Raw genomic sequence first — 55,609 nt, 5'->3', positions numbered from 1 at the left:
CCGCGATGTGCTGGGAGACGGCCGACGGGGTCAGCAGCAGGGCACGGGCCGCCTTGTTGAAGCTGCCGTGCTCGGCCACCGCCCGCAGGACGCGCAACCGCTGCACATCGATCATCAGTTTTCCTTACGACCCGTTCAGCGGGTGGTCGGTTCCGCTGGGGACGATACAACGCGAGAGTCGGACCCATGAAGCGGATACTTGTCATCGGCGGCAGCCGGTACTTCGGGAAGTCCCTGGTCACGCGGATGCGCGACGCGGGGGACGACGTCATGGTCCTCAACCGGGGCTCCAGCCCCCCGCCCCCCGGCGTCGGCCGGCTCCTCGCCGACCGTGACGACGAGGCGGGGCTGCGGGCGGCCCTGGGCCGACGGGACTTCGACGTGGTCGTCGACCAGGTCTGCTACACGCCGCTCCAGGCGGCCGTGGCCAGGCGGGTGTTCGCCGGAAGGACCGGGCGCTACGTGATGACCTCGACGATGGAGGTGTACGACCCGGCCACGCTCCCCGCCGGCTCCGCGCCGCGCACCACGCCCGCCCTGCCCGTCGTCCCCGTCGTCGAGGGGGCCCTGGACCTCACGCGGCCGTCCTTCAGGCCGCCGTTCCCGTACGGGCAGGAGCCCGCCCCCGCACCGGGCGACACCCAGGCCCAGGCCCAGGCCCGGGCCTACGCGGAGGGGAAGCGGCGGGCCGAGGCCGTCTTCCTGCACGAGCCGCACGAGGCGCACGAGCTGCAGGAGCCGCCCGAGCCGCACGAGCCGCCGTTCCCGTTCGTCAGTGTCCGGACCGCGCACGTCCTCGGGGGCGGCCGGGCGGAGTTCACCGGGCGCCTCGCGCACTACGTGCGGCGGATCGCCGCCGGGATCCCGGTCGACGTCCACGCTGCCCCGTACGGCACCTCGTTCATCCACCACCTGGAGATGGCCGACTTCCTCGACTGGACGGCGCGGCAGACCTTCACCGGGCCCGTCAACGCCGCCTCGCACGGCGCCCCGGACGTCCTCGCCCTCTGTGCCGTGGTCGCGGAACGGCTCGGACGGCGGCCCCACCACCGGGTCGTCGAGGCGGGCGCCGATGCGTCGCCCTTCTCCTTCGACCGGCCCTACGCCATGGACAACGGCCGGGCCACGGCCCTGGGCTTCGCCTTCGGCCGGGTCGCCGACTGGCTCCCCGGCGCGGTCACCGAGACGGCGCGCGCCACCGAGTGAGTGAGCCGGCCGCCGCCCTGCCGCACGCCGGTGCCGGCCCGCAGGCCCGTGCCGTCATGCGCGCCTGCGTCGTCATGCGCGTCTGCGTCGTCACGGGCGCCTGCGTCGTCAAGGGCGCCTGCGGCGTCAGGACGACGGCAGGCCGAGGATCTCCAGGATGCCCTCCGCGTACGCCGCCGTCCCGGACCCCGGCACGGCGGCCAGCTCCCGGCGGAAACCGTCCACACCGGTGCGGATGAAGGCGGCGCACTGGCCGTGCAGCCCGGCCTCGTGGGTCCCGCCGTCGTCCACCGTGCACAGCAGGGCCAGCAGGGTCCACAGCAGCGCCTCGCGGGTCGCGTGCCGGGGCGGCCGCGCCGACCACACCGCCATCAGCACGGCGCACACCGCCGGCGCCGGCGGCTTCAGGTGCTGCGCGAAGAAGACATGGCCCTCCAGCGCGTGGAAGGCCGCGGGATGCCCCTCGGCGGCGTCGCGTACGGCGTCCACGAGATGGCCCGCGGAACGGCCGCAGCCGCACTCGATGCGCTCCCAGTCGTGCCGCGCGATCTCCGCCACCACGGAGTCCGGAACCATCGGGCTGCGCAGAACCTGCGCCTGCTTCTCACTCCCCCTCATGCGCCACAGTATGGGCCAGGGCGGATCGAGCAGCGAGAGGGGGCGGAACCGGATCACACGGTCGGCCGTCTGAAGCCCCGTGTGGATGAAACGAAGGATCATGTTTCTACTGTTCGCCCTGCTCGCGACCCAGGTGGGCTCCCTCATCAGCCCCGCCTACGCCTGCGGCTGCGGGGCGATGATCCCCGACGGCCAGTCCCGCATCGGCGTCGACCGCGAGACCTCCGTCGTGCGCTGGGACGGCCGCACGGAACAGATCGTCATGCGTTTCACCGTCGGCGGGAACGCACAGCGGGCGGCCTGGATCATGCCGGTGCCGGGCCGCGCCACGGTGGAGCTGGGCGACGGCGACATGTTCGACGAGCTGCGCGAGCTGACCCGCCCCGAGCGGAAGACCCGCAGCCACTTCTGGCCGCGCAGCGGGGACTGGCCCTTCTCGTCCGGCGCGGGCGACAGCGCGGGCGCCCCGGCACCCGGCGCCGCGCCCCCCGTCGGCGTGGTCGGCCGCGAGCAGCTCGGCGACTTCGACGTCGCCCGGCTCACCGCCACCGACCCGGACGCGCTGAAGAACTGGCTGGAGAGCAACGGCTTCCAGCTCCCCGACCGCCTCGCCACCGAGGTCAAGCCGTACGTCGACCAGCACTGGGAGTACGTGGCGGTCCGCCTCGCCCCGCGCGGCGGACAGGGCAAGGTGCTCCGCGGCGACCTCGACCCGCTGAAGATCCGTTTCGACAGTGACCGGCTGGTCTACCCGATGCGGCTGTCCCGCATGGCCAGGACACCGCAGTCGCTCGGCCTGTACGTCCTCGCGGACCACCGCATGGAACCCGCCACCCGGATCGGCGGCTCCGCACCGAAGGTGACCTTCGCGGGCACCGTCGAGCCGAAGGCCGGCCCGCTCGCCGACCTCGCCGACGGCAAGCCGGTGTTCCTCACGGCGATCGAGCAGGAGTTCCCCGAGCCGGGCCGCATCGACGCCGACCACGAACTGCGCGCGACGCCGAAGGACACCCCGTACCGTCGTGCCGTCTACCGCGACGAGCTGCTCACGGTGGGCGACGGCATCCCGGTCTGGCTCCTGACGGTCGGTGCGGCCGTCGCCGCGATCGCGTCGGCCGCCTACGCACTGACCCTCCGCCGTCTCCGCCGGGCCGCCGGGCCCACCGCCTGAGGAGCGCACCGGACCGGCCGCGTGTCGGTCCGGGAGGCTGCGCCGTACGGATGGACTCGGGCCGTACGACGGCGGCTACGGGCTCCTGCCGCACGGAGCGCTCTACGTTCGCACTGCTTCCTGCATCCTCCACGAAAGGCAGTACTCGTGCGATCGATCCGTTGCGCCCTGACCGCTCTCGCCGCCGGCGGCATCCTCCTGGCGGGCGCGTCCGCCGCCTCCGCCGACGACACCTTCGCCGTCTACGCACCGATCAGCAACACCTACTCGATCGTCTTCGGCGACCAGACCCAGGTCGCGGGCGACGACGTCTTCAACGCCGGCCGCGACAACACGGTCGGCTCCTACAACGGCACCGCGCCGACCGGCGACATCGGCATGGCGGCCCTGCCGGGCACCCAGATCATGAGCAACGAGGCCCTGATGCAGGGTGCGACCGGCCGGTGGACGGGCGACATCCTCGGCAAGTGAGGCCCGTGACGGGCGGCGTGCCGCCGCTCAGTCGCACATGACCGCGGTCCGCGCCCGTCCCGGGGCGTCGGTGTCCGGGACGGGCCGCTCCTTCCTCGGGTCCGCGCCGAGGTCGTAGACGTTGACGGCGAGCTCCAGTTGGCGCTCGCCGTCGGCGCTGGTGAGGGACAGAATGCGGCCGCTCACCCGGACCGTCGTGGACTACCTCACCCACGAAGGGATCGAGGTACTCGACTACGAGGCCCTGGAGATCCCGGACAACCTCGACGTCGCCGCCCACGACCCGGCCCGGCTGCCGGGCCTCGCACGCGCGCCGGACCGCGCGGATGCGGACGCGGTCGTCCTCTCGGCGTGCGTGCAGATGCCGTCCCTGGGCGCCATCGAGGAAGCCGAACAGCTCCTGGGCAGGCCGGTCGTGTCCGCGGCGGTCTGCACCGCCCACCAGATGCTCCGGGCCCTGGACCTGGACGCCGTCGCCCCGGCCGCGGGCCACCTGCTCTCCGGCCCCTACGCGGACCCCGTGGCCCGGAGCGTCCCGGGGCGCGACAGGCAGGGACTAACGCATCGGCGGAGGCACCGTGTAGTTCGGGATCGACGGGTCCTTCGGGTCGAAGGGGGTGGGCTTCCAGGTCGGCAGCGGCGGCCGGTCGGGCGCCGGTGGCGGGGTCGGGCCCCGGTTCGGGTTCTGCGGGACGGCCGGGGTGCCCGCCGCGGTCCGCTCGGGCGCCGGCCCGCCGGTGACCGAAGGCCTCGGCTCCGCGGCCGGCGTCGGGGGCGGGGCGGACGGCTGCGCGGTCGCCGGCTCCGAGGGGGAGGGGACGGGCGGGGCCGTCGCCGGTGCCGACGGGGCGGGTTCGGCCCCGGCCGGTCCGCCCGAGCACCCGCCCAGCGTCAGCGCGCCGGCCAGCGCCACGACCACCGCGCCCGGGACTCCGCCCCTGTGACCCACACCCACCACCCACCGTCCCCGCACGGTCCGTCCGTCCTCCGGGTCGGCCGATCGTAGCCCAGAGGGGCGCACCGGATCCTGCCGCGCGCCCCCCGCCGTACCGCAACGTGGGGAAAGGACCCGATTCGCACTCCGGGGAGTGACACCAGCGGCGGCTCCAGCGCTGAAGGGCACGGGTCGCCTCCCGACGACCGTGATCCTGTCCGACCGCCGACACCCGTCGCCCGATCCCCAGAGGCCACGCCGCATGCACCCCTCACCCGGAGCCCCGGACGAAGACACGATGGAGCTCTTCCTCGGTGACGTCGGAGCGGCCCAGGGCCCGCAGGTCCCGCCCGCCGCCGAGGCCCCCGTGTTCGTGGACGGTTCGGGGCGCAGGCAGCGCCGCGTGCGCCGATGGGGCTGCCTGCTGGTGATACCGGCCGCCGCCTACGTCATCCTGCTCCTGAGCACGCTGATGGGCGGCCCCACCTTCCGATCGCCCTTCCTCCCCTCCGCCCAGGCCCCGCAGACCCCGGCGCCGGGGGAGCCGGCCAAGGGCGCGACGGCGGGCCCGTCCCCGCGCGGCACGGCGGGCGCGGGCCCCCGGGTCACTCCGGCCGCCGCGCGGCCCAGCGCTCCCGCACCGGCCGCCACATCCGGGACCGTCACCAAATCACCCGTCACGGGACCGGGTCCGACGAGGACCACCACCGGACCGGCGGATCCGGGCCAGCCGTCCCCCGGCGGCGGCCGCGGCCGCTTCACCACGCCGCCCGGCCAGGGCGGCGGAAAGCCCACCGGCCGCCCCTGACCCCGGCGGCCCGGCCGACGCCGTCCGCACCTCACGCACGCACCGCACCACCCGACGCAGCAGGCAGGAAACACCACCCCCGTGTCGAAGAACCGCCGTCGCCGCTCGCACGGCAGGCACACCTCCGTACGCAACGTCCCCCTGCGTACCCACTGGCTCCTGCTCACCACCCTGGTGCTCACGCTCTCGGCGGCGCTGCTCCTCGAGGGCTACACCCAGCACCTGTTCGACGAGCGCCCCGACGGGGCTCCCCGCGGGCAGACCGAAGGAGCGTCCGTACCGGCCGCGATCAGCTCCGGCGGCCCTGTGATCGAAGGGGCGGCCGGCCGCACCGCCACTCCGGCGCCCCGCACGATCGCCCTGACCTTCGACGACGGCCCCGACCCCGTCTGGACCCCGAAGATCCTCGACGTGCTGCGCCGCAACGACGTGCACGCGACCTTCTTCACGGTCGGCACCCGCGTCGCCGAGAACCCGGACCTGGCCCGCCGCATCGTCGCCGAGGGACACCAGATCGGCCTGCACAGCTTCACCCACACCGACCTCGGCACCGCGTCCGCCTGGCGTCGTTCCCTGGAGCTGCGCGAGACCCAGCTCGTCATCGCCGGCGCCACCGGGGTCACCACGCCCCTGCTGCGCCCGCCCTACTCCTCCACCAACAAGGCGCTGGGCGACGCCGACTGGAACGCCGCCGTCCAGGCCGGGCAGGAGGGATACCTGACCGTCCTGACGACCCTGGACAGCCAGGACTGGCGACGCCCCGGCGTCGAGGCGATCGTCGCCGCCGCCACCCCCTCGGACTCCGCCGGGCACATCGTGCTGCTGCACGACGCGGGCGGGGACCGCACGCAGACGATCACCGCGCTCGAACAGCTCGTGCCACGACTGAAGGCGTCCGGCTGGAAGTTCGCCACCGTGGGTGACGCGGTCTCCCTCCCGGCCCCCGCACAGAACGCCGGCACCGCGGACCGATGGCAGGGCCTGGCGCTGATCACCGCGATGGGCGCCAGCAGCCGGATCCTCGACCTGTTGTCATGGCTGCTGTGGGCGGCGGGCGCGATCGCCCTGTTCCGTGCGATCGCCGTGTTCGTCGCCGCCCGGCGGCACGTGCGGATGCGGCGCAGGCCCTGGGGCGCTCCGGTCACCGAGCCGGTGAGCGTGATCGTCCCCGCGTACAACGAGAGCGCCGGGATCGAGGCGGCGGTCCGCTCCCTGCTCGCGTCCGACCACCCGGTGGAGGTCATCGTGGTCGACGACGGTTCCACGGACGGCACGGCCGACATCGTCGAGCGGCTCCGGCTGCCGGGGGTACGGGTCATCCGGCAGCAGAACGCCGGCAAGCCCGCCGCCCTCAACACGGGGATCGCGGCGGCCTCCTGCAACCTCCTCGTCATGGTCGACGGTGACACCGTCTTCGAACCCGACGCGGTCCGCATGATCGTCCAGCCCTTCGCCCACCGCCGTGTGGGTGCGGTCTCCGGCAACGCCAAGGTGGTCAACCGGGGTGGCCTGCTCGGCCGCTGGCAGCACATCGAATACGTCGTCGGGTTCAACCTCGACCGCCGCCTGTTCGACCTCGCCGAGTGCATGCCCACCGTGCCCGGCGCGGTCGGCGCGTTCCGCCGCGAGGCCCTGCTGCGGGTCGGCGGCGTCAGCGACACCACCCTGGCCGAGGACACCGATCTCACCATGGCCCTGTGCCGGGACGGCTGGCGCGTGGTCTACGAGGAGCGGGCCAAGGCCTGGACCGAAGCCCCCGCCTCGCTCGGCGCGCTGTGGAAGCAGCGCTACCGGTGGTGCTACGGCACCCTCCAGGCCATGTGGAAGCACCGCGGCGCCCTCGCCCAGCGAGGACAGGCCGGCAAGCTCGGCCGGCGGGGCCTGGTCTACCTCCTGATGTTCCAGGTCCTGCTGCCGCTGCTCGCACCCGTCGTGGACGTCTTCGCCGTCTACGGCCTGGTCTTCCTCGACCCCTTGCGCATCGTCGGCCTGTGGACGGCCTTCCTGCTGCTCCAGGTCCTGATGGGGCTGTACGCCTTCCGCCTGGACGGGGAGCGGCCCGGGCCGCTGTGGAGTCTGCCGCTCCAGCAGTTCGTCTACCGCCAGCTGATGTACCTGGTCGTGATCCAGTCCGTCTTCACCGCCGTCGCCGGCTCCCGGCTGCGCTGGCAGCGGATGGAGCGTTACGGCAGTCTCCAGGTGCCGGTCGCTCCCTCCGAACCCCTCGCCGGGGCTCCTACCGCGCCGAGCGCCGAGCCGCTCCACGTCTCCGCAGCCCCGTCGGCCGCCGGCCCCCGGGCCGATGCGGCCGCCCCGTACGGGGGCTACGCCACGGACCCCTCCTGGGGGCCGCACCCCGCGGCGCCGGGCCCGCAGAACCACATCTGGCCCTCGCAGCAGGGGCAGCCGGGCCTGTAGTCACGGCGCGTCCTGGCCCGCCCGGGCCAGGGCGAAGACGCCGGCGCAGACGAGGGACACGCCCAGGAGCTGGGGGAGCAACCACCAGCCCGAGCGCAGGTGTTCCTCGTACAGGACCACCCCCAGCGCGATGCTGATGGTCGCGTCGCCGAGGGTCAGGGCGGGCTGCGAGGCCACCAGCGGCCCCCCCTGCATGGCGTGCTCGAGCAGCAGCAGGGCGCAGATGCCGCTCGCGCCGAAGGCGTACGTCTCCCACGCCGTGAAGAACGCGGCGATGCCGTGTTCGTCGAGGGCGTGCACGGAGGTCTTCATCAGGGCGGCCGTGAGCGCGTAGCAGACGGCGGTGGCGGCGCCGAGGCAGCCGGCCCGCGAGCGCCCGGGCGGCCGTCGCAGGCCGGCGAGGGCGAGCAGCGCGACGACCACCGCGCAGGCGGGCAGCGTCAGCACCCACCGTTCGGCCGGTACGTCGGTCCGGTTGCCCGCCGGCGAGGCGGCCACCAGCGCGACCCCGAGCCCCGCCACCACCCCCGCCACGGCGAGCCACAGCGCCCCCGGCAGTCGCTGCCGGATCAGCAGGGAGGCGATCAGCAGGGCGAGCGGCAGTTCCAGCACGAAGAGCGGCTGTACGAGGGCCAGCGCGCCCGTGGCCAGCGCCGCGGCCTGCCCCGCCCCGGCGGCGATCACGGCCAGGATGCCCGCGACCCACACGGGCCGGCGCAGCAGGTCCAGGATCAGACCGGGGCGGAAGCCCCCGCTCTGCGGCACGGTGAGTGCGGCCCGCCGCTGGAGCACGGTGGCCAGCGCGTTGCTGAAGGCCGCGAACAGCGCGAAGAGGACCGGCAGGACGACGCCCATGCCCCGATCCTCACCGCGCTCGCCGCCCGGCCGTGCCGCGACACGGGCCGCGGGCGCCGCGGCGCCCGCATTCCCCCGTCCGGACCTGCCGGGGAGCCGTCGTCCGGACCTGCCGGGGAGCCGTGTCAGGCGCGGCCGGCCGCCGCCCGCTGCAGGGCCAGGGCGGCGAGGGCCTCCGGGGCGCCGGACTGGCCGCGGATGCCGGGGAAGGCGTTGACGTCCACAATCAGGGGCGTCCCGCCCCCGGTGTCGATGATGTCCACGCCGTAGACGTCCAGCGCGAACACCGCTCCGACCCGCCGCACCAGATCGGCCCAGCCGTCGGGGAGTTCGCCGGGGGCGAGTGGGCACGTCGGCCCGCGTCCGCCGGGTGAGAGCTCGGAGCGGCGCAGGGCCGAGAAGACCCGGTCGCCGATGGCCCACAGTTTGTGGTCCCACCCGTTGTTGGGCCCGTACGGCTGCACCACGACCGGCTCCTGCGGCCACTCCCGTGCCAACTCCCGCAGGCCCGCGGTGTCGTCGGCACGGGCGACGAGGTCGCCGCGCCGGCTGAGCCGGCTCTTGACCACCACGGGGGCTGACGGCCGTGCCGTGCTCGCCCACGCCCCCAGGGCGCCGACGGTACGGGTCGCCGCGAACGGCAGACCGGCCCGCAGGGCGAGCCCGGCCATCTCCGTGCGGTCCTGGCACAGTGCGGTGGCCGCCGCGGTGTTGACCACCGGTGCCCCCCTCCGCTCCAGGTGCCGCGCGAGTTCCAGCGCGTGCGGCGTGCGCGACTTCAGCAGGTACACGTCGGCCAGGGGCGCCGGTGCGTGGCCGACGGCTGCCGGGTCGAGGGCTTCGACCTCGTGCTCCGGGGCGAGGAGTGCGGTCGTGTCCGCCAGCAGCGGGTGCCCGGGCTCCGGAGTGATCAGGCCGATCCTCATACGGTGTCACCCGCCGCGGCGGAGACCTGCGCCGGTGCTGACTGGGCCGGGATCGACAGGGGGAGCGTGTACGGGAGCGTCACGGGCGCCGTCGTCGTCACGGGTGCCGTTGCCGTTGCCGTTGTCGCAGTCGCAGTCGCAGTCGCAGTCGCAGTCGCAGTCGCAGTCGCAGTCGCGGGCGCGGCCGTCGCGGGGGCGCCGCCGGCCCGCGCCAGCCCCAGTACGGCGCGGGCCACCCGTGCCGCAGCGTCCGGCACCTGCCGGAAGCTCGGGAAGTCGTTGACGTCGACGACCACCGGTCCGTCGGGACCCAATAGCACGTCCACCCCGTACAGGTCGAGCCCGTAGACCGCCCCCACCTGGGCGGCGATGGCGGCGACCTCGGACGACAGCGGTACGCGGCGCTCGCGGACCGAGGGGTCGGGGTGCAGCGGGGAGCACCGCTCGGTCGCGAACAGCTCCCCGCCGACCGCGTACACCTTGATGTCCGTGCCCGAGTTGGGTACGTACGGCTGAGCGATGAGCATGCCCTCTCCCACGAGCACGGGCAGCAGCGTCTCCAGCCGCTCGGGCGAGGACACCAGGTGCACCGCCCGTCCGGAGCTGCCGTCGGCGGGCTTGACGACGAGCGGGTACTCGGCCGCCGGTATCTCCCTGAGCGACTCGGGGCGGGCGACGGCGTACGTGGGCGGCAGCGGGAGGCCGCGGCCGCACCCGATGGCGGCGGCCAGCGCCTTGTCCCGTACGCCGCGGATCGAGCGGGCGTCGTTGACGGTGGTCAGCCCGGCTGCGGCGGCGGCTTCGAGGAGGGTCAGCCCCGGGCCGCCCGACACCGTCTTGAGCACCCAGGCGTCGTGCGCACCCGTGTCCACCACCTCGGTCATCCGCAGCAGCGAGCCGCCGGGCCGCACGACGTCCACGCGGTGCCCCCACGCGGTCAGCTGTCGGATCACCTCGTTCGGCATACCGTCGTGGCGGTAGTGCTCCTCCACCAGGAAGCAGAGCCTCATCGACCTTCCCCAAAATCCCGGACGTCCGCCGAATCCGCCCGGCGAGTTGTGACGTCACAGGATGTCATGGACCGCAATGTGATGATCGGTCCGCCTGTGGGCTTCCATGCGACCCTCCGACCTCCTTGTTGGGCGTCCGTTCCGGTTCGGCGGGGGGCGTACGGGACATGTGCGACCGGTGGACGAGTCGGTCGCGCGCGGCAGCGGTCAACAGAGGCACTGGCGGACGTGCTGCGGCTGCTCGGCCAGGAGGACGAGTGCGCGCGCCGCCCGGTTCCGGGGCGCGCCGTACTGCCGCGGCAGGTCGTCGAGGCCGTACCGGCCCGCCCGGACCGCTCCCGCCCGAGGACATGCGCCGGATCCTGGACCGGGCGGGCGGGCCGGAAATCCGGGTGAATGATCGGACAAGCGGCTGCTAGGTTGCTGACGTGCCGAAGCTGAATCAGATCATCGCAGTCGAAAAGGGCGTCAAGTCCAAGTCCCTCCAGGAGCTCACCCAGGCTCACCACGACGTGCAGAAGCCCGCCCTGCTGGCCGGTATCTCGCGGACGTACCAGCCCAAGGACGAGGAGGGCGAGCAACTGCCTCCCGAGTCCACCCGGGTGCAGGTCAAGGCGGAGGACGTGCTGCGCGCGACGGCCGGGACGCTCACGCGGCTCTTCGACGTGACCGCGACCAAGGACTGGGCGAACCGCAGTGCGGCCGCGGACGTGGTCGTCGACGGCAACGTCCTGTTGGCGCAGGTGCCCGTGCCGTACCTGCTCTTCCTGGAGAAGCAGCTCACGGACCTGCACACGTTCGTGCGCAAGCTGCCGGTGCTGGACGCCTCCGAGTCCTGGAACCTGGACCCGTCCACGGACTCCTGGAAGACGGACCCGGTGCGCACGATCCGCACCAAGAAGGTGCCGCGCAACCACGTCAAGGCCGAGGCCACCGAGAAGCACCCGGCCCAGGTCGAGGTGTACTACGAGGACGTGCCGGTCGGGTACTGGACCACCGTGAAGTTCTCCGGCGCGCTTCCCGCCCGGCGGGTCAACGAGCTGCTCGACCGCGTAGAGAAGCTCCAGCAGGCCGTGAAGTACGCCCGTGAGGAGGCCAACAGCGCCGAGGTCACCGACCAGCGGGTCGGAGACGCGGTGTTCGGCTACCTGTTCAGGTAGCCTCACAAACCCCTCCCGTATGTCTGCGGGAGGTGCGCGAGAGCGCAAGCTGAAACTGATGTTGAAGCTGAAACAGGGGTGTCAGTTGGGGGTTCGAATCCCTCCCCCGGCATTGCGTGCCGGGGTGGCCCAAGTCGGTAGAGGCGGCCCCTTGAATCTCAGATTCTCGCTCCAGTCTCAGTATTCGCCGCCGAACACCGGATCGACCGAGCGTGGACGACCATCGATGGACGGGGGTTCAAGTCCCTCCTGCGCCTCTTGCATGGCGCGGTAGTTCAAAGGTAGAACACGTCGATCTCAGAATGATCCGCGACTCTTAAACGTGCCGGTGTGCGCAATTGGGTGGCAAACAGGAGCCCGGGAGCTGGATATGCTCCCGGGCTCCGTCACGTCCGCCGCGAGGTCACACGGTCAGACGGTCACGGGGACGGACACGAAGGTCCTGCCGGACTCGTTCTCGACCAGGACCGCCTTGACGTCCGACCGGTCCACGGCCGCCGAACCGTCCAGCCCGGCTCCCTTGGCCTCGCCGTTCTCCTGGCTGCCCACGACCCAGCTGCCCGCGGTGGTGCGCTTGCCGTCCTTGGAGACCACGATCAGCCGGCAGCGCTCACCTTGCGGCACTCCCGTGACCGCCGCCCGCAACCGCACCCACTTGGTGGCCGGGGTCATCTGTACGGTCATCCGCGCACCGCTGCCCGCATCGGTCGCGGAGTGCAGCGTCGTCCCCTTCGGCGGGGGAGAGGGGTCCGCCGAAGCGGTCGGCGACGGCGGTACGGGCAGTGCGACGGGGTCCGGATCGCCCGCACCCAGCTGCGTACCGGCCCAGAACACGGCGGCCAGTGAGGCAGCCACCGCCAGGCCCGTGATCCCCGCACGACGGCGTGCGGCACCGGCACGCTCGCCCCGCATCTGCCGCAGAGTGCGCTGGAGCAGCAGGTCACCACCCTGTGGCGGTCCGTCGAGGAACGCCTCCTCGGGCACCTCGCCCAGTGCCGCCTCCATCTCGCGCAACGCGGCCACCTCCTCCCGGCACTGCACGCACCCGCTCATGTGTCCCTCGACCCGGCGGACCTCCTCGCCGTCCAGGACGCCGAGCACGTACGGGCCGAGCAGTTCCTCCTCGTGCCGCTGCCGGTTCATGCCACCACCTCACGCAGTCCGGCCGGCTGCTGGGGCGGCCTGCCCGTTCGTTTTCGGTCTCTTGTGCCGCCCTCCCGGAAGCCGTCGTCCCTGAAGACGTCGCGCAGGGCCTTGAGCGCGTAGTGCGAGCGCGACTTGACCGTACCCGCCGGGATACCGAGGGTGTCGGCGGCCTCCGCCACGCTGAGCTGCCGGTAGTACAACTCCTTCAGCACGTCCCGGTGTTCCGGGGACAGCCGGTCGAGGGCCCCCAGCACCGTCATGCTGTCCACCACGGAGTCGGCGTGGTCCGCCTCCACCGGGGGAGCGGCCGCCGAACCGGACACCTCGGGTGGCCGGGCGGCCCTGGCCCGGTACCGGTCGGTGATGATGTTACGGGCCACGGTGAGCAGCCAGCCGCGCACCGAGCCCTTTCCGTTCACGAGGACCTCGGAGTGCCGCCAGGCACGTATCAGGGTCTCCTGCACGACGTCCTCGGCAGCGGCCCGGTCCCCGGTCAGCCGGGTGGCGTACGCGAGCAGGGCGTGGCCGTGCTCCTCGTACACGGACTTGATCAGTGCCTCGTCGGTCGAGCCCCGCCGAGTGCGGGGCCACAGTGGTCCGGCCATCTCACCCTCTCCGTCTTCCTCGCTTGCGTGGTGCGGTCGGAACACGCCGGAGGAGCCGATACGGTTCATGTGACCTGCGTCACGCGAGGTGCGGGGGTTCACGTCCGGCAGGCGCGGCCCTCGTTCAGACAGTCGACGACCGCGGCCATCTGAGGCCCGGTCATCGCGTTGACGAACATCGCGTGGTCCGTCCTGGGGCTGTGCCGCTGCTCGGGGAAGGAGTCGATCGCCACCGGCACGCCCGCGGGGACCTCATGGGCGAGGAAGACGCGCAACTCGGGCACCGGGAAGGTGTCGGTGGGGCAGACCCCGTTGCCCCCGGGGAACAGCAGGTGCGAGCGGTGCCCGGCGCTCGCGGTGTCGAGGCCGTTCCAGCAGCTCGGGAAGATCAGGGTACGGGTGACGCGGTCGCCCTCGGGGCAGCGCGGGTAGCGGGTGGTCAAGCGGTCGGGGGAGCCGGAGCACCCCCAGCGGGCGCGGACGTGGGCGTCGCTGCGCGCGGTGCCGGCGACCGCGTCGCCCGTCATCGCGCGCAGGAAGGGCGGCATCGCCACGACCTTGCTCACCGGGTTGCCCCGGAACTCGACCCGGACCGTGGCCTCGGGCACGATCTCGCCGACGTTGCCGTGCCCGGCGGACCTCTCGTGCGGGCGGGTGCCCGGCCGGTCCAGGCGGCGCAGGACGGGCCAGTAGTACGTCGACCGGTCGCCGCCCGCGCAGCTCGTGGCGGCGGCGGCCAGCGAGTCGTCGGTCGACATCGCGTCGGTGGACAGGTTGCCGACGTAGGAGTGCGTGTGGTGGGCGCCGGACCGCAGGCCGGGCGACACCACCAGGTTGTCCTCGTTGTAGTGCATGCGCTCGTTGCGGCCGCAGTCCACCACCAGCGACCCCGGCGATCCGCCGCCCGGGTCGGCGGGCGTGGCGGGAGCGACGGATGGGGCAGGGGGAACGTCGCGTATGTCCACGTAGTCGGAGGGCGCCGGGCCGCCGGCCGTCGCCACCGCGTGCGGACCGGCGGAGCGCGAGACACCCACCACCGCGGCGGTCACCCCACCGCCCAGGACCAGGCAGATGACGAGAGCGAGCAGTCGGCGTTCTTTCCACATGGCGGTCACGGTTACCGGTGGCGACCCCGGCGTCAACCTGGCATCCGCATGACGGTCGCCGCGCCCGTTCGTACGTTCCTCCGCGCGCCCGTCCGCGCCCCCGTCCGTACGCTCCAGGGCGGCGCCGCCCGGCAGGGCCAACCACCCCGGAAGCGGGCCGGGTTGTCCGTGGAGCCGCTTGTCCGGCCGGTGCCGACGGGCCACAGTGGGCGCATGACAGCAGCCGCGACCCCCGCCGAACTCCTGCACGCGTTCGCCCGCACCCGGGCCCGGCTCGACGGCGGCGAGGTCACCTACTGGTGGACCGGCGACGTCCACTCCTGGGCACCGGGCGAGCCCTACCGCCGGCTCTTCGGCTTCGAAGGGCTCAACGTCGCGCGCCTCGTGGCGGACGAGGAGGAGGGCGGCTACCGGCTGCTGTCCCGGGAAGCCGCGTTCTACCTGGACCCGGTGACCCGCGAGATCATGGAGACCTGGCAGGACAAACCCGTCGTCCACGTCTGGAACGACCCCGCCAACCAGAAGTGGCGGCCGTTCCCGGTCCCCGTCACCGAACTGGGCGACCGGATCTGCTTCAGCCTGGAGATCCCGCTCGCCTACCCCTCGCCGCTACCGGTCGAGGAGTACCCGGACAACTCGGCCGACGACACCTACCGGGCGCTGGAGCTCTTCCAGTTCTTCGCACCCGCGACGGCCCTCACCGCCGACGAGGTGAGCGTTCCGGCGACGATGTCCTGGACCCGCATGTCCCCGTGGCTGCCCTGGATGGAACAGGGCGCGCGCCCCGGCGGCCTCACCTTCCACTGCCGCGGCCGCAAGCTGGACGCCTACGCCCAGGTCCCCGAACGCACCCGCGCGTACGTCGCCGACCACCACCCCGAGTTCGCACACGCACCGGAGAAGTGGAGCGAACCGAACGAGACGAGCTGGACCTACTTCCGCAAGCTCTTCCCGCGCTACCGGGAGGAGTCCTGAGCACCACCCCCGGCCACGGGCCGGCCCTCGGCCGCCCGTGGCCGGCACACATCGGAAAAAGGCCTGATCACACCCCCTGCTGAGGGACCCCCGAGGGGAGTGGCGGGGGGCGGACAAGGGTTTTCCCCGTATCCAGTTCATCCCCGCGTTGCCTACTGTCTGCCCACCGGCGATCTTCCCCCAGGCCGGGTGGTACACACTCCAACCCCACATGGCGTGTAGACCTCCCACCGGGGGAAGCGAGCCGGGACCGCCGTTGCCCCCGCCTCGCCGTTGCGGCCGGGACAACGTGGCGTGCGGCGGCAGCCGGGGCGAGACCGACCAACTCGCTCCCGGCCCCGCAGCCGCCGGAACCACCCCCACACTGCACCGACCGGCCGCTCCGGCCTGCCCGGGAACGGCCCTCGAAAGGGATCACGTGCACGCAACGAGACGCAGGCTCATATCCGTGGTGGCCATGTCCGTCACCCTGCTCGCCGGCACCGCGACCGCCTCCGTGGCCGTGGCGGTCGAGAACCCCGCCACGGCCCCCGCCGCCACGGTCGCCGCCACGGCGCCTGTCGAGAACCTGATCGTCGGATACAAGTCCTCCGCCACGGAGGCCAGCTCCAACACCGCTGCCGCCGACGACGCCGCCGCCAAGGGGAAGAAGGCCGGCAAGAAGGCGAAGTTCGACCGCCGCCTGGGCACCGGTGCCGCGCTGGTCAACCTCGGCGGGACCGTCGCGCCGGCCGAGGCCGCCGACGTGATGGCGCAGTTCCGCGCCGACCCGGACGTCGCCTACGTCGAGCCCGACACCCGTGCCTACGCCACGGCCGTGACCCCGAACGACACCGAGTACGCCAAGCAGTGGGACCTCTTCGAGCCCACCGCCGGCATGAACGTTCCCGCGGCCTGGGACAAGACCACCGGCTCCGGCGTCACCGTCGCCGTGATCGACACCGGCTACGTCGCCCACTCGGACCTCGCGCCGAACATCGTCGCCGGCTACGACTTCATCAGCAGCGCCACCTACGCCCGTGACGGCGGCGGCCGCGACAGCAACCCCGCCGACGAGGGCGACTGGAACGCCACCGACGGTGAGTGCGGCCTCAACTCCAAGGCGAGCAACTCGTCCTGGCACGGAACCCACGTCGCGGGCACCATCGCCGCGGCCACGAACAACTCCAAGGGTGTCGCCGGCATCGCCTACGGCGCGAAGATCCAGCCCGTCCGCGTGCTCGGCAAGTGCGGCGGTTCCACCTCGGACATCGTCGACGCCATCACCTGGGCCTCCGGCGGCTCCGTCGCCGGCGTGCCGGCCAACGCCACCCCGGCCAAGGTCATCAACATGAGCCTCGGCGGCCCCGGCGCCTGCGGCACCAGCTACCAGAACGCCATCAACGCGGCCGTCGCCCGCGGCACGACCGTGGTCGTCGCCGCCGGCAACAGCAACGCCGACGCGGCCGGTTTCTCGCCCGCCAGCTGCAACAACGTGATCAACGTGGCCGCCAGCAACCGCTCCGGCGACCGCTCGTACTACTCCAACTACGGCGCGATCATCGACGTCGCCGCCCCGGGCGGTGAGACCCGCCGCGCCACCGACACGCCCGGCACCGTCACCACCCCCGAGAACGCCATCCTCTCGACCCTGAACGCCGGTACCACCACCCCGGGCGCCGAGAACTACAAGCCCTACCAGGGCACCAGCATGGCCGCCCCGCACGTCGCGGGCCTCGCCGCGCTGCTGAAGTCGGCGAACTCCGCGCTGACCCCGGCCCAGATCGAAGCGGCGATCAAGAACAACGCGCGGCCGCTCGCCGGCACCTGCACCGGCGGCTGCGGCACCGGTCTCGCCGACGCCGCCACAACATCAACCAGGTCTACACCGTCAACGCCTCCTCCGAGGTCGCCAACGGCACCTGGAAGCTCCGGGTCAACGACAACGCCGGCGGCGACACCGGCAAGATCGACTCCTGGAATCTCACCTTCTGAGACGGTTCCCGCCGACTCGGGGTCCGGCACCAACTCCGCCTGACGGAGCGATAGTACGGACCAAGCGAATCCCCGGGCCTGCCGATACTTCGGGTATCGGCAGGTCCGCCGGGTTTTCTGCGTCGAGTGACTGAATTCTGCGTCACAATCCGGGTCCACCTGCCGTCCGACCTCGTATTCTCGCCTCTCACAGGAAGGGCACAGGCTGGGGACTGGAAGGCTGGTGGCTGTGCGTGGTGGCGGCGACGGGGCACGCTGACACAAGTGTCGGACACGGAGAACTGATCAAGGCGGTCGACCGCGCGCTGACCACGCACGGCCGGGCGCTCCTGACCGGACCCGCCGGTGCGGGCAAGACCGAAGTGGTCCGCGCCGTCGCGGCCGCGGCCGCAGCGCGCCACGAGAGCGTTCTCCGCCTCACTCCCGAAGCCGCGGACCAATGGATACCCGAAGCCTCGGCCGCGGCCCTCCTCGCCTCCGTGCCCCCCGCCGCCCTGGAACAGCTCTCCGGCCCCCAGCGCACCGCCATCGCGCTCCTGCGCCGGGAAGCCGACGCCCCCCGCGCCGGCCGCGACCACGTCGCCCTGCGCCTGGCCGTCGTCGAGGTGCTCCGCACCCTCGCCGCCCGCCAGCCCGTCCTCCTCGTCATCGACAACGCCCAGTGGCTCGACGCCGAGAGCACCGACCTGCTCCGCTTCGCCCTCCGCCTCACCCCGCCCCGCGTGCGCGTCCTGGCCGCCGAACGCGTCCAGGGCGGAGCACCGGCCGGCGAACCCCTCTGCGGCCCCGGCGTCCCTGCCGTACGGGTGCCCCCGCTCGGCGCCGACGAGGTCGCCGAACTCCTCCTGCGCCACGGCCTCCCCGCCCGCCTCGCCGGCCGCATCCACCAGGCCAGCGGCGGCAACCCGCGGCTCGCCCTCGCCCTCGGCCACTCCCTCGCCGAAGCCGCCGAGGCCCGCGACTGCAGCGCCCACCACGCCGACCCCCTGCCCGTCTCCGGACAGGCGCGCGAGGTCGCCCGCCGCCTCCTCGCCGGAGCCCCCGCCCCGGCCCGGCGCACCCTGCTGCTCGCCGCCCTCGCCTCCCGCCCCACCGTCTCCCTGCTGCGGCGGGCCGGCCGCCCCGACGCCGAGGCGGAGCTGGCCGAGGCCGAACGGGCCGCGCTGGTCCGGGTCGGCGAGGACGGCACCGTCGAGTTCACCGCCGGCGCCCTGCCCACCGCCCTCGCCGCCGACGCGGGCTGGCCCGAACGCGCCGCCGGGCACGCGGCGCTGGCCGCCGCCGTCGACGACCCCGTCCAGGCCGTACGCCACCGCGCGCTCGCCGTCGACACCCCCGACCAGGGGCTCGCCGCGGAGATCACCGAGGCCGCCGCGGTCTGCCGCAGCCGCGGCCAGCGCGCCCTCGCCGCCGAACTGGGACTGCTCGCCGCCGAACGCACCCCGTCCTCGCTGGCCGGCGAGGAGCTGGCCCGCCTGGTCACCGCCGCCGAGGACGCCGGCTGGGCCGGCCGCGCCGACCTCGCACGCCGCGCCTCCCGGGCCGTCCTGGCCCGCGACGCCTCGCCCGCCGACCGGGTGCGCGCCCGGCTCGCCGTGATCGACGCCGCGGGCCAGGCCCTCGGCACGCTCGACGAGACCTTCGCGTACGCCATGGACGAAGCCGCCGGTGACCCCGCACTGCAGGCCGCCGTCCAACTGCGGATCGCCTGGAAGCACAACCTCAGCGACGGCGACCCCGTCCGCTCCCGTGACGCCGCCGCCGCGGCCGGCGCCCTCGCCGCGCGGGGCGGCGACCAGACCGCCGAGGCCATGGCTCTGACCGTACGGGCCCGCATGGGCCGCATCCTCGGCGACGCGGGAGCCGAGGAGATCCTCGCCGAGGCACTCGACCTCCCCGCGCCCGAGGTCCCGCTCGGCATGCGCAACGCCCCGCAGTACCTCGCCGTCCGGCACGCCCTGTTCGACGACCGCCTCGACGACGCCCGCCGCCAGCTGATGGTGCTGCTGCCGGCCGTCCGGCGCACCGGTTCGGCCGAGGACGTCTTCGAGGTCCTGCGCAGCCTGACCGAGGTGGAACTGCGCAGCGGCCGCTGCGAAGCCGCCTCGGCCCACGCCCGCCGGGCCCTGGAACTGACCATCGAGGCGGGCCTCTCGCCCGGCCCCGCCTGGTACGTGGCGGCCATGGCCGAGACCATGGGCGGCAGCTTCGCGCGGGCCGAGAGCTACGCCCGTCGCGGCATCCAGGCCTCCCGGGAGGAGCAGGACCAGGTCTTCCTCTCCCGCAGCCTGCACGCGCTCGGGCTGATCGAACTCGCCACGGGGGAGGCCGCGAAAGCGGTCGCGACCCTGCGCCAGGTCGCCGAACTGGAGGCCGCCCAGCAGGTGGTGGACCCCTCGATCCTGCGCTGGCACGGGGAGCTCGCCGAGGCCCTGATCGCCGCCGACGCGCCCGGCGAAGCGGCCGAACTGATCGCCCCCGTCCGTGCGGTCGCCCTCGGGCTCGGCCGTACCGGCGTCGTCGCCGCCCTCGACCGGGCCGCCGCCCTGTGCCTGTCCGCGCAGGGCGACGCGGACGCCGCCGTCCGCCTGCTGGAGGACACGGCGCAGCGCTTCGAAGCCCTCCGGCTGCCGCTGGAGCGGGGCCGTACGCTGCTGGCCCTCGCCCGGGTGGAGCGCCGCCGACGGCGCCGGGCACCGGCCCGCGCGGCGCTCCGGGCCGCGGCCGAGGTCTTCGAGCGGGCCGGAGCCGGCCCGTGGGCCGGACTTGCCCGGGAACCGGCTCCCGGCGACGGGGCCGGCACCCTGGCCTCCCCGGCCGCGACGCTGACCGAGGCCGAGAACCGCCTCGCGCTGCTCGTCAGCCAGGGCGCCAGCAACCAGGAGGCCGCGGCGAAGCTGTTCCTCAGCGTCAAGACCGTCGAGGCCCGGCTGACCCGCATCTACCAGAAGCTCGACGTACGCTCACGGGCCCAGCTGGCCACCGCGCTGCGCACGCGGTGACCGGCTGGGATCCCGGGTCAGCAGCTCAGGTTGTTGCCCGGGGTGACGCCCAGCAACTGGGTGAAGCTCTGGTACTTCGAGATCCGGCTCTGGACCTGGGCAGGGTTGCCGCCGTTGCACTCCAGGGCGCCGTTGATGGAGCGGATGGTCTCGCCGAACCCCGCACCGTTCACCATGGCGGCGTGGGCGGTCATGGTGCCCGGGCCGTTCTGGGTGTTCCAGTACCAGAGCGCCGTCTTCATCGCGACGGCCGGATCCTGCTCCACCAGGTAGGGGTTGGCGAGGAGGTTGATGCCGAGGGCGTCACCGGCCGCCTTGTAGTTGAAGTTCCAGCTGAGCTGGATGGGCCCGCGGCCGTAGTAGGCGGCCCGCCCGGCCGGACAGCCGTACGGCTGGGTCGCGTCGCAGTAGTGGGGGTAGTTGGCGGTGTTCTGCTCCACGATGTGGACGAGTCCGCCGGTCTCGTGGGAGACGTTGGCGAGGAAGGCGGCGGCCTCGCGCCGCTTGACGGTGTCGTCGCCGGTCTTGGCGAAACCGGGGTAGGCGGACAGCGCCGCGACCAGGCCGTTGTAGGTGTAGAAGGGGTTCCGGTTCGGGAACATCTGGTGGAACTGGGCCTCGGAGACGACGAATCCGGACGGGTCGGGATCCGGGTCCTGACCGCCACCGCCTCCACAGACGCCCTGGTCCGCCCAGACGCCCCACTGGCCGGTGGTGCCGGGGGTCTCGCCCTGGGTCCACCACTTGGCCTGCCAGTTGCGGCCGCCGTGGGAGGCGCTCATGCCGTTCGTGTAGACGGCGGAGGAGGCCCAGGGGGAGGCGCAGGGGGCCGCGGCGGAGGCGGGGGAGGAGGGAAGGACGAGGGCGAGACCGGCCGTGACGGCCGCGGCGGCGACCAGGCCGAGGGCTCGGCGGCGAAGCGCACGTATCACGTAACTGCTCCTTCAGTGGGGGGAATTGCCGTGGAGACAACAGCGCCCACTGAAACGGAATGGTCTGAACCTGTCAAGGTCTAGACCAACGCAAAGCGCCGGTGCCACGCGTGACGCGTGACACCGGCGCGGAAGAACCGATCAGCTGCCGGCGGAGAGGTTGCCGGAGAGGACCGGGATGTTGCTGGCGATGTGCGAGAGGGCCTCGTCGCCCTTGGCCTGGGTGGAGTTCTCGGCGCACTGCTGGTTCTGCGGGTTGGACAGGACGTTGACGTCCTGGACGCCGATGTTGGCGAGGACCGCGAGCAGGGACTGGGCGTTGACCTTGGCCGGCAGGCCGACGCAGAGCTTGTTGAGGGAGCCCTGGATGGCGCCGAGCTGCGGGCTCTGGTTGCCGCGGGTCTCCTGGTTGCCGTAGATCTGCGCCGCGTCGTTGCCGTTCACGGTGTTGACGCCGTTGTCGTTGCCGATCGCCATCGCGGGCGAGGCGGCGGCGGCACCGGCGCCGAGCACGGCGGCGGTGGCGGCGGCGGTGGCCATGAACTTCTTGAGCATCTGGGGGATCCTTAGGTCGCACTGTCGCATGAGATAGCTGCCCACGGCGGGACGCGCTGATCAACTGCTGACGGTGCCCGGGGTTATGCCCCCTCACCCGAGTGGCCCAACGGGGCGGCGTTCCGGACCCCCGGTCCGCCGTGTGGCGGCGGGCCGGGGTGCGGGTGGCCGGGGGGTCAGCCGCTCTTGCGGCGGACCTTCTTGTTCTTGCCGCTCGCGGCGCTGCTGGCGCCCTGGACCTTGGCCCGGTTCTGGTGGGACTGCTGGGCGTGGGCCTTCGCGGCGTTGCGCTCCAGGGCCTCCCGGAAGCGGCGCTTGGCGGCCTCGGCCGGGGACTCGTCCTGCGGGGTGCCTGCTTCGTCAGCCATTCGTCCTCCTGGAGTGATCAAGCGGCTCCAGTCTGACAGTCGCCGCACGCGCTGACCAGCGAGTTCCCGAATGCCCAAGGGAGGCTTGGGGAGGTCATAAGGTTTGATTATGGGGTCATAAAGCGACACCGGGTGCTGGGTTAGGTTTACCTTCGTTTAGGGTTCCCCTTGATCCACCTTGATCCGCCTTGCCGTCGCTCGAAGGGAACCTCTGCCATGCCTCGCCCTCTGCGGGTAGCAATCGTCGGTGCCGGCCCGGCCGGCATCTATGCCGCCGACGCGCTGCTGAAGTCCGAGGCCGCCGTTGATCCCGGTGTGTCCATAGACATCTTCGAGCGCATGCCCGCGCCCTTCGGCCTGATCCGCTACGGCGTCGCCCCGGACCACCCGCGCATCAAGGGCATCATCACCGCCCTGCACCAGGTCCTCGACAAGCCGCAGGTCCGCCTCTTCGGCAACGTCGACTACCCGGGCGACATCAGCCTCGACGAGCTGCGGTCCTTCTACGACGCCGTGATCTTCTCGACCGGCGCCACGGCCGACCGCGCGCTGGACATCCCCGGCGTCGACCTCGACGGCTCCTACGGCGCCGCCGACTTCGTCTCCTGGTACGACGGCCACCCGGACGTGCCGCGGACCTGGCCGCTCGAGGCCGAGAAGGTCGCCGTACTGGGCGTCGGCAACGTCGCCCTCGACGTCGCGCGCATCCTGGCGAAGACGGCCGACGAACTGCTGCCCACCGAGATCCCGGCCAACGTCTACGACGGCCTCAAGGCGAACAAGGCCCTCGAGGTCCACGTCTTCGGGCGCCGCGGCCCGGCCCAGGCCAAGTTCAGCCCGATGGAGCTGCGCGAGCTGGACCACTCGCCCAACATCGAGGTCATCGTCAACCCCGAGGACATCGACTACGACGAGGGCTCGATCGCCGAGCGGCGCGGGAACAAGCAGACCGACATGGTCGCCAAGACCTTGGAGAACTGGGCGATCCGCGACATCGGCGAGCGGCCGCACAAGCTGTACCTGCACTTCTTCGAGTCGCCCTCCGAGATCCTCGGCGAGGACGGCAAGGTCGTCGGTCTGCGCACCGAGCGCACCGAACTCGACGGCACCGGCAACGTCAAGGGCACGGGCCGGTTCACGGACTGGGACGTGCAGTCCGTCTACCGCGCGGTCGGCTACCTCTCCGACGAGCTCCCCAAGCTCCCCTGGGACGTGGCGACCGGTACCGTCCCGGACGAGGGCGGCCGCGTGATCGACGCCGGCGGCCACATGCAGTCGACGTACGTGACGGGCTGGATCCGCCGCGGCCCGATCGGCCTCATCGGCCACACGAAGGGCGACGCGAACGAGACCGTCGCGAACCTGCTCGCCGACCACGCGGAGGGCCGTCTGGGCACGCCGGCCTCGCCGCAGCCGGAAGCGGTCGAGAGCTTCCTCGCCGAGCGCAGCGTCCGCTACACGACGTGGGAGGGCTGGTACCGGCTGGACGCCGCAGAGAAGGCCCTCGGCGAGCCCCAGGGCCGCGCGCGCGTGAAGATCGTGGAGCGCGAGGAGATGCTCGACGCGAGCGGAGCCTGAGCACGGCGGGGGCCGGGACCCGGAGGGGTCCCGGCCCCCGCACACGCGGCGCCCCGGTGCCCTCGTGCGGAGGACGACCGCTCGGGAGCGGAATGCCGCGCCGCCTAAGGGAGTTGGACACGAGCACGACACCGACCCCGCAGGCACTGGAGAGCTCATGAAGATCGGCATCATCGGAGCGGGCAACATCGGCGGCAACCTCACCCGCCGGCTCACCGCCCTCGGACACGAGGTCGCGGTGGCCAACTCGCGGGGGCCGCAGACCCTGACCGCGCTCGCGGAGGAGACCGGCGCCACCCCCGTCACCGTGGCCCGGGCGGCGCAGGGCGCCGAGATCGTCATCGTGACCGTCCCGTTCAAGAACGTGCCGGACCTGCCCGAAGGGCTCTTCGACGGCGCGGCACCGGGCTTCGCCGTCATCGACACCGGCAACTACTACCCCCGCCGGCGCGACGGCCGGATCGCCGGTGTGGAGGACGAGGGCCTGACCGAGAGCCGCTGGACCGAACGGCAGCTCGGACACCCCGTGATCAAGGCCTTCAACGGCACCTACGCCCAGGACATCCTCGACCGCCACCGCCCGGCCGGTGCCGCGGACCGGATCGCGCTGCCCGTCGCGGGTGACGACGAGGCGGCGAAGAAGGCCGTACGCGACCTCATCGAGGAACTCGGCTTCGACACGGTCGACGCGGGCGGCCTCGACGACTCCTGGCGCCAGCAGCCCGACACCCCGGTCTACGGACTCCGGGAGGGTGTCGAAGGGGTCACCCGGGCCCTCGCCGAAGCCTCCCCGGTCCGCCCGGCGGCCTTCCGCGGCTGACGGTCGCGGGCCGGCGGGACCGCGGGTCCGGGCATCGCGGTCTTTCCGCGGCGGCCGCGGGAACGGCCGGCGGCGCGCTTGCGTCTGTGCGGTCAGACGGAGAGGGGCCGGACCGGAGCGGCCGGACGGCGGTGAGAGGGCGGGGCTGTGCGGGAACGCAGAGGGGCGGGAGCGGGGCTGGTGGCCGTTGCGGTGGCGGTGCCGCTGCTCGTGGCCGCGATCGTCATGGCGGTCGTGTTCACCGGTACCGGTGTCGTGGGGCGCAGCCCGCTGCACCGGGCGGTGGACCAGTACCTCGAAGCGGTGGGCGCCGGCGGTCCCGCACCGTCCGCCGGACCGGCGAGCGGGTGCCCCGGCGGCGCCCCGGACCCCGCGGACGCCCTGCACGGCCTCGCGCCCCGCTTCGGGCACCACATCGTGTCGTCCACCGAGAGCGGCGACAGCGCCGCCGTCAATGTGGACCTCACCCCGACCGGCGGCGACCGGGTCGCGGTGCTCCTGGAACTGCGCCGGACCGGGGACCGCTGGGACGTGTGCACGGCCTCGACGGGCCGGGCCGCGATCGACCCGTTCTGAGTTCTGAGCACCGCGCGTCGCGCGCGGTGCGGGCGGACCCGCAGGATGCTCAGGAGTCCCGGCGCCGCTCCAGCACGCCCCGGACGTAGGCCGCCTGGCCGGCGTGCTGGAGGTCGTCGGCGATCACGCTGACCAGGCGCACCCCGAGGGTGACCGGCGGGTCCCAGCGTTCGTCGACCACCCGGTCCAGGTCGGCGGCCGCGAGCCCCCGGACGAAGCCCAGGGTCTGCTCGTGCACCGCGTCGAAGTAGCCCAGGAGCAGCTCGCCCGAGCCGACCCGGACCGTGCCCGCCTGCCGCGCCGAGTGGCCGTAGCCGGTGGACGCGGCGGGCAGCGGCAGGCCGAACCGGTCCGCCCAGCCCCCGGCCGGCCATACCTGTTCCCGTTCCGCCGCGGCCGCGACGTGGTCGTCCTGGATCCGGGTGAGGTGCCAGACCAGCCAGGTGATCGAGTTCGCCGCGGGGTCGACCCGGGCGTCCAGCAGCTCCGCCGGCAGCCCGTCCACGGCCTCGTGCACGACCTCCCGGATCCGACCGAACCCGTCCGCGATGACGTCCGTAGCCTTCATGGACCCACCATGCAAGGTCCGGCGGCCCGCCCGGCGCGAACGACACGCGAGGGCGGGCCGCCGGGCCGGTGGTCGCCGGGTCAGCCGGCGGCGGCCTTCACGGGCTCGGCGCTCGCGGCCGGTTCAGCCGCGACGGGCCGCGCGGGGGCCGCAGCGGCGGGCCGGTGGCCACCGCGCAGGCCGAGCCGGCCGATCAGCGCGACGAGGGCGAAGGCCGCGGCCCCGATCGCGAAAGTGAGGGTGAACCCGGACTCGGCGGGCAGCGGGGGCACCCCGGCGGGCAGGTGCTCGATGGTCCTGGACGCGAGGATGGTCGTGACAACGGCACTGCCGATCGCGCTGCCCGTCGAGCGGGAGATCGAGTTGATGCCGTTGGCGATGCCGCTCTGGTGCGGCGGGACGCTGGACATGATCACGGCGGGCATGGCGGCGTAGCCGAAGCTGACGGCCGCGCCGACGACCAGGCCGGCGCCGATCACCGAGAAGGTGTGGCTGTGGTCCACGACGAGCCAGGCGAAGCCGGCCGTGCCCAGTACGGCGGCCAGGACCAGGGCCACGCGCGGCCCGCGGTGGCGCACGATCCGGCCGCCGATGGGTGAGGCCAGCAGCGAGACGACCGCGCTGGGCAGCAGGAACTGCACGGAGGCGCGCAGGATCGACGCGTCGAAGCCATAGCCGGTGAGCGCCTCGGGCATCTGCACGAGGTACGAGACGCCGAGGAAGCTCGCGAACATGCCGAACCCGACGAGGAGGCCGGCCAGGTTGGCCATGAGCACCGGGCGGTGCACGAACATCTTCATGTCGACCAGGGGTTCGCTGACCTTGAGCTCCGTCACCACCCACACGGCGGCCATGACGGCGGCGCCGGCGAAGCTGCCCAGCGTACGGCCGGAGGTCCAGCCCCACTCGTGGCCCTGCGAGATCGCCAGGAGCAGCAGCAGCAGCGCGGCGCCGAGGGTCAGGGCGCCGAGGAAGTCGGTGCGCCCGCCCGTCTTGGTGCGGGTGGCGGGCACCAGCACGAGGACCGCGAGCAGGGCGAGGACCGCGAGGCCGGTGGCCATCCAGAACGCGTCGCGGTAGTCCGCGTCGGGGCCGGAGGTGAGCAGGCCGGTCGCGACGAGCGCGAGGCCGCTGCCGAACGCGAGCGTGCCGCTGACCAGGGCCATCGCGCCGGGCAGCTTCTGCGGGCGGATCTCCTCGCGCAGCACCGAGAGCGCGAGCGGGAAGATCGCGGTGGCGGCGCCCTGGAGGACGCGGCCCAGGATCAGCAGCGGGAGCGAGGAGGCCAGAGCCGTCAGGACGGAGCCGGCGACCATCACACCGAGGACGGCCACCAGGGTGGGCTTCTTGCCGTGCTGGTCGCCGAACCGGCCGAGCAGCGGGGTGAAGACCGCTGCCGACAGCAGGGTGGCGGTGGTCACCCAGCTGACGTCGGCGGTCGAGACGCCGAGGTCGTCACGGATCAGGCCGAGGATGGGGACGGGCAGGGTCTGCATCATCGACACGACCATCGCGGCGAGGCTCAGGGCGAGGACGACGATCGTCTCGTTCCGCTGCCCGGGGGCCGGGGCTGCGGGGGACGGGGTGCTCATGGCTGCGGGACCTTCTTCGTGTTTCGGAGCTGAGGAGCTTCGGAACCCAGATGTTTGATGTCATCAAGTAACTCGATCGAAGGTAGAGGTCGATATTTGAGGTAGTCAAGTAAACAATTGATAATGTCAAGCATCCTGAGTAGGCTCCGGGTATGAGCGAGACCGCCACCCCCGCCCCCACGAAGGTCCAGCTGCTGGAGCTGCTCGCCGCCATCGGCACCGCCCAGTGGCGCGAGTTCGCCGCGGCCGCGGCCCAGCACGGCCTCACACCCACCCAGGCCCGCGTCCTCGCGCAGCTGGACGGCCCGGTGCCCATGCGCGGTCTCGCCGTCCTGCTGGTCTGTGACGCGTCCAACGTGACGGGCATCGTGGACCGCCTCGAGGCCCGCGACCTGGTGCGCCGTGAACCGGACCCCAGCGACCGGCGCGTCAAGAACGTCGTGGCCACGGACGCGGGCCGGCAGGTCATCCGGCGCGTACGGGAGGAGATGCAGGCGGCCCACGGTGCGCTCGACACCCTCGACGAGGCCGAGAGCGCGACCCTCTACGCCCTGCTGGCCCGCCTGCGCCCGTCGATGGAGAAGGGCTAGTCTCGAACCCCGTGGACACCCTTCAGACGATCAACGACGTGCCCGTCCTGATGTGCGGGGCCGAGGGCGGGACCATCGCGGGTGAACGCGAGGCCCTGGACTTCATCGGAAACGCCTCCTACCAGGGCGCCGAGTGGGCCGTCATCCCCGTCGAGCGGTTCGACGAGGCGTTCTTCCGGCTGAGCACCCGGGTCGCGGGCGAGATCATCCAGAAGTTCGTCCAGTACCGGGTGGGCATCGTCGTCCTCGGTGACATCTCCCGCCACACGGCCGCCAGCCCGGCGCTGCGGGACTTCGTCCGCGAGTGCAACCGGGGGCGCCAGACGTGGTTCCTCGCCGACACCGAGGAGCTGCGCGAGCGGCTGACCCCGGGCTCGGCGTGAACGGCGGCGGCGAGGTCCGCGTCCTGCGCGCGGCCGACCGGCCCGCCACGGTGTGGAAGAACGGCGGCGGAGTCACCCGCGAGATCGCCGCCTGGCCCGCGGACGCGGACATGGAGTCCTTCCGCTGGCGGGCCAGCCTGGCCGAGGTGGCGTCGGACGGCCCCTTCTCGGTCTTCCCCGGGATCGACCGCACCCTCACCCTCGCCGAGGGCGCGGGCATGGACCTCGTGGTGGCGGGCGCCCACCGGCTCGTGGACGAACGCTTCGCGCCGCAGGACTTCGCCGGGGACGAGCCGACCGACTGCCGGCTCCTCTCCGGCCCCGTCGTGAACTTCAACGTGATGTACCGCCGCGGCGCGGCGACGGCGGAGACCGCCGTCGTACGGGGCCGGCTCGGCCTGACCGCCGAACCCGGCGAGACCCTGCTGGTGGTCGCCCTGGACGGCACGGCGACGCTCCAAGCCCCGTGGGGTCCGGGCCACGCCCTGGGCCCGTACGACGCGGCCCTGGTGCGGGGCCCGTTCACGGGCCTGGTACGGACCGCCGGCCGCGCGGCCGTGGTCCGCCTCCGCTAGGGGCTGTCCGGCCGGCCGTACGTCGAGCGGTACGTGGCGGAGCCGCCGGTGTCCGCGACGACCGCGGGGCAGACCGAACAGGCCGCGGCCCCGCGCTGGGCGAACCAGCGGCAGTCGCGGCGGATGCCGCAGTCCGGCAGCGGCCCGTCCTCCCGCTGCACGCCCGCGCCGGCCGTGCCGTCGAGGATGTGGTCGATGACGCCACAGGCCGTCCCGGTCCACTGCGCACAGGCGGATTCCGCGCAGGGCTCCGTGAACCGGTAGCGACGCTCGGGGCGGCCCCCGGCGTCGAGCCGGCCGGCGAAGGCCCGGTCGACGAACACGGGCTCGGGCAGGTAGGCCAGGCGCCCGCCACCGGTCATCACGCCCAGCAGCGAAGCCCCTTCGTGGCAGGCGCCGCTGGGACAGCTGCGCGGCCGCACCGGCCGCTCGTCCCCGCCGTCGGTCGTCGGGCTCACTGTGGGAACCCGGCCTCTTCCGCGGCGAACCGCTGGAGGTCCTGCGCCAGCACCTCCCGCGGCAGGCCGTGCCACCAGACCTTCGGGTCGAGCCGCACCCCGACCGCGTCGCGCGGCCCGAAGTCGCCCAGCGCCAGCGCGCCGGCCTGGGCGACGGCCCGGCCGATCCGCTCCTGCTGCTCCTCGGTCAGCTCCACACCGGTGACGACGAACGTGAACTCGTTCTTGATCTTGTTTCCCACGGTGACTCCTCGGTCCGGACGGTCGGTTCCCCGCTCGACCGTAGGAGCGGGTCCGTGATGGGGCGATCGGTGCCGGTCGAGCGGGTGAAGATCCCGGGAAGGCCCGGCCCGGCCGCGGCTCAGCGGACGCCGAGCTTGATCCACTTCGCTGTGCTCGGCACGCCGTTGGCGTCGAGCAGGAAGAGCATGTAGTGGCCGGGCGGGGCGTCGGCCGCGCCCGGCGGGGTCCGCAGCCCGATCCTGTCGCCCCTGACGCCGGTGATCCGCAGGTCCAGGTGCCGCTGGCTGGTGTTCACCGAATGGGTGACGGTGGTCGGGGCGAGCAGGACGGCCCGCCGGACGTCCTTCGCCGTCGAGCTGGACACCTGGAAGGCGGCGTCGTACCGCAGGTCGCCCGCCGGGACCCGGTCGAGCGCGGGCCGGGCGCCCCGGTGCAGATAGGCGGGCTCGTAGAGCTCGATGCTGCCGTCCATCCCGTCCTCGATGTCGGGATCGTTGGCGATCTGCTGGAGCTCGTCGCCGGTGACCATCATCCGGCCGTCCGGCAGGATCAGGGCGTTGGAGTGGTAGCCGCGCGGCAGCCGCTGGGCCGGCCCCAGCGTCCACCGGCCGCGCGCGTCGCGCAGTTCGACCTGCCGGTACTTCGGATCGGCCTTCGGGTTGAACGGTCCGTGTCCGTAGTCCCGGGTGTCCAGGGCTCCGTTCACGGTGATCAGCGTGCCGTCCGGCAGGATCAGGGTGCCGTCCTGGGTGCGGCCGAACGCCCTGGGCTCCTCGGTGGTCCAGCGCCCGCCGGACAGCCGGTACGTGTGCGGGTCGCGCGGGTCGCCGCCGAGGACCAGCACGGAGTCCGGGCCGCGGAACCCGGCCGGCAGCGGGACGGCCGAGCCGTAGCCCCGGAAGTCGGCGGGCCGCCGCGGCAGGTCCCTGCGTACGTCCCCGACCGGGTCGAAGAGCCACTGCTGGTCGGCGTCGCGGCCGAGTCCGTAGATCATCCCGTCGCGCAGCGAGAAGAGGTGCGGGTAGTCGTTGCGGAAGGGGGCGTCCGAGCGGAGCCGTTCGGCGGGGACGCCGACCGGGATGTCGTACGGCCGCCAGGGCACGCGGTGTCCGAGCGCGGGGAAGCGCTCCACCACGGGGGTGGGGGTGCCCGTACCGCGCTCGGACTGGCCGGACATGATGACCTGCCGGCCGTCCGCCCCGGTCACGACGGAGGGGTACCAGCGGCCGACTGCCATGTCGCGGTTGCGGAACCACTTCTCGGTCCACGGGTCGAAGACGAAGGACAGCCTTGCGCCGCTGCCGCCCTTGCCGCCGACGTTGCCGCCGAAGACCCCGACCATCCCGTTGGGCAGGTAGGAGTGCCCGGCGCAGAAGAACGGCGCCGGGCGGGGGGAGTAGGTGCCGTCGGGCACCAGCACCACCGGGGGCGGCACGTTCTTGAAGGCCCGCGCCCCGGTCCCCGCGGCGGGGTCCCACAGCCAGGCGCGGCCGGCGTTGGTCCGGCCGACGGTGTTCGTCGGCCCGGTCTCCTTCGTGGGGTCCGCCTCCACGCGCTCGAAGGAGAACAGCAACACCTTGCCCGTGGGCAGCAGGGCCACGTGGACCCCGAAGTCGGGGGAGGGGAAGAACCGTGTGAAGCGGCCGAACCGGGCGGCGTCGAAACCGGCGTTGGCCTTGCGCTGGGACTCCTCCAGCGCCGCCAGGCTCGCCGTCCGCCTCGACTGCGGATACCCCTGGCTGCCCCGGGCGGCCTGGCGCAGCAACGCGTGGGTGCGGGCGTGGTCCTCGCCGAGCACGGCGGCCTCGTCGCCGGTGTGGTGGACCGAGGCCCGGGCCGGAGCGGGCGGCCCGGCCACCGGGAGGGCCAGGGCGGTGGCGAGCGCCAGCACCGACACGACGGTGGACCGCGATGCGCGGGACATGGGACTGACTCCTCACCGCAGGAGGGCCCGGTGCCGAGGCCGGCTCCGGAACCCGCTGATGACCTGAAGGATCTCGGCGATATTAGGACGAAACGGATGTGTCGGCGGGTGCGACCCGGCCCGATCGGGTCGCACCCGGTGCCACTTGGGGCCGTTCGGCGGTCGATATGCAGCGGTTTATCGTTTCTGCGGTGAACCGTTTCGGCCGTCAAGGTGAGAGCGCGTACCCGTCGCCCCGACCCGCCCGCCGCAGACCGCTATCCATGTCGGTGTGATCAAGTCGCTCCGTACCGGATTCACCGCAGCCGCCGTGACCGCAACGCTCGTCACGCTCAGCCCCTCCGCCGGGGCCTCCCCCTCCGCCCCCGCCGACCAGGTGACCGTGGACGTCGCCACGGTCAACGGATCGGGCTGCCGCCCCGGCAGCGCCGCCGTCGCCGTGTCACCCGACAACTCGGCCTTCACCGTCACTTACAGCGAGTACGTGGCCCAGGCCGGCGGCGGCGCCCCCGCCGTCGAGGGCCGCAAGAACTGCCTCCTGTCCCTCGTCGTCCACGTACCGCAGGGCTACACCTACGCCATCGCCAAGGCCGACTACCGCGGCTTCGGCAGCCTCCAGCCGGGGGCGGTCGGCACGCAGAAGGCCAGCTACTACTTCCAGGGCATGAGCCAGACCGCCTACCGGACCCACCGGTTCGACGGCGCGCTCGACGACAACTGGCAGGCCACCGACACCACGGGCATCGAGGCCCTGGTCTGGTCCCCGTGCGGCGAGCAGCGCAACTTCAACATCAACACCGAACTGCGCGCGGAAGTCGGCACCTCCGACCCGTCGAAGACCAGCTTCATGGCCCTCGACTCGACGGACGGCAGCATCAACAGCGTGTACCACTTCTCCTGGAAGCAGTGCCCCCAGCGGTGACCGTTCCGGACCCGGGGCCCGGGCCGGGCCCCGGGTCCGCCCGGGGTCCGCGTCAGCCCGACGCGCGCTGCACCAGAGCCGTCTCGGTTATCACCGGGCCCGGTACCGTCCTGCCCTCGCGCCCGTCGGCCAGCCGCTCCATCAGCAGCCGCGCCATCATCCGCCCCATGCCCTCGATGTCCTGACGCACCGTCGTCAACGGCGGGTCGGCGCTCTCCGCCACCGGTTCGGCGTCGTCGAAGCCCACCACCGCCACCTCCACGGGAACCGACCGGCCGTGCTCCCGCAGCACGCGCAGCGCACCCGTCGCCATCAGGTCGTTGCCGGCGAAGACCGCGTCGATCGAGGGGTCCCGGTCGAGCAGTTCTGCCATCGCGCGCGCCCCTCCCGCCGCGGTGAAGTCACCCACGGCGACCAGCTCGCGCCCGGCGGCCGGGAGCACGTCGTGGTAACCGCTCAGCCGGTCGACCGCCGAAGTCTGGTCGAGCGGGCCGCAGATGTGCGCGATCCGCCGCCGTCCCTGCGCCAGCAGATGCCGTACGGCGTCCCGGGCGCCCCCGCGGTTGTCCGCGTCGACGTACGTCACCCTGTCGTCCTCGCCGGGCCCGGCGGTCCAGCCGGGACGGCCGCCGTAGACCATCGGCATGCCCATGCGGGCGGCGATGGCGGGCAGCGGATCGTCCGTGTGCAGGGAGAAGGCGAGCGCCCCGTCGACGTGGCCGCCGGCCAGGTACCGCTCGATGCGGTCGTAGTCGCAGCGGTCCTCCACCAGCAGCAGCACCAGCTGCGTGTCGTGCGCGGTCAACTCCTTGCTGATGCCGCGTATCTGACGGGAGAAGAAGGGATCCGAGAAGATCCGAGCCTCGGGCTCGGGGATGATCACCGCCACCGCGCCGGTGCGCCGGGTGACCAGCGTGCGCGCCGCGTGGTTCGGGATGTATCCCAGCTCCTGGATCGCCGTCTGCACCCGGTCCGCCAGGTGCGGGCGGACGCCGTCGCCGCCGTTGACCACGCGGGAGACCGTGGCCCTCGACACGCCCGCGAGCGCCGCGACGGCCTCCAGGGTGGGGCGGCTGCCGGAACGCGGTTCGGGCACGTGATTTCCTCCATGATCAACAGGCGGTGGCCTCGCCGAACAGAAGGGTAACGGGTGATCAACGCAGGGTGTGAGGTCGGGAGGGGAGCGGGGTGTGCTCCGGCGGTACGGCCTCGTCCGGGCGGACCGGCGCGGGCGGGGTGCCGTCGCCGAACGGACGGCCGCCGAGCGCCTCCCGGCGGTGCGGTGCCAGCCAGCCGGACAGGTCCGGCCCGGCGGGCACGATCCCGGTCGGGTTGATGTCGTCGTGGACCAGGAAGTAGTGCCGCTTGATGTGGTCGAAGTCCACGGTGTCGCCGAACCCGGGGGTCTGGAACAGGTCCCGCGCATAGGCCCACAGCACCGGCGACTCGGACAGCTTGCGCCGGTTGCACTTGAAGTGGCCGTGGTAGACGGCGTCGAAGCGCACCAGGGTGGTGAAGAGCCGCACGTCCGCCTCGGTGATGGTGTCGCCCACCAGGTAGCGGGACGCCGCGAGCCGCTCGCCGAGCAGGTCCAGACGGGCGAACAGCGCTCGTACGCCGACGCGTAGGCCTCCTGCGACCCGGCGAACCCGGCGCGGTAGACACCGTTGTTCACCTCCTCGTAGACCACCTCGTTCACCGCGTCGATCTCCGGCCGCAGCGCCCGCGGATACAGGTCGGGGGCTCCCGCACGGTGGTACGCCCTCCACTCCAGCGACATGTCGAGCGTGATCCGCGCGAAGTCGTTGGTGACCACCCGGCCGGTCGGTACGTCGACGATCGCCGGCACCGTGACACCCCGGTCGTACCCCGGGTCGCGGGCCAGGTAGGCCTCCTGGAGCCGCTCGATGCCGAGCACGGGGTCGCGGCCGCCCGGGTCCAGATCGAACGTCCAGCTGCGGTCGTCGTGGGTCGGGCCCGCCACGGCCATCGGCAGGGCCTCCTCCAGCCCGAGGAGCCGCCGTACGATGACGGCCCGGCTCGCCCACGGGCAGGCCCGGGCCACCACCAGCCGGTAGCGGCCGGCCTCCACCGGGAACCCCTCACTCCCGTCGGCCGTGATCCGCGTGGTGAGGTACCGGGTGTCGCGCGCGTACTCCCGGCCGGGGCTCACGTACCTCATGGGCGCCCCTCACATATGGGACTGGCCGTAGTAGTGGCCGAACCGGTTCATGAAGTTCGGTTCGCCGGCGTACTTGGCCTCGTCGTAGTCGGGCGCGTTCCTGATCTGCTCCTTGGTCAGGTTGAGGTAGACCTTCTCCTCGGCCGGGTCGATGCGTTCGACGGTGCCCGCCGGGAGCAGGACGTGCTTGCCGAAGATCCAGACGCCCGTGTCGACGACGATGTGGGAGGCCTGGAAGTCCGCCGAGTGCTTGTCCACCTTCCCGATGTGGCCGTCGGTCGCCTCGACCTTGTAGCCGACGAGATCGATGCCGCTGTGGTGGCCGGAGCCCTCGTGGTATCCCCAGATGTCCTTCTCGGTCACGGCTCTCGCCTCTCTCGTGGCTGTGCGTGTGCCTGCACCTGCGCCCGCCCGGTGCCGGACGGGTGGCACTCGGGCGCCTCCCCGCAAATGTCCGGTTCACGCCCAGGATGCCGGAGCGGCCGCGCTCCCGCGCGGGCCCGGCCCCTCCCCGCGCGGACGCATGCCCCGCAGGAGCACGGGTAGGCGCTCCGGCAGCCAGCGCCCTCCCGGAGAGGAGCCGACACGATGGAGCGGCACGCACCGGCGGAGACCAACACCGAACGCAGAGCCGAACGGCGGGACGGGGGCACCCACGTCGTGGTCGTCGGGGCCACGGGGAACGTCGGGACCAGTGTCGTGCAGGCCCTCGCCGACGATCCCGCCGTCGGATCCGTGCTCGGCCTCGCCCGCAGGCTCCCCGGGTGGCGGCCGCCGAAGACGCGCTGGCAGGCCGTGGACGTGGAACCGGGCGGCGCCGACCTGGCCGCGCTCTTCACCGGCGCCGACGCGGTCATCCACCTCGCGTGGAAGTTCCAGCCCACTCACCACCCCGCCGAGACCTGGCGCACCAACGTCCTGGGCAGCATCCGCGTCTTCGAAGCCGTCGCCGCCGCAGGCGTGCCCGCGCTCGTGCACGCGTCGTCGGTCGGCGCCTACTCGCCGGGACCGAAGGACCGCGCCGTCGACGAGAGCTGGCCCACCCACGGCTGGCCGCAGGCCGCCTACACCCGGGAGAAGGCCTATCTCGAACGGGTCCTCGACACCTACGAACACGCGCACCCGGACATCCGGGTCGTCCGCATGCGGCCGGGCTTCCTCTTCAAACGGCAGTCCGCCGCCGAACAGCGCCGCATCTTCGCGGGCAGGCTGCTCCCGAGCCGGTTCCTGCGGCCCGAGCTGCTGCCCGCCGTACCCGACCTCGCGGGGCTGCGCTTCCAGGCCCTGCACACCGACGACGCGGCCGCCGCCTACCGGGCCGCCGCCGCTCTCCCCGTCCGCGGGCCCTTCAACCTGGCGGCCGACCCGCCCCTGGACGCGGAGGTCCTGTCCCGGGTCCTGGACGCCCGCAGCCTGCCGCTGCCCACGGCCCCCGTACGGGCCGCACTCGCCGCGGCGTGGCGGCTGCACCTGGTCCCGGCCTCCCCGGACCTGTTCGACGCCGTGCTGCGGTTGCCGCTGATGGACAGCTCGCGCGCTCGCGCGGAACTGTCCTGGGACCCCGTCCACACCTCGGTGGAGGCCGTGGAGGAGTTCCTCCACGGCCTCCGTTCGGGCGCGGGCATGGACACCGCCCCACTGGCTCCGGACCCGGAGCCTCCCCGGCGCCTCGCACGGCTCCGGGGACACGGCTGAGGCGGCGGGGCTGCTGCGGCGGTAGGGAACGGGGCGACCGGTGAGGCTCCGCGCCGGTCAGGTCGGGCGCGCCCCGGGCAGACCGTGCCGGCCGCGCCGCCCCACGGCCTCCGCCGCACGGGGCGTCGCGGCCCGGCCGCGGGCCTCACGGGCGAAGAGCTGCGACGCGCAGGCGCTGCGCATCGCCTCCAGGGCGCGGACCTGCTGCTCCGCCCGCTGGATGAGCTCCTCGATCAGGGCGGTGTCGATACGGGGGTCGGTGCGGGCCAGGCTCCGCAGCGAACGCCAGCAGGCCGCCTTGCCCTCGACGCCCAGGCGCATCGCCTCCAGTTCCAGGACGTCGCTGAGCGGGGAGCGGGACAGGATCCGCCCGTTGAGCTTCAGCCTGCCCACCTTTTCGGCGAGCCGGCCGAGAGCGGCCTTGGTCTTCATCACGGGCACGTCGAGATCGGCCATCAGGGTGCGCAGGCTCAGCCGGTCCTGCGCCACCTGCTCGGCCAGCGACTCCAGTGAGGTGCCGAGGACCCCGCCCCGGTGGGCGTCTGCGGCCCGGCGGAGCATCTCGACGCCGGCGTTCGCGCCGGTCAGGTGGTCGTTGAGGTAGATGGCCAGGAAGCTGGGGGCACGACCCGTGGGCGGCCGGTGACTCCTGTTCACGCGGGCCTCCTCAGTGCGACCGGCGAGGGCCGGAGGGCCGTTCGTCGTCCGGTCCCGTCCACCGCGTGCCCTGGTCCGGCCCGCCGGATTCCGCCGGCCGGTCGAGGCGGCTGGCCTCGTCGGTGTCCGCGGCCCGTGTGGTCCCGTCGTCCGCCTTCGGCTTCCCGGCCCCCTGCCCGGCGTGCGGGGCCCGGTGCCGGCCTTCGTCGTCGTGGTGCAGCGGTACTCCTCCTGCGCCGCCCTGGTCGTCCATGACAGCTCCTTTCGCGGCCCCCGGTCCTCTTCACGTCTTCCCGCGGTCCGCGCGGGACCCCGGAGCCCCCCTTCCCCGGCACGTGCCCGGCCGGGGTGACCGGAAACCTGGGCCCCTCGTCCGAGAGGCCGGCCCCGGCCCACCGCTCACGCGGACGCCGTCGCCCTCGCCAGGTCGTCGACCACGTCACTCAGCCGGCCGCGCCGGACAAGGGCGGCCCGCTGGCGGGCGGCCCCGCCGCCCTCCGCGCGGAGCCGGTCGAGGGAGCTGTCCACCAGCTGCAGATCGCCGGCCGCGGCCAGCCCGGGAGCGGCCCGCTCGCGCAGCCGGTCCACCATGTCCCACATCGGTACGCGTGCCCCGGCGACCGGATCGAGGCCCTCACCGCCGCACAGCCCATGCAGGGCCGCGAGCCGGTGGGCCTCCCGCAGTCGCCCGCACTCCAGGAACGGCGGCGGCCGGCCCTCGTCGCGCTCCGGGAGCAGCACCCCCGCGAGCCCGCGAACGAGCGCCGCGAGCAGTACGACGGTGTCGAGGCGCGCGTTCACGTCGGCGACGCGGATCTCGAGCGTCGGGACGTGCTCGGACGGACGGGCGTACCAGTAGATCATCCGCCGGTCCAGCAGGGCCCCGCACTGCACCAGGTCGTGGGCGATGCGCTCGTAGGAAGCCTCGTCGAGGAAGGGAGCGGGCCCCACCGTGGGCCAGCGGGCGTGTTCGACCGCCCGCCAGCTGGCGTGCCCCGTGTCCCGGCCCCGGTCGAAGGGAGAATTGGCACTGAGGGCCTGCAGGGTGGGCAGCCACGGCCGGAGCCGGTTGGCCAGGTCCAGCGCCTGCCCCCGGGAGGACACGCCTATGTGGACGTGGCAGCCGCACACGGGCTGGTCGTAGCCCGCCATGGCGGAGGCGAAGCGGACCTCCATCCGCCGGTACCGTTCGTCCGGCGTGACGGCCAGCGGTCCCTCCGGCGGGATCACCGGAGTACCGGTCCCGACGAGGAGGCAGTCCGCCGCGTCCGCCGCACGGACCAGTTCGGCCCGCAACCACGCCAGCTCGGCCCGCAGCACGGCCGTGCTCGACGTGGGGCTCGTGCACGACTCGACCTGCGCGGTGAAGAACTCCTGCTGGACCAGTGGTCCGAGTCTGGCCGATGCCGCCTCGATGACCCGGACCGCCCGGCCCACCGGGGCCCGGGTGCGACGGTCGACCAGCAAGAACTCCTCCTCCACGCCCATGGTCGGCACGGTGGCCGCGGCGGAGCCGCCGCTTCCCGGCCGGAGGGGCGCGAGGGTCCGGCTGCCGCGGTGGGGCGCCGACGTGGACACGGCCAGTGACATCTGAGGTCCTTCCGGGTGGGGGTGGGCGCCGCCGGCCACCGGTGGACACCGGCTTGACCGAGGCGGTGGTGCCGTCCTTCCAGACCCTCCCCAGAGCTTCACCTACCCGCCGTATCCCCCCCTCACTCGGGGGGGCACGGCCCGTGGCTAGAACTCCGGAATGAAGGGGAGGTAGTCCACGTCCGGACCGGACGGGACGACTGCGTAGCTGCTCTCGGGGAGCTCGTTCCACACTCCCGGCAGGTCGCCCAGCGGCTCGGAGACCACGATCCGGGTCTCGTCGGAAACCTCCCTCAGATAGTCGATCTCCGGGTAGAGGTGCCGGACCGTGTCGGCCCTGCTGCTGTAGTAGAGCGAGCGGGACCTTCCCTGGCTGGAGTACCGGAACGCCCACACGCGCTCGCCGTCGCTGACCGCCACCGTCATCTGGAGCGGCTCGGCCACGCCGTGCTCCTTGCCCAGTCGCTCCACGAGCCCCGCCATCCTGGCCACGGCGCCCGGAACGTCCTGGTCGAGCCCGTAGGTGACCGCGAGGTAGAACATCACCTCGGAATCCGTGGACCCCTCGATGCACGAGAACAGGGCCGGGTCGACGGCCATGCACAGGTCGCGCTGGAGCCGGTTGAAGTCCCCGATCGCCCCGTTGTGCATCCACAGCCAGCGGCCGTGGCGGAACGGGTGGCAGTTCGTCTGCTGGATCGCCGAACCGGTCGAAGCCCTGACGTGCGCGAAGAACAGCGGCGAGCGGACGTGCGCCGCCAGCTCCTGGAGGTTCCGGTTGTTCCAGGCCGGGCCGATGTCACGGAAGACCGCGGGCGTCCCGTTGCCGTCCGCGCTGTACCAGCCGAGCCCGAAGCCGTCTCCGTTGGTCGATTCCACACCCATCCGGGACCGGAGGCTCTGGTTGATCAGCGAGTGCTCGGGGCGGTAGAGCACGGTGTCGAGCAGGACGGGCGTACCCGAATAGGCGAGCCACCGACACATGCGCACCATCCCTTTCACGGCTTGCTCCGAGGGTAACTCCGCGGGCCGCCCCCTTCCCGCGGGGCCGCGACGGCCGGGGGAGGTTCCTCCCGCGGAGCGGGCCGGCTCGCGCAGGCCGCCGTACGGACGCTGCGGGACGGTCTCGACCAGCGACCCGCCCGAACCACGGCGGGGCGGCGCCCGGCAGCCGGGACGACATCTGCGTCCTGGACATCCCTGTGCCGGACGAGGCGGAGCCTCGTCCGGCACAGGGGCACCGGGTTATGCCGGGCGGACCGACGGTCAGGTCTTCAGGAGACGGTTGAAGAACGAACGGTAGTGCTGCAGCGCCACCCGCAGATCCTCCGTCGCCACCTGCTCACCGCGTCCCCACTGGCCCTCCAGGCCCTGCTTGCGCGTGGAGAAGCTGGCGGCCAGGTCCTGCATGACCTCCGCCACCAGGGTGTCCGCCGACCGCACGGCGTCCTGCGGGTCGTCGACGAAGCGGCCCTGGATGTCACTCCACTTCTTGCGGTACTCCTCGGTGTCCGCCGTACCGAGCAGCGGTTCCTCCGTGTCGGCGGCCACGTCTTCGCGGGTGTCGGCCGGGTCGGCCGACTCCTCGGTGCCGGCGGTCCCGGCCGGCTCCTCGTCCCGCAGACCGCCCGGCCTCTCGGAGGTGGCCTCCCCCGGGTAGAGGGGCGCCTGTTCCTCGCCGCCCGCACCCGAGTTCATGATGTCTTCGGTGGTCGGACCGGACTCGCTGCCCCGGGCCTCGTGATCTCCGCCTATACGCATGTCAACGACTCCTCTGATCCGTCAGAAGCTCTTCGAAGAGGGCGCGGTAGTGCACCATCGCCCCGCGGAGTTCCTCCGTGGTCGCCCCGCCCCCGCCGCTGCGCACCTTGACGTCGTGCGCGGCCCGGTAGTGGTCGAGGGTGCGCCCGTGCTCGACGGACAGGTCGCGCAGTCGGCCCTCGTACCCGGCGGTGGGATAGCCTCGCTCGTCCATCAGCCTGGAGACCAGGTCGTCCGCCTCCGCCACGGAGCTCTCGGGGCGGTCCACGAAGTGTTCCTGGACGTCGCTCCAGGCGTCGGCGTACTCGCGCCGCCGCGCGGCGGGGAGTTCCTTGATGTCGAGCTGTTCGTGCCGCTGTTCACGGGCGCGCAGGTCGCGTTCGGCGGCCCTCGCGCCGCCCTCCTCCTGCACGGTGCGCTCGTACTCGGGGCCGAACCGGTTCCGCAGGTGCCGCCGTCGCGCCGACAGCCACAGCGTCGCGATGAGCGCGAGTACCACGACCGCCGCGATGACGATCAACAGTACGAGTGTGGTGTTGGACATGTCCGCACTCCATTCCGGTGCCTTTGCCTGTGTGCCACGCGGCTGCCCGCGCTGCCGTGGGCCAAACCAGGACGTATCCTGCGCGGTCGTTCACCGGGCCGCGGCGGCGTGGACGGAGAGCGTGCCCGGCGGGGTACGGGACACCGTGGTGCCGAACGCACGACCGGCACGGGTGAGTACCTCGCCGAGCCCGTCGGTGTCCGCGCGCGAGGCCCGCCGCAGCCGCATCCGATGGGCCTGCAGGGGGACCAGGCACGCGTCGTCGAGGAGTCCGGTGTCCGGTTCCAGGCGCAGGAAGTACAGCAGCCGGAGGTCGTCCCGGTACCGCTCGTGGCCGCCGATCCCCTCGTAGTCGTCGATCAGGTCGCCGCAGCCGTAGAGGACCGCATGCCCCCGGTACACCTCGATCGGGCGCGGATGGTGCGAGGAATGCCCGTGGACGACGTCCGCGCCGCCGTCGACGAGGGCGTGCGCGAAGCGGACCTGCTCGCCGGGGACGGCATAACCCCAGTTGGAACCCCAGTGGACGGAGACGACCGCGAGGTCGCCGGCCCGCTTCGCCCGCCGGATACGGCCCGTCACCTCCGCCGCGTCCCCTTCCCGGGACTCGTCGACGAGGTCGACACCGCTCCGGCCGGCCCCGGCCGCCCAGTCGTGGGGGATCCCGCTCGACGCCGAACCGAGGGCGAAGACCAGCACGCGGCGTCCCCCGGACAGGGGGACCACCGCGGGCCGCCGCGCCGCGTCGAGGTCGCCGCCCGCCCCCGCCGTCCGCAGCCCGGCGGCGGCGAGCGCGTCGAGGGTCTCGGCCAGTCCGCGCCGCCCGTAGTCCATGACGTGGTTGTTGGCGAGGACGCAGGTGTCGGGACGGGCGACGGCCAGCGCGGGAAGGTTGGCGGGGTGCATCCTGTAGTGGACCGCCTTACCGGGCGCGACGTCGTCGCTCACGGTGACCGAGGTCTCCAGATTGACGATCCGGGCATCCGGCGCGGCCGCGTCCAGGACCCGCAGGGCATCGCCCCACGGCCACGCGTACGGCACCCGGCGCGGGACGGCGCCGTTCACCGCCTCCGCCAGCTCGACGTAGGTGCGGGCATCGCTGACGTACGCCTCCGGCAGGGCGGGATCACCCGGGTGCGGGAGGATCTGGTCGACGCCGCGGCCGAGCATCACGTCACCGGCGAGGAACAGCGTCACGAACGCACCGTCCACCCCTTCAGGCTAGGCCGCGTCCGCCCTTCAAGCCGCCCGTCCGCCCCGCATGCCCGCCCCGGGCCCGAGGGGCACCCTGGAGGCATGGCCCGAGTCAACGACCAGGTCGAGGCGATGCTCCAGGAGTACGCGGACCTCATCGCGATCCGGGGCGGCGAAGCCTTCAAGGCCCGCGCCTACGAAAAGGCCGCCCGCGCCGTCGGCGGCCACCCCCACGACGTCGCCGCTCTCGACGCCGAGGGCCTGCGCGAGATCCCCGGCGTCGGCCGGTCGGTCGCCGACAAGATCCTCGAATACCTGCGGACCGGCCACATGACCGTCGTCGACGAGGCCAGGGCCTCCGTACCGGCCGGCGTGCGCGAGCTGATCGCGATCCCCGGACTCGGACCGCGCAAGGCCATGGTGCTGTACGAGGAGCTGGGCATCACCTCCGTCGACCAGCTCCTCGAAGCCGTCCACCAGGAACGCCTGCGCGACCTCAAGGGCTTCGGCGAACGCACCGAGGACAACATCCTGCACGGCATCGCACTGCTGCAGAAGGCCGGCGAGGGCCGGATCCTCGTCGGCGCCGCCATGGACGTCGCCGAACAGCTCGTCGCCGAACTGTCCGCCGTCCGCGGCTGCGTCCGGTGCACCTACGCGGGCTCCCTGCGCCGCATGCGGGAGACCATCGGCGACGTGGACGTCCTGGTGGCGGCCCACAGGTCGGCGCCGTTCATGGAAGCCCTCACCTCCCTCCCGTACGTCACCGAGGTCATCGCGCGCGGCGAGAAGAAGACCTCCGTACGGACCGCCACGGGCCTCCAGGTCGACCTGCGCGTGCTCCCGCCCGCCTCCTGGGGCGCCGGACTGCAGTACTTCACCGGATCGAGGGCGCACAACATCCGCACCCGCGAACTCGCCGTGCGCCAGGGCCTGAAGCTCTCCGAGTACGGGCTCTTCGACGCCGAGAGCGGCGAGAGCATCACCTCGGAGACCGAGGAGTCCGTCTACGAACGGCTCGGCCTGCCCTGGATACCGCCGACGCTGCGCGAGGACCGCGGCGAGATCGCGGCGGGGCTGCGCGGTGAACTCCCCGTCCTCCTGGGGGACAAGGACATCCGCGGCGACCTGCACACCCACACCGACCTCACGGACGGACTCGCCCCGCTGGAGGACATGATCGCGGCGGCGGCCGCCCGGGGATACGCGTACTACGCGGTCACCGACCACGCACCGGACCTCGCCATGCAGCGCATGACCAGCGAGAAGATCCTCGCCCAGCGCGAGCGGGTGCGCGAACTGGACGGCACGCACCGCAGGATGCGGCTGCTGCACGGCACGGAACTCAACATCGGCCCGGACGGCTCCCTGGACTGGCCCGACGAGTTCCTCGCGGGCTTCGACCTCTGCGTGGCCTCGGTGCACTCGCACTTCAACCAGAACAGGCGGGACCTGACGCGCCGTCTCATCCGCGCCTGCGAGAACCCGCACGTCGCCGTGATCGGCCACCCGACGACCCGCCGCATCGGCAAACGCCCGGGCATCGACGCCGACTTCGACGCGGTCTTCGAGGCCTGCGCGCGGGCCGGTACCGCCCTGGAGATCAACGCCCACCCCGAGCGGCTCGACCTGCGCGACGAGGACATCCTGCGGGCGAAGCGGTACGGCGTGAAGTTCGCGGTGAACTCCGACGCCCACGCCACCACACATCTGCCCTACATGCGCTACGGGGTGGGGACGGCGCAGCGCGGCTGGCTGACGGCGGACGACGTCATCAACGCCTGGCCGCTGACGAGACTGCGCCGTTTCCTCGACAAGAAGGCCGCCTGACGCGGGCGCGCACCGTGGTGCCCGCCCGCGTCCGGGCCGGCGCGGGCCGGGCGGGGGCGGGGCAGTGCTCAGTGGCCGAAGTCGAACCAGTTGACGTTCACGAAGTCCGCGGGCCGGCCGCTGGTGAAGGTCAGGTAGACGTCGTGCGTGCCCGTGACCGCGGTGATGTTCGCCGGTACCGTGCGCCAGCTCTGCCAACCGCCGGTGTTCGCGACGGAGAAGCTGCCGATCGGGGGCGAGGTCCTGCTGTCGAGCCGTACCTCGACGAGCCCGCTCACCCCGCCGGCGGCGCCGCTCGCGACCCGGCCGCGGAACTGCGTCGCCGGGGCGGAGCCGAAGTTCACCCCCCGGAACAGGGCCCAGTCGCCGTTGCCGAGGGCCGCGAGGTTCCGGCCGCCGCCCGTGTCCGTGGAAGTCTCCGTCGCCGTGCCCGACTGGCCGTCGTACGACTCGGCCTGGATCGCGGCGTACGCGTCGCGGTTGCCGGACGGCGGGGTCGTGGGCGGTGTGGTCGGGGGAGTGGTGGGCGGGGTCGTGCCGCCCGTCGACCGCAGGACCGACACGTAGTCGACGACCATGGCGTGGCCCGGCTCGGTGCCGGCGTCGGGCCCGCCCCCGAAGGCGTCGGGGAAGCCGCCGCCCATCGCGACGTTCAGGATGATGAAGTAGCCGTGGTTCGTGGCGTTCGTCCAGGTCGTCGCGTCCACCTGATCGGCGCGCACGGTGTGGAAGTTGAGCCCGTCGACGTAGAAGCGCATCTGCTCGACGGCTGTCGAGCGGTCCCACTCGACCGCGTAGGTGTGGAAGCCGGCCTGGCAGGTGGCGCCGGGGCAGACGCGCTGGCCGCCGATGCCGGACGTCTCGTTGCAGGGGCCGCCGGGGCTGGTGCCGCAGTGCACGGTGGCCCAGACGGTGTTGAGGCCCTGGACGTTCTCCATGATGTCGATCTCGCCGATACCCGGCCAGTTCCACCAGTTCCCGCGGTACGGGGTGCCGAGCATCCAGAAGGCGGGCCAGTAGCCCTTGGCCGCGGGGCCGGTGACGTTCGGCATCTGGATGCGGGCCTCGGTACGGAGGGTGCCGCCCGCGGGGGGCTGGAAGTCGCCGCGCCGTGTCTCGACGCGGCCGGACGTCCACCGGCCGGCGGAGTCCCGCCGGGGGGTGATGCGGAGGTGGCCGGCGCCGTCGAGGGAGACGTTGGCGGGGTCGGCGGTCATCGTCTCGATCTCGCCGGTACCGAAGTTGGCGGGGCCGCCGGGGTAGCTGGTGCCGGTGGTGTACTGCCAGTCGGCGGTGTCCACGCCGGAGCCGGCGGGCCCGTCGAACTCGTCCAGGAACACCTGGGACCAGCCTGCGGGGGTGGGGGGAGCGGCGGCGCTCGCGGGTAGTACGACGCCCGTGGCGGCGGCCGCCACCAGGGCCGTCGTACCGATCGCGGCCAGGACGGCCCGTCGTAAGGTCGCTCGTTTCCTGCCGGATGTGTCGTCGCGCATGGGTGCCCTCTCTGGAGCGCGCGGTGAGGCGCGGGTGCGGGGGGATGTAGAGCCGGGTCCACCGTTCTGAGAGCGCTCTCAGAACGGTGGCTACTGTGCTCCGGACTGGCGGGACCGTCAAGTCCGAGCCCGGCCCCTGTGGGGCCCCTGCCCGGCCCCTGCGGGGTGCCCTGCGGCTCCCGCCGGGGGTGGCCACTGTTCTTGCTGGGCGGGGGTGCCCTGCGGCTCTTGCCGGGGGTGGCCACTGTTCTTGCCGGGCGGGGGTGCGCGGTGTGGGGCGGTGCCCCGGCGGAATGTCTCCTCGGCTCGGCGCGTGCGGCCTTGTCGTGGGCAGGCGGGTTGGGTCGCGCGCTCGTCCTGCGGGGACACTCCGCCGTGTCCCCGCCCCTTGCGGTGGTGTCGTGCCCGGACAGCCGCTGCGTTGCCGGAGCGGGAGTGGGGGCGTGCAGGGAGGTCCCCGCAGGACGAGCGCGCAACCGTGGCCGTGCGGCTGGACCGCCGCCGTCTGGCGCGAGCCGAGGAGACCTCCCGGAGGGACCCCACGGTCAACCCGCCCCTCCCGGCCCCGCCCCGCAGGATCGCCCCCTGGGTCTGCCGTGGGTCGGGATCCCGTCCCGGCGGCTCCGCCCTCGCGGCTCGGCCGTCGGCTGTGTCCCCCGTTCCGGTGGGTCGCCCTTGGCGGTCGGGCCTGGGCTGGGAGTCGGGCCGGCTGCCGTTCGGTCATGCGTTCGAGCTCTGGCAGGATGTCCGCATGGCTATGGAACGTGACCCCTGGCAGGGCGAGCCGCGGATCCCCGGTGACCTGCTGCGGGCGAAGGAGCTGGTGTACGACCCGGCCGGGTTCACCTGCTCGCGCCCGGAGCCCGAGGCGGAGAGCGCCGACTACGGGGCGTGCGGCTTCACCTTGGACGGACTCTCCGTCAGGTTCCGCGTGGCCAGGACGACCCCGACGAAGGCCGGCCAGTTCGTCACGGTGTGGAAGAGGTCCGCGGGCGGCCCGATCCAGCCCTTCGACGCCGCGGACCCCGTCGACCTGTTCGTCATCAGCACGTGCGAGGGCGCGCGGTTCGGGCAGTTCGTGTTTCCCCGGGACGTGCTGCGCGAGCGGGGCGTCGTGTCGAGCAACGGCGCCGGCGGCAAGCGCGCCTTCCGCGTCTATCCGCCGTGGGTGACCACCACCAGTCGTCAGGCCGACGCCACGCAGGCCTGGCAGGCTGACCACTTCCTCCGGTTGTCCGGGGACGAGCCGGTCGACACCGCCCGTGCGTACGCGCTCTATCACCCCGCGGTGGGCAGCCCTTAATGCGTTGTCGCCGGCAGCCCCACTGAGGGAGCATCCGGTGCATGGAAGAGCCCGCCGAGAGTTTCCGTTCAGACCGGGTCGACCTGCGCCGGTGGCGCATGAGCGACCTCGACGCCCTGGAACGGGCCATCCGCGAATCGCTGGACCATCTCGTGCCGTGGATGCCCTGGGCCGCCGATCCCGGCAGGCGGCAGACCGCCGCGTTCCTCACCCGGGCCGACGAGGAGTGGGAGACCGGGCGGACCTTCGCCTACGCCATCACCCTGGACACCGAAGTGATCGGCGGCTGCAGCCTCATGCGCCGCATCGGGCCGGGCGGCCTCGAGGTCGGCTACTGGATCCACTCCGGCCGGACCGGCCGGGGCCTGGTCACCACGGCCGTTGCGGGCCTCGTCGACCAGGGCTTCCGGCTGGCGGGCACCGGCCGCGTCGAGATCCACCACGACGTCGCCAACCACGCCAGCGGGGCGGTGGCGCGACGCCTGGGATTCACCGAGGTGCAGCGCGTACCGGCACCCGAAGGTCCGCTCACCCCGGGCGAGTCGGGGATCGACGTCATCTGGGTGATGACGGCGGACCAGTGGAGGGCGAGGAAGGCCGGGACCCGGCAGGCGAGCTGACCCTCCGGCGCCGTTCGTTTTCGCCGGGGCGGCGGCCGCCGCCCAAGGGGGAAACCTTCCCGCACGTCTGCCGGACCGGCGTGCACGGTTCCGCCTATCGGCAAAACCGTCCGGGAACCGCATCCGTGCGGTTACGGTCTGTGCCCATGAGGTTCCTGCACACGTCGGACTGGCATCTGGGCCGCCGGTTCCACGGAGAAGACCTGATCGACGCCCAGCGCCAAGTCCTCGACCACATCTGCGAAACCGTCCGGGCCGAGCAGGTGGACGCCCTGCTCGTCGCGGGTGACGTCTACGACCGGGCCATCCCCGGCCTCGACGCCGTACGCCTGTTCAGTGACGCCCTCCACCAGCTGGCGGACCTGGAGATACCCACCGTCATGATCAGTGGGAACCACGATTCCGCACACCGGCTGGGCGTCGGGGCCCGTCTGCTGGCCCGGGCCCGGGTGCACCTGCGGACCGATCCGGCCGACGTCGACTCCCCGGTCCTGCTCGAGGACTCCGACGGTCCCGTCGCCGTCTACGCCGTGCCGTACCTCGAGCCCACCCTCGTACACACCCGGCTCGGCGCCGAGACCGCCTCCCACCAGGCCGTGCTCACCTCCGCCCTGGACCGGATCCGCACCGACCTCGCCGCCCGCCCGCAAGGCACCCGTTCCGTCGTCCTCGCCCACGCCTTCATCACCGCGGGCGGCGCCCCGGCCGGCGAGACCGGCAGCGAACGCAACATCAGTGTCGGCGGCGTCGCCGACGCCGATGCCGCCGTGTTCGACGGCATCGACTACACCGCCCTCGGGCACCTGCACCGCGCCCAGCGGGTCACCGACCGGGTCCACTACAGCGGTTCGCCACTGGCCTACTCCTTCTCGGAAGCCGGACACGACAAGTCGCTGACGCTCGTCGACCTGCCGGGGAGCGGCGAGCCCAGGGTCACCCGCAAGGGCTTACCCCCGGACCTGCGGCTTCCACTGGCCCGTCTGTCGGGCCACTTGGAGGACCTGTTGACCGACCCGGCCCAGGAGACCCTGGTCGAATCCTGGCTGCACGTCACTCTGACGGACACCGCCCACCCTTACGAGCCGATGGCCCGCCTCAAGCGGCGCTTCCCCCACACCTTGCACATCGAGCACACCCCTGCTGTCGTCCCCGCCCAGGCCAACGGCTCCTACGGCGAGCGACTGCGGGGCCGGGGCGACCTCGACATCACCCACGATTTCGTCACCGCCGTGCGCGGCACCGGACCCTCCGACGAGGAGAGTGCGCTCCTCCAGGAAGCCATCGACGAATCCCGCACCGGCGCCCAGGAGAAGGAGACGGTCTGACATGCGCCTGCACACCCTGCACCTGCAGGCGTTCGGCCCCTTCGCCGGCACCCACACCGTCGACTTCGACACCCTGACCCGCGACGGGTTGTTCCTCCTCCACGGCGACACCGGGGCCGGCAAGAGCACCCTCTTCGCCGCCATCTGCGTCGCCCTCTACGGAGAGCCGCCCACCGACCGCAAGCTGCAGCTGCGCAGTGACCACGCGCCCCCCGGCCTGCTCACCGAGGTGACGCTCGACGTCACCCTCGCCGGGAAGCGCCTGCGGATCAGGCGAGTTCCCGCCCAGCAGAAGCCCAAGGTCCGCGGGGAGGGAACCACCCAGCAGCCGGCCGAGACCCACCTCAGCCAATGGTCCCCGGGCCCCTCGGGGCAAGGACACTGGGAAGCACTGAGCAGGTCCCACAGGGAAGCCGCGGACGAGATCAAGGCTCTGCTGGGCATGAGCCGGCAGCAGTTCTGCCAGGTCGTCCTGCTGCCGCAGAACGAGTTCACGAGGTTCCTGCGCGCAAGCGCCTCCGACCGCAAGGACCTCCTCGGCAAGCTCTTCCACACCCACCGCTTCGGATCCATCGAGAACTGGCTCGCCGCACGGAAGAACGCCCTCGCCGGACGGCGCGACGAGGCCCGTACGTCCGTCGTGCACCTGACCGAACGCATCCAGCAGGAGGCCGGTGAGGAGCTCGAGCCCCACCAGGGCGCTCCGTCCGCCTCCGACCCCGCCGGCCTCACCGGGCCCGCCCTCGCCTGGGCCACCGCCCTGCACACCAGGGCCGTCGCCCACGAGCGCGAAGCGGCCACGGCCGCCGCCCTGGCGGAGGAGGAGCTGACCGCCTTCCGGGACGGCGAACGCGCCGTACGCGACCTCGCCGCCCGGCAGGAGGCCCACCGCCTGGCGAGCGACCGGCTCAAGGCCCTGGACGAGCAGGCGGAGCGGCAGGCCGACCTCGCCCGGCAGCGGCAGGAGGCGCTGCAGGGGCAGAAGGTCGCCCCTCTCCTGGAAGCCGCGGCCACCGCGGCCGGCCGGCACGCCGGCGCGCAGGACGCCGAGCGTCGGGCCCGTGCAGTCCTGGGCGCCGAGCACGCGGCGCTCGACGCGGCCGAACTCACCCTCGGCGGGCAGCGCCTGCGTGCCGACATCGGCGCACTGCACGCCCTGCTGCCCGAAGAGGCCGCCCTCCAGCAGTACCAGACGGACCTGTGCAAACTGGACGACGAACGCCACGAGCTCGTACAGGACCTGAGTGACGCCCGGGCCTGGCTGGACGCAGCACCTCAGCGTCGTACGGAGCTCCGCGCCCGCCTCGAAGCCGCACGCACGGCAGAGGAGGCGGGCCGGGGGCACACCACCGCCCTGAACCTGCTCGACGCCCGCGTCGACGCGGCGAAACGCCGTGACGCGCACATGGAGCAGATCGGCGAGGTCGGGCGGGATCTGGCGAAGGCGCAGCACGCGACGGGCGAGGCCGCCCGCGAACACATCGACATCCGGCGCAGGCGGACGGACGGCATGGCCGCCGAACTCGCCCTCGGTCTCATCGACGGGGAACCCTGCGCGGTCTGCGGTTCCCCCGTTCATCCGGACCCGGCGGCCCCGCATCCCGACCAGCCCACGGCCGCCGACGAGAAGGACGCCGAGACCCGTCACGCGCAGGCCCAGCACACCGAGCGGGGGCTCCGGGACAGCCTGCAGCAGCTCCAGCAGCAGGCGGCGGCGGCCCGCGGCGAGGCGGGCGGGGACACCGCCCTGGCCGATCTCGCCGCCGAACGCACCGCGCTGCGGGACCGCCTCGCGGCAGCCCTCGAAGCCGCGGCCGACAGCGGCCCCGCGACGGAGGAACTCGTCGCGCTGGAACGCCGGCACGCCCAGACCGACGAGGCCCGGACCGCCGCGGCCACCAGGCTCGCAGCAGCCGACGCCGCCTACGACGCACTCGCCCAGCAGATCCAGGAACTCGACCGGAAGATCACCGGCGCCCGCGCCGACGACCCCACGCTCACGCTGCGCATCGCCCGGCTGACGCGGACGGCCGACCACCTCACCACCGCGGCCGAACACTGCGGCGCCACCCTACGCACGGCCGCCGAACACGAGCAGTCGACCCGGGCCGCGGATCGGGCCGCCCGCGCGGCCGGCTTCGACTCCCTCGACGCCGCCGCACGGGCCCGGCGCTCCGACGACGAGATCCGTACCCTGCAGGAAGAGATCGACCAGTGGCGCGAAGAGCGCGCCGTGGCCACCGCACGCCTGCAGGAACCGGGCATAGCGGCGGCTGCCGGGCTGCCGCCCGCCGACGCGGAGGAAGCCGCCGGGCGGCTCGACGCCGCCACCGCCCGCCACACCGCTGCCGCCGCCCGAGCCGCACACGCCGCCGCACGCGCACGCGCCCTCGCGGACCTGCTGGCCCGGCTCACGACCCAGGTCGAAAACCTCGAACCGGCCGAACGCGTCCACCGCACGGTCGACAACCTGCACGCTCTGGTCAACGGCACCTCGCCGGGCAACCGGCTGCGCATGCAACTGGAGGCCTACGTCCTGGCCGCCCGCCTCGAAGAGGTCGTCGCGGCGGCCAACACCCGCCTCACCCGGATGTCGGAGCACCGTTACACCCTGGTCCACTCCGACGGCCGGGCCTCGCACGGCGCCCGCTCCGGTCTCGGCCTGAAGATCACCGACTCCTGGACGGGCAAGGAGCGTGACACCGACACCCTCTCCGGCGGTGAGTCCTTCTTCGCGTCCCTCTCCCTCGCCCTCGGCCTGGCCGATGTCGTCACCGCCGAATCGGGCGGCCAGGCCCTCGACACCCTGTTCATCGACGAAGGCTTCGGCACCCTCGACGAGGAAACCCTCCACAAGGTCCTCGACGTGCTCGACTCCCTGCGTGCCCACGACCGTACGGTCGGAGTCATCAGCCACGTCCCGGAACTCCGACGGCGCGTCACCCACCGCCTCCACGTCCGCAAGACGACCACCGGCTCCACCGTGGCCCTGCTGACCGGGGCGGAGCAATGACGCCGTCCGCCCGGTGCGAGGAGGACACCGCCCACTGACCGCCGCCGCCGGCACGTTCCGTCCGCCGCGGTGATGTCCGCGGCGGACGGGTACTCACCCGTGCGGCCCAATGCGCCCCGTTTCAGCGCCGTGGGCCCAGGACGTCCTCGGCGCCGGGCAGGTCGTGGATGGAGACGCCCCTCCCGGTGAGCGGCAGCAGGCCCGCGAGCGGGCACGACACGGGCATTTCGTGGTCGACCTCCCACTGGCCGACCTTGTTCCCGCCGGTGTGGTCCGTCGTGCAGACGGCGTACAGATGGCCGGCGCAGCCCCGGCAGAGCAGGGGCTGGTGGCCGCTCACGGCCACCCCGCCGGGTGCCGGAGTCCCGGCGTGCCGCGTCCGCCGGGCGCTTGTACCGTCGGTCGCGACAGGGGTCCCCCGGATCCGACAGGACCCCACAGGCCGGTTCGCGCACGCGGAACACGTCCCGTCGGCGCGCCGAGCCACCCGTGTGCCGCCCGCGTCGACGCCGAGCCGGTCAGGCCCTCGCGACGCGACAGGGCGCACGCGCAGCCCCCGTGAGAGAGGCCGTGCCGATGTCGAACGATGTTCCGATAGCGAGCCTGCTGCGTGTGGAGAGGGGCGTTGCCGCCCCCGAGGAACTGGCCGCGATCGCGGTCGTCGTCGCGTGTTACGCGAACCGGACCTCCCCCGACCGTGACCGTGACAGCGGCGCGACGGGCCGCGCCGGGAAGGGGGCCGGCGGCGGCTCCGGCCGCCGCCGTACCGTCCGGCCCGGCGCCGGCTGCTGGGCAGGTTGCTGGACCTGCCGCTGAACCCCGTCCGCCGGCCGCGCGCACGGCCGGCGGACGGGGGGAGTGGGTGGTCACGCCCGGCGCAGCACCGTCGAGAGGACTTCCCGCAGCGCCGCCGCGGGATCGGCCACCGCGCCCTCCGCGCGCCAGGCCACGAACCCGTCCGGGCGTACGAGCACGGCGCCGTCGGCAGCCAGCCGGTGGACCTCGGTCCAGGGGGCGCCGCCCTCCGGGACCAGGTCCGCACCCGGCGCGGAGCCGATCGTGTAGGCCTCCAGGCGTACCTTCAGCTGCCGGGCCACCTGTTCCGCGGCCGCCCGCCACGGCGTACCCGCGCTGCTGAGCAGCACGAAGGAGCGCTCGTACAGGTCCAGGGTGGAGATCCGTTCACCGCCCCTGGTCAGCCACATGTGCGGGGCCCGGGTCCCGGTGTCGCCCATCGACTGCAGCGTCTCCGGGATGACGGGCCGCCCCGGGGCGCCGCCGACGAGCGCGCCCTGCTGGTAGCAGTAGGCCATCGCCGTGGTGAGGACACCGCTGCCCGGTCCGCCGCCCATGGTGGGCGGAGGCGCGTACCCGGGGTGGCTGTGTTCGGCCGAACGGGCGGACGCCCGCTCGCTCGTGGCCCTGGCCACCGGAAGCCGCTCGGCCTGGTAGGTGTCGAGCAGTTCGATGCCCGCCGACCCGTCCAGTACCGCCGCGATCTTCCACGCCAGGTTGTGGGCGTCCTGGATACCGGTGTTGGAGCCGAAGGCCCCGGTGGGGGACATCTCGTGGGCGGCGTCCCCGGCCAGGAACACCCGACCGGACGCATACCGCTCCGCCACCCGTTCGGCCGCGTGCCACGGCGCCTTGCCGCCGATCTCCACGTCCAGGTCGGGTACGCCGACCGCCTCGCGGATCTGGTCCACGCACCGCTCGTCGGTGAAGTCCTCCAGGGTTTCGCCCTGGTCGGGGTGCCAGGGGGCGTGGAAGACCCACTGGGTGTCGTTGTCCACCGGCAGCAGCGCCCCGTCGGCGCCCGGCCGCATCAGGTAGCAGACGATGAAGCGCAGGTCGCCCAGCACCTTCACCAGCCGCTCCGAGCGGAAGGTGACGCTGACGTTGTGGAACAGCTCGCCGTTACCCGTCTGGGGGATCCGCAGCTGTTCGCGGACGGGGCTGCGCGGCCCGTCCGCCGCGATCAGGAAGTCCGCCCGCACCGTGATGTGCTCGCCCGTCGTGCGGTCCTTCACCACGGCGTTCACCCCGGTGGAGTCCTGGTCGAAACTCATCAGCTCGTTGCCGAAGCGGATGTCGGCGCCCTGTGCGCGGCTCTGTTCGGCCAGCACCGGCTCGATGTTGTTCTGGCTGCACAGGCACCACTGCGTCGGGCTGAAACGCGCCAGCGCGCCGGACGGGTCGATCGACTTGATCAGCCAGTTGTGATCGGCGGTGTCGGTCAGCGACCGCGCCTGCAGGATGCCCTGAATGCCCTCCAGTACGGACGCCGCCCGGCGGATCGCGTGTTCCGCCCCTGCTGTGCGGTACAGCTCCATCGTCCGGGCGTTGATGCCACGGCCGCGCGGGTGCGGGGAGGTACCGGAGTGCTTCTCGACCAGCAGGTGCCTCACTCCGTGGCGGCTCAGGAAAAGCGAGGTGGACAGGCCCACGAGGGAGCCGCCCACGACGAGAACCGGTACGCGAACATCGGCGTTGTCTTCCATCAGCTGCGGGCTCCTGTTTTCTGTGTGGGGGAGTGGACTCTTTATGCCCCCGATCCGGGATGAGGCCCAGTTGATTCGCCGGTTGTCACCCGCTTGATCCCGACATGTAGCGGTACGCCCCTACCCGGATGACGATGAGCGACAGCGGCTCCCCCCGGGACGCGCCGGCCTGTCCTTCCCCGGCGAGGCGGCCGCCGGCCCGGGCGGACGCCACCGGTGACGGACGAGGGGTCCGTACGCGATGGATCTCCACCCCCTCATGAAGGAGTGAGTAGATGACAACCACCCTGTCCGAACGGGTGTCGCAGTCAGCCTTCGACGGCTCCATGCTCCGGGTCGTCCTTCTGATGGATCTCCACGAGGGTACCCAGCAGCGGTTCTTCGAGGCGTACGAAAAGCTCCGCAACGACATCGCGTCGGTCCCGGGCCACATCAGCGACCAGCTGTGCCAGTCCTTCGAGGACCCCTCGCAGTGGTTGATCACCAGCGAATGGGAGAGCGCCCCGCAGTACCTCGCCTGGGTCAACAGCGAGCACCACGCCGAACAGGTGCGGCCGCTGGGCGCGTGTGCGCGCTCCATGCGCCCGCTGAAGTTCACCGTCCTGCGCGAGACCGGCCGGGGCTACGACCAGGCGTCCCGCCCGTCGACGGCGCGCCTGCAGTCCACGCCCCGCCTGGGCGCCGGGATCGTGCGCCACGCCCTCACCTTCACCGTGAAGCCGGGCAGCGAGAAGGACGTCGCGGCGATCCTCTCCAGCTACGCGTCACCGGCGGCCCGCGTCGACGACCACACCCGCCTGTGCCGCACCTCGCTGTTCATGCACGGCAACCGGGTGGTGCGCACGGTCGAGGTCCAGGGCGACCTGGTGGCGGCCCTGCGGCACGTTTCGGAACAGCCCGAGGTGCGCGCCGTCGAGGAGGCCATCAACCCCTACCTCGAACAGGACCGGGACCTCGGCGACCCGGAATCGGCCCGCATGTTCTTCATGCGCGCCGCCGTCCCGGCCGTCCACCACATCGCCGCACCCGAGCCCGAGTCGGCCGATGTGCAGCGGCACGCGGTCTTCTACCCGGCCAAGCCCGGCTGCGGCCAGGCGCTCGCCAGGTTCCTCGCCCGGCAGGACGAGGCGGCCGCGCGCCGGTCCAAGAGCCCCGTCCGGAGCAGCAGCATCTTCCAGCGCGACGACATCGTCGTCCGGCTGATCGACGTGCGCGGCCCGCTGGAGGCCGACCCCGAGACCGTCTACGGCATCTCGGGCCCCCGCAAGGCCGCGGTGCTCGACCGCCTGATGGTCGCGCCCGGCGGGCGGAGCCGCGCCGCGCACCACACCATGAAGCTGATCACCGACCGCCGGGCACCCGCGCAGTCCTGATCCCTCCCGGGGCCGGCCGCTGCGGCCCCGCCCCGTCCCGTCCCCGCCCCGATCCCCAC

Annotated in this window: 53 protein-coding genes and 3 pseudogenes (1 of these 56 cut by a window edge); 25 read left to right on the top strand and 31 right to left on the bottom strand. The window is 73.0% G+C overall.

The genetic code is table 11. The annotated features are described in order from the left end of the window. On the bottom strand, positions 1-115 hold the beginning of the coding sequence (locus IH80_RS0114975; RefSeq protein WP_051809330.1) for a LysR family transcriptional regulator. It extends 818 nt beyond the left edge of the window; only the first 115 of its 933 coding nucleotides appear in the window; the start codon lies at positions 113-115; the stop codon falls past the left edge of the window. A 71-nt stretch (positions 116-186) separates the two neighbouring features. Here IH80_RS0114975 and IH80_RS0114970 point away from each other — a divergent pair, with 71 nt between their 5' ends. Then, positions 187-1,206 (top strand): hypothetical protein, encoded by a 1,020-nt coding sequence (locus IH80_RS0114970; RefSeq protein WP_030960801.1) that lies wholly within the window; start codon positions 187-189, stop codon positions 1,204-1,206. Positions 1,207-1,332: 126 nt separating this feature from the next. On the opposite strand, the gene IH80_RS0114965 is transcribed toward IH80_RS0114970, so the two are convergent. Continuing rightward, positions 1,333-1,824: a hypothetical protein gene (locus IH80_RS0114965; RefSeq protein ID WP_158943474.1), complete on the bottom strand. Its 492-nt coding sequence runs from the start codon at positions 1,822-1,824 to the stop codon at positions 1,333-1,335. Positions 1,825-1,924: 100 nt separating this feature from the next. Between IH80_RS0114965 and IH80_RS0114960 the strand changes: the two genes are divergently transcribed. Beyond that, positions 1,925-2,995 carry a DUF2330 domain-containing protein gene (locus IH80_RS0114960; RefSeq protein ID WP_234432244.1) on the top strand — a complete coding sequence of 357 codons (1,071 nt, stop codon included), beginning with the start codon at positions 1,925-1,927 and terminating at the stop codon, positions 2,993-2,995. A 147-nt stretch (positions 2,996-3,142) separates the two neighbouring features. After that, the gene (locus IH80_RS0114955; RefSeq protein ID WP_030960798.1) at positions 3,143-3,466 is read left to right on the top strand and encodes a hypothetical protein; all 324 of its coding nucleotides are present in this window, start codon (positions 3,143-3,145) and stop codon (positions 3,464-3,466) included. Between the two features lie 27 nt (positions 3,467-3,493). Here the strand turns inward: IH80_RS0114955 and IH80_RS45355 are convergent, their stop codons facing one another. Then, on the bottom strand, positions 3,494-3,652 hold the full coding sequence (locus IH80_RS45355; RefSeq protein ID WP_199819266.1) for a hypothetical protein: 159 nt from the start codon (positions 3,650-3,652) through the stop codon (positions 3,494-3,496). Between IH80_RS45355 and IH80_RS42305 the strand changes: the two are divergent. Continuing rightward, positions 3,639-3,905 (top strand): annotated as a pseudogene (locus IH80_RS42305) (Asp/Glu racemase); the annotation flags it as partial. The gene IH80_RS45355 and the pseudogene IH80_RS42305 sit on opposite strands and share 14 nt — an antisense overlap. A gap of 117 nt (positions 3,906-4,022) precedes the next feature. Here IH80_RS42305 and IH80_RS45350 read toward each other — a convergent pair. Beyond that, on the bottom strand, positions 4,023-4,415 hold the full coding sequence (locus IH80_RS45350) for a hypothetical protein (protein ID WP_037880001.1): 393 nt from the start codon (positions 4,413-4,415) through the stop codon (positions 4,023-4,025). 247 nt (positions 4,416-4,662) lie between these two features. On the opposite strand from IH80_RS45350, the gene IH80_RS40845 reads away from it, so the two are divergent. Both IH80_RS40845 and IH80_RS0114930 read left to right on the top strand, forming a co-directional pair. Further along, positions 4,663-5,208, top strand: coding sequence for a hypothetical protein (locus IH80_RS40845; protein ID WP_158943472.1), 546 nt, complete (start codon positions 4,663-4,665; stop codon positions 5,206-5,208). An 81-nt stretch (positions 5,209-5,289) separates the two neighbouring features. After that, positions 5,290-7,626, top strand: a complete 2,337-nt coding sequence (locus tag IH80_RS0114930) for a bifunctional polysaccharide deacetylase/glycosyltransferase family 2 protein (protein ID WP_234432243.1) — start codon at positions 5,290-5,292, stop codon at positions 7,624-7,626. Here the strand turns inward: IH80_RS0114930 and IH80_RS0114925 are convergent, their stop codons facing one another. The 3 genes from IH80_RS0114925 to IH80_RS0114915 form a co-directional block, all read right to left on the bottom strand. Next, positions 7,627-8,481 carry a DMT family transporter gene (locus tag IH80_RS0114925; RefSeq protein WP_030960791.1) on the bottom strand — a complete coding sequence of 285 codons (855 nt, stop codon included), beginning with the start codon at positions 8,479-8,481 and terminating at the stop codon, positions 7,627-7,629. It lies immediately after the preceding gene. 125 nt (positions 8,482-8,606) lie between these two features. Next, the gene (locus IH80_RS0114920) at positions 8,607-9,407 is read right to left on the bottom strand and encodes an ATP-grasp domain-containing protein (protein ID WP_030960789.1); all 801 of its coding nucleotides are present in this window, start codon (positions 9,405-9,407) and stop codon (positions 8,607-8,609) included. Then, the gene (locus IH80_RS0114915; protein WP_078906533.1) at positions 9,404-10,417 is read right to left on the bottom strand and encodes an ATP-grasp domain-containing protein; all 1,014 of its coding nucleotides are present in this window, start codon (positions 10,415-10,417) and stop codon (positions 9,404-9,406) included. Before IH80_RS0114915 ends, IH80_RS0114920 begins: the two co-directional genes overlap by 4 nt. 428 nt (positions 10,418-10,845) lie before the next feature. On the opposite strand from IH80_RS0114915, the gene IH80_RS0114910 reads away from it, so the two are divergent. After that, complete coding sequence (locus IH80_RS0114910) at positions 10,846-11,577, top strand: hypothetical protein (protein ID WP_030848455.1); 732 nt, start codon at positions 10,846-10,848, stop codon at positions 11,575-11,577. Positions 11,578-11,988: 411 nt separating this feature from the next. On the opposite strand, the gene IH80_RS0114905 is transcribed toward IH80_RS0114910, so the two are convergent. The 3 genes from IH80_RS0114905 to IH80_RS0114895 form a co-directional block, all read right to left on the bottom strand. Beyond that, the gene (locus tag IH80_RS0114905) at positions 11,989-12,720 is read right to left on the bottom strand and encodes an anti-sigma factor (protein ID WP_030960785.1); all 732 of its coding nucleotides are present in this window, start codon (positions 12,718-12,720) and stop codon (positions 11,989-11,991) included. Next, complete coding sequence (locus tag IH80_RS0114900) at positions 12,717-13,328, bottom strand: sigma-70 family RNA polymerase sigma factor (RefSeq protein ID WP_030960784.1); 612 nt, start codon at positions 13,326-13,328, stop codon at positions 12,717-12,719. The genes IH80_RS0114905 and IH80_RS0114900 overlap by 4 nt, the downstream gene beginning before the upstream one ends. Before the next feature lie 98 nt (positions 13,329-13,426). Continuing rightward, positions 13,427-14,434: a DUF1996 domain-containing protein gene (locus tag IH80_RS0114895; RefSeq protein ID WP_030960782.1), complete on the bottom strand. Its 1,008-nt coding sequence runs from the start codon at positions 14,432-14,434 to the stop codon at positions 13,427-13,429. A 213-nt stretch (positions 14,435-14,647) separates the two neighbouring features. On the opposite strand from IH80_RS0114895, the gene IH80_RS0114890 reads away from it, so the two are divergent. The 3 genes and pseudogenes from IH80_RS0114890 (at position 14,648) to IH80_RS0114880 (ending at position 20,385) form a co-directional block, all read left to right on the top strand. Continuing rightward, positions 14,648-15,409, top strand: coding sequence for a DUF1838 family protein (locus IH80_RS0114890; protein ID WP_030960781.1), 762 nt, complete (start codon positions 14,648-14,650; stop codon positions 15,407-15,409). 457 nt (positions 15,410-15,866) lie between these two features. Continuing rightward, positions 15,867-17,383, top strand: a pseudogene (locus IH80_RS39340) (S8 family serine peptidase). Between the two features lie 233 nt (positions 17,384-17,616). After that, positions 17,617-20,385: a helix-turn-helix transcriptional regulator gene (locus IH80_RS0114880; RefSeq protein ID WP_030960778.1), complete on the top strand. Its 2,769-nt coding sequence runs from the start codon at positions 17,617-17,619 to the stop codon at positions 20,383-20,385. A gap of 17 nt (positions 20,386-20,402) precedes the next feature. Here IH80_RS0114880 and IH80_RS0114875 read toward each other — a convergent pair whose 3' ends face one another. The 3 genes from IH80_RS0114875 to IH80_RS0114865 form a co-directional block, all read right to left on the bottom strand. Continuing rightward, positions 20,403-21,317 carry a glycoside hydrolase family 19 protein gene (locus IH80_RS0114875; RefSeq protein WP_030960777.1) on the bottom strand — a complete coding sequence of 305 codons (915 nt, stop codon included), beginning with the start codon at positions 21,315-21,317 and terminating at the stop codon, positions 20,403-20,405. A 141-nt stretch (positions 21,318-21,458) separates the two neighbouring features. After that, positions 21,459-21,872, bottom strand: coding sequence for a rodlin (locus IH80_RS0114870; protein WP_030960775.1), 414 nt, complete (start codon positions 21,870-21,872; stop codon positions 21,459-21,461). A gap of 176 nt (positions 21,873-22,048) precedes the next feature. Then, the gene (locus tag IH80_RS0114865; RefSeq protein WP_030960774.1) at positions 22,049-22,240 is read right to left on the bottom strand and encodes a DUF5302 domain-containing protein; all 192 of its coding nucleotides are present in this window, start codon (positions 22,238-22,240) and stop codon (positions 22,049-22,051) included. A 216-nt stretch (positions 22,241-22,456) separates the two neighbouring features. Here IH80_RS0114865 and IH80_RS0114860 point away from each other — a divergent pair, with 216 nt between their 5' ends. The 3 genes from IH80_RS0114860 (at position 22,457) to IH80_RS0114850 (ending at position 25,214) form a co-directional block, all read left to right on the top strand. Next, complete coding sequence (locus IH80_RS0114860; protein ID WP_030960773.1) at positions 22,457-23,818, top strand: FAD-dependent oxidoreductase; 1,362 nt, start codon at positions 22,457-22,459, stop codon at positions 23,816-23,818. 157 nt (positions 23,819-23,975) lie between these two features. After that, positions 23,976-24,638, top strand: coding sequence for an NADPH-dependent F420 reductase (locus tag IH80_RS0114855; protein ID WP_030960772.1), 663 nt, complete (start codon positions 23,976-23,978; stop codon positions 24,636-24,638). 180 nt (positions 24,639-24,818) lie between these two features. After that, positions 24,819-25,214: a hypothetical protein gene (locus IH80_RS0114850; protein WP_030960770.1), complete on the top strand. Its 396-nt coding sequence runs from the start codon at positions 24,819-24,821 to the stop codon at positions 25,212-25,214. 49 nt (positions 25,215-25,263) lie between these two features. Here IH80_RS0114850 and IH80_RS0114845 read toward each other — a convergent pair whose 3' ends face one another. Beyond that, entirely contained in the window at positions 25,264-25,782 is a 519-nt protein-coding gene (locus IH80_RS0114845) for a mycothiol transferase (RefSeq protein ID WP_030960769.1), read from the bottom strand. 80 nt (positions 25,783-25,862) lie between these two features. Continuing rightward, positions 25,863-27,374, bottom strand: a complete 1,512-nt coding sequence (locus tag IH80_RS0114840; protein WP_037879998.1) for an MFS transporter — start codon at positions 27,372-27,374, stop codon at positions 25,863-25,865. 152 nt (positions 27,375-27,526) lie between these two features. On the opposite strand from IH80_RS0114840, the gene IH80_RS0114835 reads away from it, so the two are divergent. Genes IH80_RS0114835 through IH80_RS0114825 form a run of 3 tightly spaced genes read left to right on the top strand, consistent with a single transcriptional unit; the run spans position 27,527 to position 28,922 of the window. Continuing rightward, complete coding sequence (locus tag IH80_RS0114835) at positions 27,527-27,964, top strand: MarR family winged helix-turn-helix transcriptional regulator (RefSeq protein ID WP_030960766.1); 438 nt, start codon at positions 27,527-27,529, stop codon at positions 27,962-27,964. An 11-nt stretch (positions 27,965-27,975) separates the two neighbouring features. Beyond that, on the top strand, positions 27,976-28,347 hold the full coding sequence (locus IH80_RS0114830; RefSeq protein WP_030960765.1) for a DUF4180 domain-containing protein: 372 nt from the start codon (positions 27,976-27,978) through the stop codon (positions 28,345-28,347). After that, positions 28,344-28,922, top strand: coding sequence for a HutD family protein (locus tag IH80_RS0114825; protein ID WP_030960763.1), 579 nt, complete (start codon positions 28,344-28,346; stop codon positions 28,920-28,922). The genes IH80_RS0114830 and IH80_RS0114825 overlap by 4 nt, the downstream gene beginning before the upstream one ends. On the opposite strand, the gene IH80_RS40840 is transcribed toward IH80_RS0114825, so the two are convergent. The 3 genes from IH80_RS40840 to IH80_RS0114810 all read right to left on the bottom strand — a co-directional run bounded on the left by IH80_RS40840 (position 28,919) and on the right by IH80_RS0114810 (position 31,547). Next, positions 28,919-29,380 (bottom strand): hypothetical protein, encoded by a 462-nt coding sequence (locus IH80_RS40840; RefSeq protein WP_051809325.1) that lies wholly within the window; start codon positions 29,378-29,380, stop codon positions 28,919-28,921. The two genes, IH80_RS0114825 and IH80_RS40840, sit on opposite strands and share 4 nt — an antisense overlap. Further along, complete coding sequence (locus tag IH80_RS0114815) at positions 29,377-29,622, bottom strand: hypothetical protein (RefSeq protein WP_030960761.1); 246 nt, start codon at positions 29,620-29,622, stop codon at positions 29,377-29,379. The genes IH80_RS40840 and IH80_RS0114815 overlap by 4 nt, the downstream gene beginning before the upstream one ends. Positions 29,623-29,741: 119 nt before the next feature. Further along, positions 29,742-31,547, bottom strand: coding sequence for a galactose oxidase early set domain-containing protein (locus IH80_RS0114810; RefSeq protein WP_030960760.1), 1,806 nt, complete (start codon positions 31,545-31,547; stop codon positions 29,742-29,744). A gap of 271 nt (positions 31,548-31,818) precedes the next feature. Here IH80_RS0114810 and IH80_RS0114805 point away from each other — a divergent pair, with 271 nt between their 5' ends. Next, complete coding sequence (locus IH80_RS0114805; RefSeq protein ID WP_030960759.1) at positions 31,819-32,469, top strand: DUF4360 domain-containing protein; 651 nt, start codon at positions 31,819-31,821, stop codon at positions 32,467-32,469. Between the two features lie 52 nt (positions 32,470-32,521). On the opposite strand, the gene IH80_RS0114800 is transcribed toward IH80_RS0114805, so the two are convergent. The 3 genes and pseudogenes from IH80_RS0114800 to IH80_RS0114790 all read right to left on the bottom strand — a co-directional run bounded on the left by IH80_RS0114800 (position 32,522) and on the right by IH80_RS0114790 (position 35,014). Beyond that, the gene (locus IH80_RS0114800; RefSeq protein ID WP_030960758.1) at positions 32,522-33,565 is read right to left on the bottom strand and encodes a LacI family DNA-binding transcriptional regulator; all 1,044 of its coding nucleotides are present in this window, start codon (positions 33,563-33,565) and stop codon (positions 32,522-32,524) included. Between the two features lie 58 nt (positions 33,566-33,623). Further along, positions 33,624-34,651: pseudogene (locus IH80_RS39330) on the bottom strand (glutathione S-transferase family protein). Between the two features lie 9 nt (positions 34,652-34,660). Beyond that, entirely contained in the window at positions 34,661-35,014 is a 354-nt protein-coding gene (locus IH80_RS0114790; protein ID WP_030960757.1) for a PRC-barrel domain-containing protein, read from the bottom strand. Between the two features lie 225 nt (positions 35,015-35,239). On the opposite strand from IH80_RS0114790, the gene IH80_RS0114785 reads away from it, so the two are divergent. Next, the gene (locus IH80_RS0114785) at positions 35,240-36,346 is read left to right on the top strand and encodes an NAD-dependent epimerase/dehydratase family protein (RefSeq protein ID WP_078906532.1); all 1,107 of its coding nucleotides are present in this window, start codon (positions 35,240-35,242) and stop codon (positions 36,344-36,346) included. 57 nt (positions 36,347-36,403) lie between these two features. On the opposite strand, the gene IH80_RS0114780 is transcribed toward IH80_RS0114785, so the two are convergent. The 7 genes from IH80_RS0114780 to IH80_RS0114750 all read right to left on the bottom strand — a co-directional run bounded on the left by IH80_RS0114780 (position 36,404) and on the right by IH80_RS0114750 (position 42,110). Further along, positions 36,404-37,003 (bottom strand): hypothetical protein, encoded by a 600-nt coding sequence (locus IH80_RS0114780; RefSeq protein ID WP_063757293.1) that lies wholly within the window; start codon positions 37,001-37,003, stop codon positions 36,404-36,406. A gap of 10 nt (positions 37,004-37,013) precedes the next feature. After that, entirely contained in the window at positions 37,014-37,256 is a 243-nt protein-coding gene (locus IH80_RS0114775; protein WP_030960752.1) for a hypothetical protein, read from the bottom strand. 146 nt (positions 37,257-37,402) lie between these two features. Next, positions 37,403-38,593 carry a carboxylate-amine ligase gene (locus tag IH80_RS0114770; protein WP_078906531.1) on the bottom strand — a complete coding sequence of 397 codons (1,191 nt, stop codon included), beginning with the start codon at positions 38,591-38,593 and terminating at the stop codon, positions 37,403-37,405. Positions 38,594-38,740: 147 nt separating this feature from the next. Beyond that, positions 38,741-39,577, bottom strand: a complete 837-nt coding sequence (locus IH80_RS0114765; RefSeq protein ID WP_030960750.1) for a class II glutamine amidotransferase — start codon at positions 39,575-39,577, stop codon at positions 38,741-38,743. 282 nt (positions 39,578-39,859) lie between these two features. Next, positions 39,860-40,354 carry a hypothetical protein gene (locus tag IH80_RS39325; protein WP_030960748.1) on the bottom strand — a complete coding sequence of 165 codons (495 nt, stop codon included), beginning with the start codon at positions 40,352-40,354 and terminating at the stop codon, positions 39,860-39,862. A 1-nt stretch (position 40,355) separates the two neighbouring features. Then, positions 40,356-40,898, bottom strand: a complete 543-nt coding sequence (locus IH80_RS0114755; protein ID WP_030960746.1) for a hypothetical protein — start codon at positions 40,896-40,898, stop codon at positions 40,356-40,358. A gap of 90 nt (positions 40,899-40,988) precedes the next feature. Then, positions 40,989-42,110: a CapA family protein gene (locus IH80_RS0114750; protein WP_030960744.1), complete on the bottom strand. Its 1,122-nt coding sequence runs from the start codon at positions 42,108-42,110 to the stop codon at positions 40,989-40,991. 84 nt (positions 42,111-42,194) lie between these two features. On the opposite strand from IH80_RS0114750, the gene polX reads away from it, so the two are divergent. Further along, positions 42,195-43,922 (top strand): DNA polymerase/3'-5' exonuclease PolX, encoded by a 1,728-nt coding sequence (gene polX / locus IH80_RS0114745; protein WP_030960743.1) that lies wholly within the window; start codon positions 42,195-42,197, stop codon positions 43,920-43,922. 68 nt (positions 43,923-43,990) lie between these two features. Here polX and IH80_RS0114740 read toward each other — a convergent pair whose 3' ends face one another. Continuing rightward, on the bottom strand, positions 43,991-45,415 hold the full coding sequence (locus tag IH80_RS0114740) for a glycoside hydrolase family 16 protein (protein ID WP_030960742.1): 1,425 nt from the start codon (positions 45,413-45,415) through the stop codon (positions 43,991-43,993). Positions 45,416-46,166: 751 nt separating this feature from the next. Between IH80_RS0114740 and IH80_RS0114735 the strand changes: the two genes are divergently transcribed. The 4 genes from IH80_RS0114735 to IH80_RS0114720 all read left to right on the top strand — a co-directional run bounded on the left by IH80_RS0114735 (position 46,167) and on the right by IH80_RS0114720 (position 51,676). After that, positions 46,167-46,718 carry a MepB family protein gene (locus IH80_RS0114735; RefSeq protein WP_234432242.1) on the top strand — a complete coding sequence of 184 codons (552 nt, stop codon included), beginning with the start codon at positions 46,167-46,169 and terminating at the stop codon, positions 46,716-46,718. 41 nt (positions 46,719-46,759) lie between these two features. After that, positions 46,760-47,338 carry a GNAT family N-acetyltransferase gene (locus tag IH80_RS0114730; protein ID WP_030960738.1) on the top strand — a complete coding sequence of 193 codons (579 nt, stop codon included), beginning with the start codon at positions 46,760-46,762 and terminating at the stop codon, positions 47,336-47,338. 146 nt (positions 47,339-47,484) lie between these two features. Further along, the gene (locus IH80_RS0114725; RefSeq protein ID WP_030960736.1) at positions 47,485-48,663 is read left to right on the top strand and encodes an exonuclease SbcCD subunit D; all 1,179 of its coding nucleotides are present in this window, start codon (positions 47,485-47,487) and stop codon (positions 48,661-48,663) included. 1 nt (position 48,664) lies between these two features. Continuing rightward, the gene (locus tag IH80_RS0114720) at positions 48,665-51,676 is read left to right on the top strand and encodes an AAA family ATPase (RefSeq protein ID WP_030960734.1); all 3,012 of its coding nucleotides are present in this window, start codon (positions 48,665-48,667) and stop codon (positions 51,674-51,676) included. A gap of 121 nt (positions 51,677-51,797) precedes the next feature. On the opposite strand, the gene IH80_RS0114715 is transcribed toward IH80_RS0114720, so the two are convergent. Beyond that, positions 51,798-52,016 carry a hypothetical protein gene (locus IH80_RS0114715; protein ID WP_158943470.1) on the bottom strand — a complete coding sequence of 73 codons (219 nt, stop codon included), beginning with the start codon at positions 52,014-52,016 and terminating at the stop codon, positions 51,798-51,800. A gap of 236 nt (positions 52,017-52,252) precedes the next feature. Here IH80_RS0114715 and IH80_RS47355 point away from each other — a divergent pair, with 236 nt between their 5' ends. Further along, positions 52,253-52,492: an acyl-CoA carboxylase epsilon subunit gene (locus tag IH80_RS47355; protein WP_107056824.1), complete on the top strand. Its 240-nt coding sequence runs from the start codon at positions 52,253-52,255 to the stop codon at positions 52,490-52,492. Positions 52,493-52,542: 50 nt separating this feature from the next. On the opposite strand, the gene IH80_RS0114705 is transcribed toward IH80_RS47355, so the two are convergent. Further along, on the bottom strand, positions 52,543-54,177 hold the full coding sequence (locus tag IH80_RS0114705) for an FAD-dependent oxidoreductase (protein WP_030960730.1): 1,635 nt from the start codon (positions 54,175-54,177) through the stop codon (positions 52,543-52,545). Between the two features lie 275 nt (positions 54,178-54,452). Between IH80_RS0114705 and IH80_RS0114700 the strand changes: the two genes are divergently transcribed. Next, on the top strand, positions 54,453-55,550 hold the full coding sequence (locus IH80_RS0114700) for a SchA/CurD-like domain-containing protein (RefSeq protein WP_030960729.1): 1,098 nt from the start codon (positions 54,453-54,455) through the stop codon (positions 55,548-55,550). Positions 55,551-55,609 lie beyond the last annotated feature (59 nt).

The organism is Streptomyces sp. NRRL S-378 (genome assembly GCF_000720645.1).
GTDB lineage: Bacteria > Actinomycetota > Actinomycetes > Streptomycetales > Streptomycetaceae > Streptomyces.
The sequence above is the reverse complement of the archived record's forward strand: the minus strand, read 5'-3'. Positions and strand labels throughout refer to the sequence as shown.

What these genes read in the sequence shown, in the direction of transcription:
- IH80_RS40845 (WP_158943472.1), top strand. Translation starts at nt 4,663, where the DNA reads ATGCACCCCTCACCCGGAGCCCCGGACGAAGACACGATGGAGCTCTTC.
- IH80_RS0114855 (WP_030960772.1), top strand. Translation starts at nt 23,976, where the DNA reads ATGAAGATCGGCATCATCGGAGCGGGCAACATCGGCGGCAACCTCACC.
- IH80_RS0114965 (WP_158943474.1), bottom strand. Translation starts at nt 1,824, where the DNA reads ATGAGGGGGAGTGAGAAGCAGGCGCAGGTTCTGCGCAGCCCGATGGTT.
- IH80_RS0114700 (WP_030960729.1), top strand. Translation starts at nt 54,453, where the DNA reads ATGACAACCACCCTGTCCGAACGGGTGTCGCAGTCAGCCTTCGACGGC.
- IH80_RS0114705 (WP_030960730.1), bottom strand. Translation starts at nt 54,177, where the DNA reads ATGGAAGACAACGCCGATGTTCGCGTACCGGTTCTCGTCGTGGGCGGC.
- polX (WP_030960743.1), top strand. Translation starts at nt 42,195, where the DNA reads ATGGCCCGAGTCAACGACCAGGTCGAGGCGATGCTCCAGGAGTACGCG.
- IH80_RS47355 (WP_107056824.1), top strand. Translation starts at nt 52,253, where the DNA reads ATGTCGAACGATGTTCCGATAGCGAGCCTGCTGCGTGTGGAGAGGGGC.
- IH80_RS0114920 (WP_030960789.1), bottom strand. Translation starts at nt 9,407, where the DNA reads ATGAGGATCGGCCTGATCACTCCGGAGCCCGGGCACCCGCTGCTGGCG.
- IH80_RS0114870 (WP_030960775.1), bottom strand. Translation starts at nt 21,872, where the DNA reads ATGCTCAAGAAGTTCATGGCCACCGCCGCCGCCACCGCCGCCGTGCTC.
- IH80_RS0114785 (WP_078906532.1), top strand. Translation starts at nt 35,240, where the DNA reads ATGGAGCGGCACGCACCGGCGGAGACCAACACCGAACGCAGAGCCGAA.
- IH80_RS0114735 (WP_234432242.1), top strand. Translation starts at nt 46,167, where the DNA reads ATGGCTATGGAACGTGACCCCTGGCAGGGCGAGCCGCGGATCCCCGGT.
- IH80_RS0114740 (WP_030960742.1), bottom strand. Translation starts at nt 45,415, where the DNA reads ATGCGCGACGACACATCCGGCAGGAAACGAGCGACCTTACGACGGGCC.
- IH80_RS0114720 (WP_030960734.1), top strand. Translation starts at nt 48,665, where the DNA reads ATGCGCCTGCACACCCTGCACCTGCAGGCGTTCGGCCCCTTCGCCGGC.
- IH80_RS0114845 (WP_030960769.1), bottom strand. Translation starts at nt 25,782, where the DNA reads ATGAAGGCTACGGACGTCATCGCGGACGGGTTCGGTCGGATCCGGGAG.
- IH80_RS0114730 (WP_030960738.1), top strand. Translation starts at nt 46,760, where the DNA reads ATGGAAGAGCCCGCCGAGAGTTTCCGTTCAGACCGGGTCGACCTGCGC.
- IH80_RS39325 (WP_030960748.1), bottom strand. Translation starts at nt 40,354, where the DNA reads ATGCGTATAGGCGGAGATCACGAGGCCCGGGGCAGCGAGTCCGGTCCG.
- IH80_RS0114865 (WP_030960774.1), bottom strand. Translation starts at nt 22,240, where the DNA reads ATGGCTGACGAAGCAGGCACCCCGCAGGACGAGTCCCCGGCCGAGGCC.
- IH80_RS0114900 (WP_030960784.1), bottom strand. Translation starts at nt 13,328, where the DNA reads ATGGCCGGACCACTGTGGCCCCGCACTCGGCGGGGCTCGACCGACGAG.
- IH80_RS0114765 (WP_030960750.1), bottom strand. Translation starts at nt 39,577, where the DNA reads ATGTGTCGGTGGCTCGCCTATTCGGGTACGCCCGTCCTGCTCGACACC.
- IH80_RS0114770 (WP_078906531.1), bottom strand. Translation starts at nt 38,593, where the DNA reads ATGTCACTGGCCGTGTCCACGTCGGCGCCCCACCGCGGCAGCCGGACC.
- IH80_RS0114905 (WP_030960785.1), bottom strand. Translation starts at nt 12,720, where the DNA reads ATGAACCGGCAGCGGCACGAGGAGGAACTGCTCGGCCCGTACGTGCTC.
- IH80_RS0114725 (WP_030960736.1), top strand. Translation starts at nt 47,485, where the DNA reads ATGAGGTTCCTGCACACGTCGGACTGGCATCTGGGCCGCCGGTTCCAC.
- IH80_RS0114960 (WP_234432244.1), top strand. Translation starts at nt 1,925, where the DNA reads ATGTTTCTACTGTTCGCCCTGCTCGCGACCCAGGTGGGCTCCCTCATC.
- IH80_RS0114895 (WP_030960782.1), bottom strand. Translation starts at nt 14,434, where the DNA reads ATGTGGAAAGAACGCCGACTGCTCGCTCTCGTCATCTGCCTGGTCCTG.
- IH80_RS0114915 (WP_078906533.1), bottom strand. Translation starts at nt 10,417, where the DNA reads ATGAGGCTCTGCTTCCTGGTGGAGGAGCACTACCGCCACGACGGTATG.
- IH80_RS0114860 (WP_030960773.1), top strand. Translation starts at nt 22,457, where the DNA reads ATGCCTCGCCCTCTGCGGGTAGCAATCGTCGGTGCCGGCCCGGCCGGC.
- IH80_RS0114810 (WP_030960760.1), bottom strand. Translation starts at nt 31,547, where the DNA reads ATGTCCCGCGCATCGCGGTCCACCGTCGTGTCGGTGCTGGCGCTCGCC.
- IH80_RS0114925 (WP_030960791.1), bottom strand. Translation starts at nt 8,481, where the DNA reads ATGGGCGTCGTCCTGCCGGTCCTCTTCGCGCTGTTCGCGGCCTTCAGC.
- IH80_RS0114775 (WP_030960752.1), bottom strand. Translation starts at nt 37,256, where the DNA reads ATGGACGACCAGGGCGGCGCAGGAGGAGTACCGCTGCACCACGACGAC.
- IH80_RS0114970 (WP_030960801.1), top strand. Translation starts at nt 187, where the DNA reads ATGAAGCGGATACTTGTCATCGGCGGCAGCCGGTACTTCGGGAAGTCC.
- IH80_RS0114755 (WP_030960746.1), bottom strand. Translation starts at nt 40,898, where the DNA reads ATGTCCAACACCACACTCGTACTGTTGATCGTCATCGCGGCGGTCGTG.
- IH80_RS0114890 (WP_030960781.1), top strand. Translation starts at nt 14,648, where the DNA reads ATGACAGCAGCCGCGACCCCCGCCGAACTCCTGCACGCGTTCGCCCGC.
- IH80_RS0114840 (WP_037879998.1), bottom strand. Translation starts at nt 27,374, where the DNA reads ATGAGCACCCCGTCCCCCGCAGCCCCGGCCCCCGGGCAGCGGAACGAG.
- IH80_RS0114835 (WP_030960766.1), top strand. Translation starts at nt 27,527, where the DNA reads ATGAGCGAGACCGCCACCCCCGCCCCCACGAAGGTCCAGCTGCTGGAG.